At 37.1% G+C, this 57671-nt stretch carries 50 protein-coding genes and 2 riboswitches (1 of these 52 running past the window's edge); of the genes, 13 read left to right on the top strand and 37 right to left on the bottom strand.

The window, feature by feature from the left end; genetic code table 11:
• Positions 1 to 124: 124 nt before the first annotated feature.
• Complete coding sequence (locus V1L66_RS21390) at positions 125 to 262, top strand: hypothetical protein (protein WP_333006343.1); 138 nt, start codon at positions 125 to 127, stop codon at positions 260 to 262.
• Positions 263 to 360: 98 nt separating this feature from the next.
• Here the strand turns inward: V1L66_RS21390 and V1L66_RS21395 are convergent, their stop codons facing one another.
• The 6 genes from V1L66_RS21395 to V1L66_RS21420 form a co-directional block, all read right to left on the bottom strand.
• Complete coding sequence (locus V1L66_RS21395) at positions 361 to 1320, bottom strand: methyl-accepting chemotaxis protein (RefSeq protein WP_244905106.1); 960 nt, start codon at positions 1318 to 1320, stop codon at positions 361 to 363.
• Between the two features lie 131 nt (positions 1321 to 1451).
• Positions 1452 to 2636: an NAD(P)/FAD-dependent oxidoreductase gene (locus V1L66_RS21400; protein ID WP_036075433.1), complete on the bottom strand. Its 1185-nt coding sequence runs from the start codon at positions 2634 to 2636 to the stop codon at positions 1452 to 1454.
• 45 nt (positions 2637 to 2681) lie between these two features.
• On the bottom strand, positions 2682 to 3110 hold the full coding sequence (locus tag V1L66_RS21405; RefSeq protein WP_016993443.1) for a DUF1641 domain-containing protein: 429 nt from the start codon (positions 3108 to 3110) through the stop codon (positions 2682 to 2684).
• A gap of 83 nt (positions 3111 to 3193) precedes the next feature.
• Positions 3194 to 3325, bottom strand: coding sequence for a hypothetical protein (locus V1L66_RS21410; RefSeq protein WP_255349861.1), 132 nt, complete (start codon positions 3323 to 3325; stop codon positions 3194 to 3196).
• 311 nt (positions 3326 to 3636) lie between these two features.
• Complete coding sequence (locus V1L66_RS21415; RefSeq protein ID WP_016993442.1) at positions 3637 to 3933, bottom strand: AraC family ligand binding domain-containing protein; 297 nt, start codon at positions 3931 to 3933, stop codon at positions 3637 to 3639.
• 193 nt (positions 3934 to 4126) lie between these two features.
• Positions 4127 to 4747: a TetR/AcrR family transcriptional regulator gene (locus V1L66_RS21420; RefSeq protein WP_258859030.1), complete on the bottom strand. Its 621-nt coding sequence runs from the start codon at positions 4745 to 4747 to the stop codon at positions 4127 to 4129.
• A gap of 123 nt (positions 4748 to 4870) precedes the next feature.
• On the opposite strand from V1L66_RS21420, the gene V1L66_RS21425 reads away from it, so the two are divergent.
• The 3 genes from V1L66_RS21425 (at position 4871) to V1L66_RS21435 (ending at position 9248) form a co-directional block, all read left to right on the top strand.
• Complete coding sequence (locus V1L66_RS21425; RefSeq protein WP_333006344.1) at positions 4871 to 7057, top strand: MMPL family transporter; 2187 nt, start codon at positions 4871 to 4873, stop codon at positions 7055 to 7057.
• 140 nt (positions 7058 to 7197) lie between these two features.
• A complete protein-coding gene (locus V1L66_RS21430; RefSeq protein WP_333006345.1) occupies positions 7198 to 8058 on the top strand; it encodes a helix-turn-helix domain-containing protein in 861 nt (286 codons plus the stop codon).
• A 107-nt stretch (positions 8059 to 8165) separates the two neighbouring features.
• A complete protein-coding gene (locus V1L66_RS21435) occupies positions 8166 to 9248 on the top strand; it encodes a sn-glycerol-3-phosphate ABC transporter ATP-binding protein UgpC (protein ID WP_333006346.1) in 1083 nt (360 codons plus the stop codon).
• A gap of 135 nt (positions 9249 to 9383) precedes the next feature.
• Here V1L66_RS21435 and V1L66_RS21440 read toward each other — a convergent pair whose 3' ends face one another.
• From V1L66_RS21440 to V1L66_RS21495, 12 genes are all read right to left on the bottom strand, one after another.
• Positions 9384 to 14339, bottom strand: a complete 4956-nt coding sequence (locus V1L66_RS21440; protein ID WP_333006347.1) for an S-layer homology domain-containing protein — start codon at positions 14337 to 14339, stop codon at positions 9384 to 9386.
• Positions 14340 to 14384: 45 nt separating this feature from the next.
• A complete protein-coding gene (locus tag V1L66_RS21445) occupies positions 14385 to 14909 on the bottom strand; it encodes a tail fiber protein (RefSeq protein ID WP_333006348.1) in 525 nt (174 codons plus the stop codon).
• Positions 14910 to 14927: 18 nt separating this feature from the next.
• Complete coding sequence (locus V1L66_RS21450; RefSeq protein ID WP_333006349.1) at positions 14928 to 15428, bottom strand: tail fiber protein; 501 nt, start codon at positions 15426 to 15428, stop codon at positions 14928 to 14930.
• A 12-nt stretch (positions 15429 to 15440) separates the two neighbouring features.
• Positions 15441 to 15947 carry a phage tail protein gene (locus V1L66_RS21455; protein ID WP_016991770.1) on the bottom strand — a complete coding sequence of 169 codons (507 nt, stop codon included), beginning with the start codon at positions 15945 to 15947 and terminating at the stop codon, positions 15441 to 15443.
• Positions 15948 to 16429: 482 nt separating this feature from the next.
• Positions 16430 to 17317, bottom strand: coding sequence for a MurR/RpiR family transcriptional regulator (locus tag V1L66_RS21460; RefSeq protein ID WP_312125591.1), 888 nt, complete (start codon positions 17315 to 17317; stop codon positions 16430 to 16432).
• A gap of 51 nt (positions 17318 to 17368) precedes the next feature.
• Positions 17369 to 18274, bottom strand: coding sequence for an N-acetylmuramic acid 6-phosphate etherase (murQ, locus tag V1L66_RS21465; RefSeq protein ID WP_016991768.1), 906 nt, complete (start codon positions 18272 to 18274; stop codon positions 17369 to 17371).
• 21 nt (positions 18275 to 18295) lie between these two features.
• Positions 18296 to 19294: an N-acetylglucosamine kinase gene (locus tag V1L66_RS21470; protein WP_128568191.1), complete on the bottom strand. Its 999-nt coding sequence runs from the start codon at positions 19292 to 19294 to the stop codon at positions 18296 to 18298.
• Positions 19281 to 20108 (bottom strand): carbohydrate ABC transporter permease, encoded by an 828-nt coding sequence (locus V1L66_RS21475; RefSeq protein WP_052125300.1) that lies wholly within the window; start codon positions 20106 to 20108, stop codon positions 19281 to 19283. The genes V1L66_RS21470 and V1L66_RS21475 overlap by 14 nt, the downstream gene beginning before the upstream one ends.
• A 12-nt stretch (positions 20109 to 20120) precedes the next feature.
• Positions 20121 to 21068 (bottom strand): sugar ABC transporter permease, encoded by a 948-nt coding sequence (locus V1L66_RS21480; protein ID WP_333006350.1) that lies wholly within the window; start codon positions 21066 to 21068, stop codon positions 20121 to 20123.
• Between the two features lie 87 nt (positions 21069 to 21155).
• Entirely contained in the window at positions 21156 to 22448 is a 1293-nt protein-coding gene (locus V1L66_RS21485; RefSeq protein ID WP_333006351.1) for an extracellular solute-binding protein, read from the bottom strand.
• 17 nt (positions 22449 to 22465) lie between these two features.
• Positions 22466 to 23485 carry a serine hydrolase domain-containing protein gene (locus V1L66_RS21490; protein WP_333006352.1) on the bottom strand — a complete coding sequence of 340 codons (1020 nt, stop codon included), beginning with the start codon at positions 23483 to 23485 and terminating at the stop codon, positions 22466 to 22468.
• A 161-nt stretch (positions 23486 to 23646) separates the two neighbouring features.
• Entirely contained in the window at positions 23647 to 25161 is a 1515-nt protein-coding gene (locus V1L66_RS21495; RefSeq protein WP_333006353.1) for a DHA2 family efflux MFS transporter permease subunit, read from the bottom strand.
• A gap of 157 nt (positions 25162 to 25318) precedes the next feature.
• On the opposite strand from V1L66_RS21495, the gene V1L66_RS21500 reads away from it, so the two are divergent.
• A complete protein-coding gene (locus V1L66_RS21500) occupies positions 25319 to 26224 on the top strand; it encodes a TetR/AcrR family transcriptional regulator (RefSeq protein WP_036075411.1) in 906 nt (301 codons plus the stop codon).
• Between the two features lie 107 nt (positions 26225 to 26331).
• Here V1L66_RS21500 and V1L66_RS21505 read toward each other — a convergent pair whose 3' ends face one another.
• Positions 26332 to 27975, bottom strand: coding sequence for a sensor histidine kinase KdpD (locus V1L66_RS21505; protein WP_036075408.1), 1644 nt, complete (start codon positions 27973 to 27975; stop codon positions 26332 to 26334).
• Entirely contained in the window at positions 27972 to 28673 is a 702-nt protein-coding gene (locus V1L66_RS21510) for a response regulator transcription factor (RefSeq protein WP_333006354.1), read from the bottom strand. The genes V1L66_RS21505 and V1L66_RS21510 overlap by 4 nt, the downstream gene beginning before the upstream one ends.
• A 103-nt stretch (positions 28674 to 28776) precedes the next feature.
• Here V1L66_RS21510 and V1L66_RS21515 point away from each other — a divergent pair, with 103 nt between their 5' ends.
• From V1L66_RS21515 to V1L66_RS21525, 3 genes are all read left to right on the top strand, one after another.
• Positions 28777 to 29922, top strand: a complete 1146-nt coding sequence (locus tag V1L66_RS21515; protein WP_333006355.1) for a DUF418 domain-containing protein — start codon at positions 28777 to 28779, stop codon at positions 29920 to 29922.
• Between the two features lie 223 nt (positions 29923 to 30145).
• Positions 30146 to 30685 (top strand): SLOG family protein, encoded by a 540-nt coding sequence (locus tag V1L66_RS21520; RefSeq protein WP_409072247.1) that lies wholly within the window; start codon positions 30146 to 30148, stop codon positions 30683 to 30685.
• A 99-nt stretch (positions 30686 to 30784) separates the two neighbouring features.
• Complete coding sequence (locus tag V1L66_RS21525) at positions 30785 to 31099, top strand: hypothetical protein (RefSeq protein WP_036075397.1); 315 nt, start codon at positions 30785 to 30787, stop codon at positions 31097 to 31099.
• A 47-nt stretch (positions 31100 to 31146) separates the two neighbouring features.
• Here the strand turns inward: V1L66_RS21525 and V1L66_RS21530 are convergent, their stop codons facing one another.
• The 4 genes from V1L66_RS21530 to V1L66_RS21545 all read right to left on the bottom strand — a co-directional run bounded on the left by V1L66_RS21530 (position 31147) and on the right by V1L66_RS21545 (position 35179).
• Positions 31147 to 32541: an L-cystine transporter gene (locus tag V1L66_RS21530; protein WP_333006357.1), complete on the bottom strand. Its 1395-nt coding sequence runs from the start codon at positions 32539 to 32541 to the stop codon at positions 31147 to 31149.
• A gap of 302 nt (positions 32542 to 32843) precedes the next feature.
• The gene (locus V1L66_RS21535) at positions 32844 to 33281 is read right to left on the bottom strand and encodes a hypothetical protein (RefSeq protein WP_333006358.1); all 438 of its coding nucleotides are present in this window, start codon (positions 33279 to 33281) and stop codon (positions 32844 to 32846) included.
• A gap of 88 nt (positions 33282 to 33369) precedes the next feature.
• Positions 33370 to 34320, bottom strand: a complete 951-nt coding sequence (locus V1L66_RS21540; RefSeq protein ID WP_036075391.1) for a GGDEF domain-containing protein — start codon at positions 34318 to 34320, stop codon at positions 33370 to 33372.
• The gene (locus tag V1L66_RS21545; RefSeq protein WP_312125614.1) at positions 34298 to 35179 is read right to left on the bottom strand and encodes an EAL domain-containing protein; all 882 of its coding nucleotides are present in this window, start codon (positions 35177 to 35179) and stop codon (positions 34298 to 34300) included. The genes V1L66_RS21540 and V1L66_RS21545 overlap by 23 nt, the downstream gene beginning before the upstream one ends.
• Before the next feature lie 294 nt (positions 35180 to 35473).
• On the opposite strand from V1L66_RS21545, the gene V1L66_RS21550 reads away from it, so the two are divergent.
• From V1L66_RS21550 to V1L66_RS21565, 4 genes are all read left to right on the top strand, one after another.
• Entirely contained in the window at positions 35474 to 35659 is a 186-nt protein-coding gene (locus tag V1L66_RS21550; RefSeq protein ID WP_009373346.1) for a hypothetical protein, read from the top strand.
• Positions 35649 to 37067, top strand: coding sequence for an amidase (locus tag V1L66_RS21555; protein WP_016991753.1), 1419 nt, complete (start codon positions 35649 to 35651; stop codon positions 37065 to 37067). The genes V1L66_RS21550 and V1L66_RS21555 overlap by 11 nt, the downstream gene beginning before the upstream one ends.
• Before the next feature lie 147 nt (positions 37068 to 37214).
• Positions 37215 to 38375, top strand: a complete 1161-nt coding sequence (locus tag V1L66_RS21560) for a PucR family transcriptional regulator (protein WP_333006360.1) — start codon at positions 37215 to 37217, stop codon at positions 38373 to 38375.
• Between the two features lie 103 nt (positions 38376 to 38478).
• Positions 38479 to 39375: a DMT family transporter gene (locus V1L66_RS21565; RefSeq protein ID WP_016991752.1), complete on the top strand. Its 897-nt coding sequence runs from the start codon at positions 38479 to 38481 to the stop codon at positions 39373 to 39375.
• Positions 39376 to 39408: 33 nt separating this feature from the next.
• On the opposite strand, the gene V1L66_RS21570 is transcribed toward V1L66_RS21565, so the two are convergent.
• Positions 39409 to 39978, bottom strand: a complete 570-nt coding sequence (locus V1L66_RS21570; RefSeq protein WP_016991751.1) for a YitT family protein — start codon at positions 39976 to 39978, stop codon at positions 39409 to 39411.
• 181 nt (positions 39979 to 40159) lie between these two features.
• Here V1L66_RS21570 and V1L66_RS21575 point away from each other — a divergent pair, with 181 nt between their 5' ends.
• Positions 40160 to 41449 (top strand): DUF2252 family protein, encoded by a 1290-nt coding sequence (locus V1L66_RS21575; RefSeq protein WP_333006361.1) that lies wholly within the window; start codon positions 40160 to 40162, stop codon positions 41447 to 41449.
• Between the two features lie 51 nt (positions 41450 to 41500).
• Here V1L66_RS21575 and V1L66_RS21580 read toward each other — a convergent pair whose 3' ends face one another.
• The 12 genes from V1L66_RS21580 to V1L66_RS21635 all read right to left on the bottom strand — a co-directional run.
• On the bottom strand, positions 41501 to 42022 hold the full coding sequence (locus tag V1L66_RS21580) for a DUF2179 domain-containing protein (protein ID WP_004227692.1): 522 nt from the start codon (positions 42020 to 42022) through the stop codon (positions 41501 to 41503).
• Positions 42023 to 42328: 306 nt separating this feature from the next.
• Positions 42329 to 43627 carry a nucleobase:cation symporter-2 family protein gene (locus V1L66_RS21585; protein ID WP_004227687.1) on the bottom strand — a complete coding sequence of 433 codons (1299 nt, stop codon included), beginning with the start codon at positions 43625 to 43627 and terminating at the stop codon, positions 42329 to 42331.
• Positions 43627 to 44211 (bottom strand): xanthine phosphoribosyltransferase, encoded by a 585-nt coding sequence (locus V1L66_RS21590; RefSeq protein WP_026023439.1) that lies wholly within the window; start codon positions 44209 to 44211, stop codon positions 43627 to 43629. The genes V1L66_RS21585 and V1L66_RS21590 overlap by 1 nt, the downstream gene beginning before the upstream one ends.
• A gap of 135 nt (positions 44212 to 44346) precedes the next feature.
• Positions 44347 to 44448, bottom strand: a riboswitch (purine riboswitch).
• 164 nt (positions 44449 to 44612) lie between these two features.
• Positions 44613 to 46436: an APC family permease gene (locus tag V1L66_RS21595; protein ID WP_333006362.1), complete on the bottom strand. Its 1824-nt coding sequence runs from the start codon at positions 46434 to 46436 to the stop codon at positions 44613 to 44615.
• Between the two features lie 118 nt (positions 46437 to 46554).
• Positions 46555 to 46704, bottom strand: a riboswitch (cyclic di-AMP (ydaO/yuaA leader).
• 213 nt (positions 46705 to 46917) lie between these two features.
• On the bottom strand, positions 46918 to 47442 hold the full coding sequence (locus V1L66_RS21600; protein WP_333006363.1) for a PepSY domain-containing protein: 525 nt from the start codon (positions 47440 to 47442) through the stop codon (positions 46918 to 46920).
• A gap of 90 nt (positions 47443 to 47532) precedes the next feature.
• Positions 47533 to 48204, bottom strand: coding sequence for a PepSY domain-containing protein (locus V1L66_RS21605; protein WP_016993549.1), 672 nt, complete (start codon positions 48202 to 48204; stop codon positions 47533 to 47535).
• Positions 48201 to 49496 (bottom strand): HAMP domain-containing sensor histidine kinase, encoded by a 1296-nt coding sequence (locus tag V1L66_RS21610; RefSeq protein WP_333006364.1) that lies wholly within the window; start codon positions 49494 to 49496, stop codon positions 48201 to 48203. The genes V1L66_RS21605 and V1L66_RS21610 overlap by 4 nt, the downstream gene beginning before the upstream one ends.
• On the bottom strand, positions 49486 to 50181 hold the full coding sequence (locus V1L66_RS21615) for a response regulator transcription factor (RefSeq protein ID WP_333006365.1): 696 nt from the start codon (positions 50179 to 50181) through the stop codon (positions 49486 to 49488). Before V1L66_RS21615 ends, V1L66_RS21610 begins: the two co-directional genes overlap by 11 nt.
• Before the next feature lie 118 nt (positions 50182 to 50299).
• Positions 50300 to 50557 carry a hypothetical protein gene (locus V1L66_RS21620; protein WP_128568303.1) on the bottom strand — a complete coding sequence of 86 codons (258 nt, stop codon included), beginning with the start codon at positions 50555 to 50557 and terminating at the stop codon, positions 50300 to 50302.
• 124 nt (positions 50558 to 50681) lie between these two features.
• Positions 50682 to 54356, bottom strand: coding sequence for an InlB B-repeat-containing protein (locus tag V1L66_RS21625; RefSeq protein ID WP_409072234.1), 3675 nt, complete (start codon positions 54354 to 54356; stop codon positions 50682 to 50684).
• A 206-nt stretch (positions 54357 to 54562) separates the two neighbouring features.
• Positions 54563 to 57079: a LuxR C-terminal-related transcriptional regulator gene (locus V1L66_RS21630; RefSeq protein WP_333006832.1), complete on the bottom strand. Its 2517-nt coding sequence runs from the start codon at positions 57077 to 57079 to the stop codon at positions 54563 to 54565.
• 29 nt (positions 57080 to 57108) lie between these two features.
• Positions 57109 to 57671, bottom strand: the 3' portion of a protein-coding gene (locus V1L66_RS21635; protein ID WP_333006833.1) for a LuxR C-terminal-related transcriptional regulator. 1981 nt of this gene lie beyond the right edge of the window; only the last 563 of its 2544 coding nucleotides appear in the window; its start codon lies beyond the right edge, outside the window — the gene reads right to left on this strand; the stop codon is at positions 57109 to 57111.

Consider the following 57671-nt stretch of genomic DNA (forward strand, 5'->3'; position numbering starts at 1 on the left):
ATTGATTAAAAGTTTATTTTAAGTAAAAAGGAGCTTTATTCTATAACTGATTTTCTCATCCTCCTATTTGTTACCTATTAATCTGGGATGACAAATAGAAAATGTTGTTATGTGGAGTATATCTTTGTATAGGACTGATGCTGCCTATATCGAGTCAGCGTTAGCACAGTGGAGGACCGCTCAAGGTGTTCAAATCATGGAAAGATGCGGTATGAGAGATGGAAAATTGATGAATGAAATGACTGAAGTTGACTTTTTGTAATAATTAAATGAACCCTGTAGTAGTCACTAAGAAGTTGAAAAGTTGCTGCTATGCAGGGTTCTTTCTTTTTAAATTTCCATAGAATGAAGTTAGATTATCTATCTATCAGTTGGGAAATGCTTTACTTGATCAACTGCCTCTAATAATTTTTTCGTTACAATTTCTGATTCATCAATATGGCTTGTTAGAACGCGATTTGTTTCCTCAAATAAGGCTGTCGTCCTATTAAATTTATGCATAACATCTTCGTTTGATAGCTTCTGATCTTTAATTGAAGCTAATAGCTCATTTATTCCCGTTTGCACATTTGTCATAATGTGCAGCAATTGATCCATTTTCACAGATGTTTTAGCACTTTTATCAATGCCTTCCGTTACTAGCTGCATATTATTTTTATTATCCTCGTAAGCAAGTCCAATTTGTTCTTCTATTTTCTTTGTTAAATTTGCAATATCTTCTGTGCTTGTTTTCGTATTTTCAGCTAATTTGCGAACTTCCTCAGCAACAACCGAAAAGCCTTTACCATGCTCCCCTGCTCTTGCTGCCTCAATAGATGCATTCAAAGCTAGTAAATTTGTTTGATTTGAAATTTCCCCAATAACATTTACAATTTCCGCTATTTGCTTTGAGCGCTCACTTAAATTACTCATGCTTAAAGACGTTTTTTGAGACTGCTCTCCTAACGCATCAATCAAATGCTCGACTTCCTGAACAGCCTGCTTGCTTTCAACCGATAATGTCATCATTTGATCCGAGGAAGAGATTAATAAGTTCCCTTTATCTAGGGCATTTTCAGAAATTTTATTGGATTGAATTGTGCTATGCTCAACTTTATTAAACTCTCCTACAATATCTGCGACCATTTCTCCTAAAATAGTATGCTGGTCATTTACCTTGTTATGTTGTTCAATAGTTTCAATGATTTCCTTATGTAACTCGTTTAAAAAAATTTGAAATTCATGATCTTTCTTATCCAGCTTTGCATTCAGTTCATCAATTTTAGCCTTAAATTGCGCTATATCCACTTTTTTTGATTGAAACATTGTTAACACAGCCATCACCTCAGAAAATAGAATATTGAATATGTATTTATTTTACTGGATTTAAAGTAATTAATATACATCTTTAGAAAAAAACAAACACTCACTACTAACAACGACATAGCATGATAGTAGTGAGTGTTTTGTTTTTAATAGGCTAAACCAAATAAAGCTTTAATATGTGTCAAGTAACGAATATTAGAAGCTTCTTTCATTAATGTTGCAGGAAGGCCTTTAAGCTCTGTGTTGCTCGCACCAATTGTAGCAACAGCATCTTTACGACCTAAGCTTGCAAGTGTACCAGAGTTTACAGCTGAGAATGGTTTCATGTCTTGGTTTTTGTATTGTGCAAATACATTATAACCAGCACATTCACCCATTTGCCATGCAACTTGTGCTGTTGGAGCGTATAGTGGACGACCTCCATCAGCTGGTAGTGCAACAGATGCATCACCAATAACAAAGACATCTTCGTGAGATGTAGATTGTAAGAATTCATTAATCGTTGCTTTACCACGATCAGCAGCTAGACCTGACTCGCCTACGATTGGAAGTGGAGCTACCCCACCTGTCCAAACAAGTGTATTTGCAACAATTGGTTCACGGTCTTTTAAAGAAATAACGTTGCCGTCAACACCTGTTACTGGTGTACCTGTAATAAATTCTACACCACGTTTTGTTAAGCTTTCAGTAGCGCGCTGGATAAGTGTATCTGGAAGAACTGGCAAGATTTTCGGACCAGCTTCAACAAGTTTAATTTTAAGATCAGCAAAATTAACACCGTGTTTTGCAGCGATTTTCGGGAAGTTGTCCACAATTTCACCAACAAGCTCAACACCTGTTAAACCGCCACCACCAATAACGATTGTTGCATCTGCTTCATCTTTAGATTGTGCATATGCTTTAATGCGGTCTTCAATATGTTTGTTAATTTTATTAGCATCATTTACTGATTTAAGAACCATAGAGTTTTCTTCTAATCCTGGGATACCAAAGAATCCAGTTTGGCTTCCTAAAGATACTACAAGTGTATCGTAAGTTAATGTATAACCATTATCTAGATCAACTTTTTTAGTATCTACATTGAATTTTGATACTTTCGCAATGTGTAGGTCGATATCTAAACCTTTAAAGATTTTTTTTAGTGGTAATGCAACAGCACCTTCTGCAATTGTACCACCTGCTAAACGGTGAAGCTCAGTGATAATTTGGTGTGTTGGGAATTGGTTTACTACAGTAATTTTAGCTTCATCAGCTGATAGATACTTACGTGCTGTTAATGCAGTTAAAACGCCAGCGTAACCTGCACCTAAGATGACGATTTCTTTTGACATGATTAATTAATCCTCCGTCCTAACGAATTGAATTTACCTTGAGTCTTATTTAGCTTTGCGTTCTGCGTTAACTTGTAAGAAAGCATTAACAAAACGGAAAACATTTTGAACTTGAGGGTCTTTTAACATTTTCACAAGACCGAATAAACCAATTACTTCATGGCTTTCAGATGCACGGTCTTTCGCTTCAATTGCAGTTGCTGCAAGGTTTTTCGCAGAGCCAACTACAGGACCAGCGATTTCTGTTACTGCTCCAACAGTATCGTTTTTAAGCACTTCGTCTGTTGCAACAGCTTGAGCAAACTCATATGATTTCGTTAATAATGTCATCATTTCAGTTAACTTCGGTAATTGCTCAACTAAAGTTGTAAGTGATTCTTGAACTTCAGGCTTTAATAATTGATCTAGTACATCTAATTGCTCTTTACTCACAGTTACTTGTTCAGCCTGTGTTTGGTTATTCGTTTCTGACATTTTGAACTCTCCTTTGCCATCACTAGTACTATTTTTTATTGCTTACATGTAAAAAAGACCATTAAGGTAAAACTTAACAGTCGTTACAGCGTATATCTTACACAATCACCAGTCACAAGGGCTGGATAGCGATTCGTATGACTTGTTATTACAATGTTTACTTTAAATCGCAAAAAGCGCATCATAATACCATCCTTATCTTGTCTTGGTGACATTACAACCTTCATTATAAGACTGTTTGTACATTATTTCAATGAGCTATATCACAATTTCGACAATCTTTTCAAAATTCATTGATTTTATCAACTATTAACTGTCTTGCTATAATAAATTTTCCAGCGCATCATAATTTTTAATAGATAATTCTTTTTCCTATCATCTCTATTTACCCTTCTTTTTGGAATAGAGATAAACGACGACTTAAGGTTTCTCTTGTAGTATTCAATAAGAAAGCTAGATTTTTTTAGTGTCAATAGAAATGTGTACTATTGTCTAACGGGGCTTTCCCAAAGCTCAAGATTATTCTTTATTTTAATTTAATTACAATAACACGAGCGTCTGTAATTGCTTCTAAGCTATGCTTTTCAGATGGTTTTAAAGTTAAAATTGTATCTTGTGTTAAAATTTCCTCCACACCTTCTACAAGAAAGCGAACTTCACCAAATTGAACAATAATTAGCACTTCATTGTCCGCATGATGCTCAGGAATTCTTTCACCTGCACGCAATTGAATGTTCAAAATATCTGCACCAGCGATACTCCCTAATTTACCAATATGTTTTGTCTTTTCTTCTAACATTGCTTGAATTGGTATAATTGTCATTGTCATTCCTCCATTACACTGTTGTCCCTAGCTTTAGGCTACTATAGTTTCTTTTTGATTTACGATGTTCCTCTACTTTCTTGGCCACACCCCCACTATAATGAAGAATCGCTCTGATTGTCTGTGACTTACATCACTTAAAAAAAGAAGTATCCCAAATAATGAGATAACTCCTTTTACAACATATTTTGTATTAACGTTTTTCAACTGAAAGCCAAAAGAAATTTGTTACTTCCTTTGCCGTCACATCTACTGAGCCTAGTAAGGTTTTACCATCGCCATCTTTAAAATACCCTACAGTCATCAATGCCATAAAGTTATGAGCGAAAAACTTTGCATTTCCTTTTCGAATTGTGCCCTTTTCCATCTCTTTTTGCATAGCCTGCTCTATTGTTTGATACATACCATTTTCGGATGCTTGAACTTGTCTCAGCTGCGATTCCGATAAATTGATGGTAGCCTCTTTCATAAAATTCTTCATATCAATATCGATAGTGGCTGATAAATGAACTTCAACGAGCTGTTCGAGTCGTTCTTTAAATGGTTTAGGCTGCTCTAAAATTTGTAGAATAGATAGCTTGATACGATCCATCATAGCGATTAAAGCAGAAGTATATAAATCCCCTTTAGTTGGGTAGTAGTAATAGATAGTCGCCTTTGTTACGTTACAAGCTTTTGCTACATCATCCATTGAAATATTTTTGTAGCCCTCTTTAATAAAAAGTCTTGTGGCGGTTTCAAGGACAATATCTTTTGTAGGTTTCGCATTTTCATCATGGCGAGGTCTCCCGAGAACACGCGGTGATTGTTTCAAAAAGTTCGCCTCCTTAATTAAGCATTCTTTTTATACATATTATAACATATTAATATTTATGGATTGATTAATTAACCTTCTAGTATATATAATTAAATCACTTACACGAAATGGGGGTCTTTTATGAATAAACATCCACTTGAGCAATGGGGCTCAATGGTTGCAAGTAAAAAGGGACGATTATTAGCACTAGCTTTTTGGGTGTTATTAGTAGTTGTATTGTCATTTGCTTGGCCACAAATCAACAGTATAGAAAGTGAGTCAGGCAAAAACCTACCTGATACAGAAATGTCTGAGCAAGCTGCGTCCATTATTGCAGAGCAATTTCCTAATGATGCCGGAACACCTCTATTGTTGGTTTGGCATCGTGAAAATGGCTTATCACCTGATGATTTTTCGGCTATACAAGGTGTATACAGCGAGCTGCAAGCAAAGCCCTTAGCCCATCAAACAATGGTTCCATCATTTGATCAAATGCCACCTCAGGCTTTAATGGCTTCCGCTTCCGAAAATGGCACAACAATTGTAACGCCTGTGTTTTTTGAAAAAGGTGTCGCAACAGATATGCTACAGGATAGTTTAGATAAGCTGACAAAAATAATGGAAGGCTATCAAGTACAATTAGATGAAAAATTATCTAGCGATGCACTCCATGTGCGCTATTCTGGACCAGTGGGGATTGCCACTGATGCTGTCAGTTTATTTTCACAAGCAGATGTGAAGCTATTGATCGCAACTGTATTACTCGTCTTAGTATTACTTATTATTATTTATCGTTCTCCATTGCTAGCTATTATTCCGTTAATTGTTGTAGGGCTTGCCTATGGTGTGATTAGCCCGACACTTGGTTTTTTTGCTGAACAGGGATGGATAGAAAAAGATTCACAGGCAGTTTCCATTATGACGGTTTTACTTTTTGGTGCAGGTACAGACTATTGTTTATTTTTAATTTCAAAATATAGAGAAATACTTTTTGATGTTGAGGATAAGACGGTCGCTATGAAGCTAGCTGTTAAAGAATCGGGTGGTGCTATTTTAATGAGTGCCCTAACAGTGGTCATAGGGTTAGCTACCCTTAGTCTTGCCCATTATGGCGCATTTCAACGCTTTGCCGTGCCATTTAGCTTTGGCGTGCTTGTCATGGGAATCGCAGCACTTGTTGTCCTACCCGCAATTCTTGTCCTCATTGGGCGAGTAGCATTCTTCCCCTTCACTCCACGCACAGAGGAAATGGCAAACAAAAAGGGCAAGAAACAGCATAAGCCTTCACATAAGGTCAGTCATAAAATTGGTCATTTTGTTACCCATAAACCTTGGGTCGTTATTGCTGTCACTGTTATCTTACTTGGAGGATTAGCAGCATTTGTTCCACGTATTCAATATACCTTTGATTTGCTTTCATCCTTCCCAAAAGATATGCCGTCTAGAGAAGGATTTACATTAATAGAAGAGAATTTTTCGCCTGGAGAGCTAGCACCTGTTCAATTAGTCATTGATACAGAAGGTAGTGATATTAATTTACAGCAACAACTTGAAGCTATCTCTTATATTGATAGTGTGGCAGATGTACAAATTGGCGAAAAAAATAAGAATATACACTTGTATGAGCTCACTCTCCATGCCAACCCTTATGCACAGGAGTCATTAGCTCATATTCCTGAACTACAAACAGTGGTTATAAAAATGCTAGAGGCACAAGGTCTTAATCAAGCTGAGAAACATGTTTGGCTTGGCGGGGAAACAGCTAGTCAATACGATACACAGCAAATAACTAAGCGTGATGAAACAGTAATCATGCCAACCATGATTGCCTTAATCGCATTATTATTATTTGTCTATTTACGCTCTATTACAGCAACCGTTTATCTATTAGCGACTGTGATTATTTCTTACTTTGGGGCATTAGGCGCTGGATGGTTAATCTTACATCATATCATGGGGGCCGAGGCAATTTCTGGAGCTATTCCATTGTATGCCTTTGTGTTCTTGGTAGCTCTCGGAGAGGATTATAATATCTTTATGATCTCAGAAATTTGGAAAAAGCGTAAAACCACTGACCATTTAACAGCTGTAGAAGAAGGTGTTGTCCGAACAGGAAGCGTTATTACATCTGCTGGACTCATCCTAGCAGGTACATTTGCGGTGCTCGCAACATTACCGATTCAAGTGCTTGTTCAATTTGGTGTTGTGACAGCCATTGGTGTATTGCTCGATACATTTATTGTACGACCATTACTCGTACCAGCTATCACAACAGTACTAGGTAAATATGCTTTTTGGCCAGGTAAGTTATTTAAAAAGGATGCCTAAATAAATAGCACGGACATTAGCTAGGTATGATTATCATACATGCTCATGTCCGTGTTTTTTTATATTAATACTATAAGCATTTCATCATATAATTAGTAAATTGACCTTATTACATTCTATTTAAATAAGGAGTGGCATGCATGGATCTTCAAAAATTACAGCAACGTTTCCCATTATTAAGCCCCTTCTCAGGTAGAACTGATGGAAATTATGTATTTAATTTTGAAAATCAGCTTTACGAAATTCCAATACACACAATGACACAAAGTGAGTATGAGCTATTGCGGATATTCTCAGGACCCACTGTCTTATTTGATGACTACAATATCGTTTGGCTTGATTATCTAACAGGGAAAAAAGACATTGCCCCAGCTGTCCTTCCTATGCATCGTTTGTTATTTCTTCAATTTGACAAAGACTTTACAGCGCCTACCCTATTGCGTTCAGTCTTCGAGGCTTTACTTGGGAAGGATATTATACTGCTATCACTTCATCCACAATTATTTGTCATAATCGAATGTATCGATAGTGATGAATTATTAGATTTTACTCATTATCTTGATCCCATCATGGCGGACTTAGAGGTATACTTTAAGATTTTTGTTTCTGATGTTATAAACGACCATACCATGACCAAGGAACGATTTAACTGGTTTGTTCACCTCCTACCATCCATTTGGACTTATACATCAAAGCATGTACTCACACAGCAAGAGCTTTTAGTGCCATATCTAACGCAGCATCTAGCCTATCAAGAGAAAGAGATTTTTATCTCCTCTATTCTAAAAAGTGCCACCTCTCAGCCAGCGTTACTCCATACAATCAAGAAATTGATTGAATACGAGGGAAACATTACGTTAGCCTCTAAAAAAATGTATATGCACCGCAATACCTTACAAAATCGCATAGATAAATTTCAACAAATGACGCAAAAGGATATTCGGCAATTTTCCCATCGACTAGAAGTTTATCTCGCCATTATTTTCTTAGAATCACTTTAAGACCAACTGCACAATTTATGGTCACAACACTGTGCACGCTTTCCATATACACTCTACTCTAAAGTCATTTACAATGAAAATATGACTTATAAAGGGGTGTAGTATGTATGGCGGAATTACGGTTAGAGCATATCTATAAGATTTACGATAAAAATATCCAAGCCGTAACTGATTTTAATCTGCATATTCATGATAAGGAATTCATTGTGTTTGTAGGTCCTTCTGGCTGTGGTAAGACAACAACCTTACGTATGATTGCTGGCTTAGAGGATATATCAAAGGGAGAACTATACATTGACGATGTTTTCATGAATGATGTGGAATCAAAAGATCGTAGCATCGCAATGGTATTCCAAAGCTATGCTTTATATCCACATATGACAGTCTATGATAATATGGCATTTAGCTTAAAGCTACGAAGGGTCGATAGAAAGGAAATAGATCGTCGTGTAAAAGAAGCTGCTAAGATTTTAGGGTTAGAGGATTATTTAAAAAGAAAGCCAAAAGCTTTATCAGGTGGACAACGTCAGCGTGTAGCACTTGGCAGGGCTATTGTCAGAGATGCTAAGGTATTTTTAATGGATGAGCCTCTTTCGAATTTGGATGCCAAATTACGTGTGCAAATGCGAGCAGAAATTCAGAAGCTCCATCATCGAATTCAAACGACAACGATCTATGTCACACATGACCAAACAGAGGCTATGACGATGGCTACCCGTCTAGTAGTGATGAAGGATGGGCTTATCCAACAAATTGGGACACCTAAAGAAGTATATAATACACCACATAACATGTTTGTGGCAGGCTTTATTGGTTCACCATCCATGAACCTCTTCCATTGTCGTCTAACAGATACCGAAATCCTTTTAGGCGAGCAAAGCTTCCCTATTCCCTCCATGTACTTCCCGTTGTTAAAGGAAAAAAATTATTTAGGGAAAGAGATTATTATGGGTATACGACCTGAGGATTTACAAATGACTGATATTATTTCCCCTTACACTTTCACTGCAACGATTGATGTCGCAGAATTACTAGGAGCAGAAACTTATCTCTATTGTTCGTTGGCAAATCAAAGTTTCATAGCTCGAGTACAGGCTGATAACAATTTGCATCCATCTGACAAGGTTTTCCTAGTCATGAAGGAAGAAAAGCTCCATATCTTCGATCCTCAAACAGAGGAGCGTCTTTGAAGCATGCATTGTTTCGAATCCATAAGTTCGGGGAGAGAAAGCCAGCTATATATATCATTGATGGCAATCGAATTTATTCAAACTACTATATCGAATTAAAAGCACGCTAGGCATTATCCACCTAGCGTGCTTATTCTATTGATCTTTTTTTGCAGCGGCTTGAATCTCAAAGTAAGCCCAATGCTCTTTTGGTATATCCTTGAAGATTTGTTCTGTGTCCTCAGTTGGTATTGGACGATTAAAGATTCGATTCAGTACCTTTACTGCCTGTGCACGTGTTAGTTTTTCTTCAGGTCTAAATTCACCATTGCCTGAGCCAACCATTATACCTATCGCACTTAGGCGATTGATTTCTTTTGCTGCCCAATGTGTGAACGTCACATCACTATATGTTTCTCCACTTGTCGTTATTTCGCAATACGAGGTATCTGTAGACCCTTCTACACATTGCTTATCAATCCATCTCATAGCAATAACCGCCATTTGGGCTCTAGTAATCATATCATTCGGTCCGAATGATCGATCATGACGTCCTTGCATAATTCCTTCTGTACGAATATATTCAATATCATTTTTTGCCCATGAAGTAGCTGTATCCGCATAAAATAGATTAGAGGCTTCTGGTACATGATTGTCACTTAGGTTTCTTGCCAACATCGCTGCCATTTGGGCACGAGTGACATTTGCATTTGGACGGAAAGTGCCATCTGTATAGCCATGAATATAGGAAGCAAATGTGCTGTCTACCTCTATTGGTTCTTTCTCTGGTTGCCCTTCTTCCTGCTCTTGTTCTACATAAAGTAGAGAAAATGTAGAAAAGTGCTCTACATCAAAGGCTATACTTGTTTGTCCTCTCGTAAATTCTGCAAAACGCCCATGTATTATTTCAGCTGTTCCATTACTATGCTCTACATAGACCATCATATTTTCTCGTTGAGCTGATGTGAGATTCCCTGGTAATGGTAGTAGCAATGTTACTTGGCGATTTTGGAGATTTGTGTCGATAGATACTGGCTGACCAACGAGTTTTACATTAGCGCCATCACCCAGTTGTAAAACTATTTCAGCTTTTTTAGCCCGATCCTCGATAGCTTTTTGCTGCAATGCATCCTTAATCGGCACAATTCGGAAGAAAATATCTTCATTAAAATCATTCATTGAAGCAAAAGGAACATCTATTTCGACCATTCCCATAGCTATACTAAAATGTGATTTGCCCTCTATTAATCGTTTCGCAGCCCCTCTATCAAGTATCACCTTTGTTGCACTTGCTGGTGGTTCTATATTAGGGATCACAAGTCGAGATCTTTTATCTTCCTTATTTCCTAATATCCGAAGAAACTCGTTTGCATTTGCAACCGTAAAGTTTACTGTATCTTGAAAGCTACCGTTACTAAATACACGTGTTAACACGGTTTGGAGGACCACATCATCTGGCATATTTTGATCTACAACATTTATCTTTAGCTGATTACTTGGTGCAGCAGGATCAGGTGTTGGTGTAGGACTCGGCGTTGATGATCCTCCATCTCCTGGTACATTGTTTTTAGACCACAAAGCATACAAGATCAAATTCCCTTTGCCCATTTGAATCGTTTGCCCCATTTTATAAGTAACACCTTTTCCATCAGCCTTCGTATTCCATCCGACAAATGTATAGCCTGCTTTTATTAAATTACCTGTATTACCCAGTATTGTGATAGGGTCCTGATGTTTATACTGCTTTGAATCTATTGGTACTATCCCCCCATCAGCCCCGTTACTGTCATACGTAACCGTATATGTTTGCAGTGCACTAGTCGTAAAATTCCAGGATGTATTATTAGTAATACCTTTATACGCATTACCTGCTACATCAGTAAATGCACCTGCGTCAATTTGAATGCTGTAAGTGGTGTTATGGGCTAAATCCAACGTAGGATTTACTGTCACAGTTTCATTAGTGATAGAAACATTTGCTTGTGTAACAGCAATTGTTTCGACAATTTGGTTATCTGTAGCATTTCTTATGACAATATTTTTACTAGTTACAGGTAAGACCTTTTCATCAAATGTTAATATAAGATTATCTGCAGGCTGTACATTAGTTGCCTGATGCGCTGGGAAATAGGTTGTTATTTCAGGAGCCTTTTTATCAAACATCACAATTGTTCCTGATGAAATCTCTGTTACCTGTAAGCCGTTATTCCCTGCTAAATCTTGATAATCAATTGTAAAGCTAATTGGTCCCTCTGTGTCTCCGGGCTTCAGCGTATAGCTTGCTTGCCATGTTTTAGCATCCCCATCACCTTTATCATTTACATTTGCTGTTTGTCCTAGGATAGATACATTCGGTGATTGAATGTCCTCACTTGTCTCAAAGTCGATTGTGATTACATCGTCTACCTTAGCAACTGTTGGATTAGCATTGTTTGAAGCCATTGTCACCTTTTTTACAGTTGGCTTTACGCTATCGACAATGACATAGCTTCCATCAGTTACGTCCGTTACCTCTATTGCTGAATTACCTAGCAGATCTTTAAAGTTAATGGTAAAAGATGCTGTTCCATCTAAATCATCATTGGCTATAACATATGTTGCCTGCCAGTTCGTGGATGCTCCTGTTACAATAGCAGCTTTCCCCGAAATGGTAATTATAGGTGCTTGTATATTTTTATCTGTTTTCATTGTTAAGGTAATCGTATCTCCTACCTTAGCCTTTGTAGGATCCAGATTATTCGATTTGATCTTCACCTCTACAGCTTTTGGCAGAGCTTTATCAATCACAAATGTAATGGTTGCCGTATTACCTGCACTATCCGTTACTACCAATGTATAATTTCCGGAGGTACTCACAGTGGATCCACTTGTGAAAATAGCTTCATTCAAGGTTGCCGTTCCTTCATTAAAGCTAATGGTTACGTTGGTGTTGTAAACACCATTATTTGTAACCCCTGTTATGACTGGAGGTGTTGTATCTAGAACAATTGTATCTGAGAATGTATTTGATATATTGCCAGCAGTATCCCTTAGTTGCATATAAACTGTTTTACTACCTTCTCCATGGGACAAAGTCCAACTTTTCGTAGATACTTTTGACTCCCAACTGGACCAAGTAATACCATCATTTGAAAAGCGCATTTCTATCGCTTCTCCTTCTAAATCTGTTGCCGTCAAAGTTAAGGTAACGTTTATAGAACTTGTCGAGATTTGTCCACCGTTAACAAGGATAGAACCTGATGGTGCATGATTTTTAGTAATCTGGATTGTAAACTCCTTATCAAACGTATTACCAGCCTCATCAGCTACTCTTATCGTAATCTTATAACTATTTTTCGTATCGTATGCAAACAGTGCATTTGTCTTTAATACATTCCCATCAATCGTAAAGAGGCTTGTATCTCCAGACTGTAATGAATACTTGAATGTTTGTGAGCTTCCTGTATCCACTGCCGCCAATGTTCCAACAGTTGTACCAATGGGTTTCTTTTCTTGTACAGTAGTATTATTGAGCTCAATATCAGTAGGTGGTGTACTATCATAGAATATTTGTAATTCATTTGATGCTTTATTTAATGCACCTTCACTAGTTGCAACAACCTTTTCAGGAATTTTGATTTTCACAGCTCCATCTGCAACAGGTGATATTAGGGCTGTATATGTGTTACCAATTCCAGACAGTGCTGTCACGTTTCCATTTGTAACTTCTATATCTCCAATCGTAAAGCCTGTCACTGACCAACTGAAAACAATAGCTATAAAAATTGGGAAGTTATTTGTTGGACTAGGTTTATTTGTTGTAATGGTCACTGCTGGACGTGCATTGACGATTAGATTCATCGTATAGACACTACTAAAATCATTACCATCGCTTACCTTAAATGTAAAAGATGAAGAAGAGCCATTTTCCGTAATATATTTTAAATTACCTGCATCTAAATTAGCCTTACTAATTGTCATACCATTTGTAATCGCTTCCCCACCATCAAATTGCTGGTTATTGTTGTTATCAAGAAAGAGCTGACCGCTATTTGGGATAGTAGAGATTTGAATCTGTTGCAAAGTATCTCCTGCATCTTCATCAGAAAAAGAAAAGGAAGTACTATTAAATGTATATACTTGACCCTCGTTTACATTTATAGTTCCATTACTGGATGTCGGTGGTTTATTTAAGGCAAGGGTTGTTACCTCCTGCATCATATATGCACTCTTATTGCCATCGGTATCTTTGACAATGACATTAAAATAATAGGTTGTATTGGCAGCAAGGCCTGTAACATTAAAGGAGTTACTATCTTTGGTATAGCCATCTAATGGTGTCCCATTCAATTCAATGGTACTAACCGTATCAATATTGTTACTACTAGATTGATAGACTTGATATTCTAAATCCTCTTGAGCTGATATATCATCAGATGCTTTAGCCCAGTCCAACTGTACGCCTGAGGTAGTAATATTTGAGGTAGTAATAGTACCATTTGAAATTGTTGGCGGATTATTATTTGGGATATCAATCGTAAATTGGGTAAACGTTAAATCCCATAGTCCCGCCTGTACAGTAGGTATAAAATTTACGCTCGCAGTAATGACAAATGAGTTGATTCCTTCTATATTAATAGGAATATCATAAATAGGCTCATGATTTGCAACTGTCTTAAAAGTTACAGGATTTCCTTTTGGGTTTCCTGCTCCATCATACCCTTGAATTGATAAGGAAAATGCATCGTTTTCACGATGTTTATTAGTCGTATTAATTTTTATTGATTTTAAATCGAAGATCCCGCCTGCAAAGCTTTCTCCAGCTGAAATTCTAATTGATTTTGGTGGTGAATATTCATCTGCATCAAAATAATAACCAGCTGGAAATTGTGATCCATTGCTATACGTAAATAAATCAATACCATTATCACCAGGAAGACCGCTTACTACAAAGCCATTATTTGTGTCATCTTTCCATCCTACTTGTGTTAAATCCTGTATACACTTCGGAAAATTGGTCGAATCACAAGTAGCTGCCTCTACTTTTAAAGGTGAAACGAAACCTATTCCTGCCATTTGACTATAAGCGACTAACAGCAAACACAAGGTTATGGTTAATATCTTTTTTCCCATTCTATATTCTCCTTCTTGGTTTCACACCCTTCATTTAATGAATCGTTAACTCTTAGGAGGCCATTCCCCATATAAACAAATAATAAAGTTCAGTCCTAAATATGGCTGCATATTGTTATGTGGTTGACCTCCTCCAACAACATTAACAGTCATTAGATTCATTTGTTTATTTACTTGTGGCGTATAAACTGGGACAGTTCCTTTCCCTTGCTGATCTGTCCATATTGCACCCGTTGGATCATTATTAGTGGTTTGAAGATTGTTACAATTTGCTAGATGGTTATGACTAGGCATCTCATTTTCCAACAGCGATACAGAGGATGCACCGCCAGTACTGCCTATAATTCTAGGCGTTAATCCTACACCTGTTCCTTGATGAATAGCTGCTCTACCATTTAAATTGGGTAATGCAAACGTTGTTTTTCCATCTCCTCCATATCTGTTACCCAAAATAGCATATAATGCACTATTCGAGGCAATGTTTATTATCTTGCCATCGCACAAGGCCCAGTCTTTTGGTGCAAAATTACCGCCAAATATTCTAATTTCTCCAATATATGCTTCTGACACTTTCGTCTTCCTCCTTCCCTAGTCTCTTGATGGATAAATTCCTACTAGAGCTATGCAGTAATTAGCGACACTGTATGGCTGCATATTTTGATGTGACTGCGAATTTCCTGATGTTGACAATGCTTGCGTGTTCATATTAGTATTTGGTTGATTGACAGAATAAATATTATTAGCAGATGTACCCCACACGTTTCCAGAAGCCACTTTCAACGTAGCACTTTCTGAACTACCATTAACAATATGTGAATGAGTCGGCATCTCATTAATTGTTAATACATGTACCTCTTCTCCTGCTTTTTGTCCACGTGTGATACTACTACTTACATGAACTGGAACTCTTCCCCTTAAATCAGGTAATGCAAACGTTGAGGAGCCATTACCACCATAAGTTGCTCCTAAAATTGAATACAGCGCTTGGTTTGTATTAATTTGCAATATTTGCCCATCGCATCGTGCCCATCCCCTTGGAACTGTCCCAAAGCCAAATAATCGTATTTCACCTACAAATGGTTCACTCATCCTTCATACCTCCTATTCTGTTGGATAAATACCGTAAAGGGCAATAATGTAACTAATTGTTAAGAACGGCATTACATTGTTATGAGGAGCGTTTCCTCCCACACTTGAAACAATGGCGGCATTCATTGTGCTATTTGGTGGTTGTGTCGAATATTGTATATTTTTTGCCCAAACAGCATTTTCTGGACTTGGTGTTGTGCCATCAAGAGAAGATGCCCTTACCTGATGTGTATGTGCAGGAAGCTGTGATGAATTTAAAGTGACGGTTTCCACCCCTCCCATTTGACCATTGACAAAGGTAGTGCCAGTCATTGGATTTTGTCCTTGATGTACTACAACCCTGCCTTGAAAATTTGGTAATGCAAAGGTTGATTGACCATCTCCCCCATAGGTTGTGCCAATCAAAGAAAAAAGTATTTCATTTTCGGAAATAGATAATAGTTGACCATTACAAAGAGCCCAGCCATCTGGGGCATAATCACCAGCAAATAATCGAATTTCTCCGACATATTGATCCATTCTTAAAACCTCCTTACAAAATATTGCTTTACCTAGCACATTACAATAGCAAGGTTAAAATTGGGTTAAAAAATATATTTTTTCCAAAATGGACTAACTCACCTACCATTTAATCCAAAATATCAATACATTGTTGTTGCTTATAAGAAATTTTAAGAGAGAAATTTATAAAAATATTTAACTATATACCTTAAAACAGAATTCATTTTTATTTCGGGTATCACTCATGCAAAAAGATCTTAGAAATACGATTACCTGTAACGTTATTTTTACCTTACTAAGACACTAAATAAGAGTAGATGATTTCGGATAATTTCCCTTCATTGCAACAGAGAAAATGGAAATTTAAATTAATAATAAATTAGTCATGAACTAGGCGTTCCTATTTACTGATTTTTAATATGGGAGAAAAGGAAAAATGACAAAAGCTATCGAGAGAAAACGTCTCGTTTGCTTTTGTCTACAGGCTGAACATACTAATATTAATATGTTTTTATTTTATTTTTTCGTTTAGCCACTTTTTTATGCAACCCTTGAATAACAGAACGTGTTTCATCTAAATAATCCACTGTCTGCTCATAGGCACTCGTCACTACCCCCATAAATAAAATATCAATGACCAGTAACTGTGCTAGACGTGAGGAAGTAGCACCACTTCTAAAAGTTGCTTCAACATTTGGAGATACATATAAACAAATGTCTGCAAGGCTAGACACTAGTGAACTACCATAGCGCGTTAAACTTATTGTAGTAGCTGGTGTTTGGTTAGCTATTTCTAGAATTTTAGCCACTTCATGCGTTTCTCCAGAAAAGGAAATACCCACTACCACATCCCCCTTCTGCGCATTGACAACGGCGGTAGCTCCTAAATGTAAATCCACAAATGCTCTACTATTTTTATTGATTCTTAAAAATTTTTGATCGGCATCCATTGCTGCTATACCCGATGCTCCTACTCCAAAAAATATAATTTTATGGGCAAGTGATAAGGCCGCTACGGCACGCTCTAATTCAGCTATATCTATTAAATTAGCTGTTTGTGACAAAATTTCACTACTTTGCATTGTTACCTTTTCTACAATTGATGGTAACGCCTCATCTGCCTCAATATCTCGATCTACAGTAATTGTATGTTGTAAATCACCTGCAATACGCAATTTCAGCTCTTGAACACCACTAATATTTAACGATTTGCACAGTCGAATAACCGCGGCACTACTTGTTTGACTTGCTTCTCCTAGTTCAACCGCAGTCATTTTAATCGCCCGTGTTGGGTTTTCTAAAATATAGCTAGCTACCTTTTTTTCCGAGGGTGGTAACTTTTCACGCATTTCTGCGAGCATAATTAAACCAGCATTCATTTTTTCCATTTTTCTATCCCCATCCTTCGACAAAAGAAGGTCTTCCATCCATCCCTCTCATCAGTATTTTCTTAATTCCACCGCTCTCCGAACATGCCCTTCTGCTTGAGCAAGTAATTCTGTTGCTTCCTCAATCGTTGTATTCGTCAGTAGCACCACAATTGCGAGCTTTACTTGATAATTGTTTTGCTCAAGAACACTTTCAGCCTGACTATAAGAAGCACCCGTTACCTCACAGACGATATGTTTGGCTCGCTCTCGCAATTTAAAATTACTAGCATGAACGTCCACCATTAAATTTTTATAGACCTTTCCAAGCTTAATCATGGTTGTCGTTGTAATCATATTTAATATTTGTTTATGAGCTGTTGCAGCCTTTAGTCTTGTAGAACCTGTTAAAATTTCCGGTCCTGTAATCACCTCTATTGCAATATCTGCATGCTCACTAATAACAGAATGAGCGTTACTGACTAGGCTGATTGTTTTTGCCCCTAGTTGTTGTGCATAAATTAATGCCCCTTTCACAAAAGGTGTTCGACCACTTGCTGCAATCCCTATCACTACATCACGGTTTGTTAGCTGTTGTTTCTGTAGTTCAACCGCTCCTAATGAAAGATCATCTTCTGCACCTTCTATGGCAATCATTACTGCATTTGCTCCGCCAGCCAATATTGCCTGCACAAGCTTTGGTGACGTACTAAATGTAGGTGGACATTCTACTGCATCTAGCAAACCAATTCGCCCACTTGTTCCTGCGCCTACATAAAATAATCTACCGCCACTCTTTAATGCATGTACAACAGCTGTAATAGCTTGTTCGATTTCAGGTAAAACCTTTGCTATGGCTAATGGTATTTTTTTATCCTCTTCATTCATCAGCTTTATAATTTCAATAGTGGACATTAAATCTAGATTTGTCGTATCTGGATGATAGCCTTCAGTCGTCAGTTTTGTCATTCGTTCCATTGAAATCAAATCCCTCCTACGCTATTTTTCATGGATGCTCACCCAAGTTTCTTTTATCGTTCGTTGTAAAGCCTCCGTCATTGATATTCCTTCACTGAGAAGTCCATTAACGAAGGCTCCTATAACAGGAGGCACTTCTGGCTGTAATAGTCGATTAGGTATTTTAGCAAGCTGTAATTTCTCTCGAAAGCATTGAACAAAATATGAATTTCCGAATAAACCTCCACATAGGACAATAGGATAAACTTGTAGCTGCGGCTCTTTTTTGAACATTGTCTGGATGAATTGAACTAAATGATGAGTAGCCTGTTCAATAATTTTCATTGCCCTATCATTATTTTGTTCTGCTAAACGTAACACCGCTCGAGCTATGGAGGCTATGATTACTCGGGGCTGTGGATGCTCATAAACATACGTAATAATTTCAGTAGGATTTTTTAAGGCCAGATGCTCCAAAATAGTCTCAGTAAATAGATTCTCATTTACACCAAATGCATCATAATGTCGTGCAATATAACGCAATGCCTCTTGCCCAATATAGTATCCACTGCCCTCATCTCCTAATAAATAACCCCATCCTCCCACACGACTAATTTGATGATTTTTTCCAACACCATATACGATAGAACCCGTTCCAGCTATCACAACGAGCCCTTGCTGTGTAAATGTACCGCTAGTAAGTGCCGCTATTGCATCATTGGTGATGGTTATCTTACAGAAGCTATCAGGGAAAAGGAAGCTCATCCATTGCTCCCAGCGTTCTTTATCTACCTGGCGATCGCCTCCTGCCACGCAGAAGAACACTGTAGAAATATCATTCTTTGTCGCATCTATCTTTTGTAGTAACTTGGCAAGGAGCTGGATAATGTGAAGCCTTACCTTTTCTGGTGGCATTGATTTTATATTCGTTCCAGCTCCTTCAACAAAAGCCAGCACCTCACCTTTTCTGGTCCCAATCACTGCACGGGTTCTCGTCCCGCCACCATCGACCCCAATAATGTATTGTCTATTTAATGGCACCAGCCGTCAGCCCCTCCATAAATTGCTTTGACGCAATCAAGAATAATAGGATCATTGGTAATGAAGCTAATGTTAAACCTGCAAAAAGAGAGCCCCAATCTGCCGAATGCTCCCCAAAAAGCGACATCATTCCAACAGGTATCGTCCGTTTCATTTTTTCTGTAATAAAAATAAGTGGGAAGAAGAAATCATTCCATGCAGCAATAAAGTTTATAATTACCACTGTGCCAAGTGCAGGTCTCATTAACGGTAACATCACATGCCAAAGAACCCTTAAGTTCCCCGCCCCATCTATCCGGGCCGCTTCCTCTAGCTCATAAGGCATTGTTTTAAAAAAGCCTGTTAAGATCAGCATGGATAATGGAATCCCTGTCGCGGTATTCATCAAAATTAAAGACCATAAGGAATTGATCAGCCCTAAATCACGCATTAAAATAAAGAGCGGAACAATTCCCAGTTTTATAGGAATCATCATGCCTAATAAAAAAATAAAGAACAATGCATGATTCCAGGAGAATTTAAAGCGGGCAATATAAAATGAAGCAAGTGAACAAACAACCACTATTAGTACAACAGATACAATACTGACAAATAGACTGTTTAGAAAGTACGTTGTAAATGGAATTTTTGATAATAATGTACGGTAAGTATCTAAGCTAAAGCTAGTCGGTAAACCCAATGGATTTTTATAGATGTCCACGCTCTTTTTAAATGAAGATAAAATCATTAACAAAACCGGATATAAACTAATGGTCGCCACCGTAAACACCACAAGATAATAAAATGGTCGAACCCAAATAGCGCCTTGCTTCACTATACTCACCTCTTACATTTGAACATTCTTTTTATTGGCAAAACGTAAAAATAGTGTGGTACAAACTAATATAAATAAGAATAGTACCGTAGCCAATGCCGAACCCAATCCAATAGCTGTTGTGCCAGAAGCGGTAGAGCTACCAAATGCTAAGCGATAGAAAAATACGGCTAACGTATCTGTAGAATAGTACGGCTCTCCCATAGAACCCTGCATTGCATATACTAATTCAAATGCCTCAAACGACTGGATAAATGTTAAAATGCCCATGATCATAATTGATGGCACCATTAAAGGCAAGTAAATCGTACGCAATAAAGTAAAGCCCTTAGCGCCATCTAACTTTGCAGCTTCGACTAAGTCACTTGGAATCCCTTGAAAGCCAGCAAGAAAAATTAAGACACCAAAACCTAATCCAAACCAACAATTGACTAAAATAATGGCAATTAACGCCGTTTTGGGATCACCAAGCCAAGCCTTTTGTAAAGTTTCAAGACCTAATTTCTCCAAAATAACATTTAAAGTACCAAAATTGGGATTTAGAATGAGTTTCCATAAGAATCCTACAACAATAACTGATAATAATCGCGGTAAAAAGAAGGCAGCTTTAAAAAACTCCGCTCCTTTAACTTTTTGATAAATAATAAAGGCAAGAAAGAAGGCTAATCCATTCATAACAATCATTTGCACAACAAAATAGAGGACATTATGTTTAAAGGCATTCCAAAACATGGAGCCATAGGGTTCTGTCGTAAAAAGCGTCACAAAATTTTGGAAACCGATAAAATCGCCACGAGCCATCCCTTTCCATTCAAAAAAACTATAGGATAATGCCGCTATTATCGGATAAAGCACAAACAACCCATATACTACCAGTGCAGGTATAGGGAAAAGATGGATAGTCCACCCTGCTCTCGATTTCCGTTTTCTTACTGATGAAGCTGTATATTCTCTCATCATGAGCAGCCTCCTTTTACTAATACTGAGACAACAAGACCCCTAAACTCCTGTATAGCACTTCAGGGGTCTACTGATTAGATGCTTTCATTATTTTTGAAATGGCGTAAACCAAGTCTTAGCGTTTTCCTGTATTTTTGCGGCCACCTCTTCAGGCGTTACTTGACCTAAATACATGCCTTGTAGCTCACTTTCAAGTAAGCTCTTTGTTGTTGGGTCCCCACCAGTAAAATTAGTTACCCACATATATGGCGTTGCTTCATTTGCAGTCGAATGACTGATATCATTTAACAATACATCGTCAGAAGTTATACCAGGAATGGCGCTAATCATGGAAAACTCCTTCACAAACAACTCACCAAACTCCTTTGTTGTTAAAAACTCTAAAAACACTTTAGCCGCTTCTTTATTTTTCGAATTAGCATTGATCGCAAATGAGCCATCAACCCAGGTCGTTACTGTTTTATTCCCCTCTTTAGATGGAATAGGAAAATAACCTAAATCTAAATCTGGATTCATTTCTAATACAACAGGAATTTCCCAGCTACCTAACGGAAACATTGCCGCGTCTTCTAGTGCAAACAAAGTACGGATATCATCCATTCCTAAGCCTTCTGAATTGACAGGAAAATACTTTTTCAAGTCATTCATCACTTGTATTGATTCAATAAACTTCGGATCTGTAAAATCCTTTTCTCCTGCGAGCACTGCTTGGTAAAAGTCATTGCCCTCATAAACAGCAGGACCGACAATACCGTGTAGCAACGATAATAGCCAGCCTTCTTTTGTACCCATTGCAATTGGCGTAATACCCTTTTCTAATAATTGGTCATTTAATGCTATGAATTCATCCCATGTAGTAGGAATTTCAAGATTATTATTTTTAAAAATCTTCTTATTATAGAAAAATTGTGTAGAGCTTAAGTTAATTGGTACACCGTACTGATTCCCTTGGTCATCACGAGAAGCCTTTAAAGCTTCTTCAGGAAATACATTCAATCCATTTAAGCCGTTTATTTTCTCAACATAACCTGCCTCTGCAAGCTTCAATCCAGCTGCATAAGGACGCAAATGGAAAATATCTGGACCCTCTCCAGCCTGTAATGCCGTATTGAGGACTGTATTATATTCAGTATTTTTAGTTGGGTTAAATGAAACATGTATTTCAGGATGTTGTTCATTAAATAAAGCAATCACTTTTTCATACTTGGCAACATCTTCTGTGCGCCAACTCCCTATTGTTAGCGAAACCTCTTCAGTTTTCGATTTCTCTTCATTATCAGGTGTTGTTGAGGTCGTTATTTTCTCGTTCGTGTTACAGCCTACTAAACCCACAACGAGTAATAAAAGAAGCAACAATAACCATTTACTCTTTTGTCTCATACCAGCAGATCCACCCTTCATATCAGTAATTTTTCATAAATCATCGTATGAAGCTTCTCTCTAATCCTTCCCATGTTTGTATTTCTCCCATAATGCACAGCATTCGTTAGTAAAATGACAAATGCCTTTTTTACAGGGTCCATCCAAATACTCGTGCCTGTAAATCCTGTATGACCAAATGAGCCCTTGCTCCACCTCCTACCAAAACAAAATGATGCTTCATCTCCTCCCCATACTTCAAACCCAAGTCCCCTCGTTTTAAATGTTTTCGTATAGGCAAGCTCTAACTCTTCGTATGGAATTACCGTTTGTTGCTTGATTCCCAACCAAATTTCCGCATACTTTGCTAAATCCTCTGCACATGAAAATAAACCTGCACTCCCAGCAATACCATCTAGTAATAAAGCCTTCTCATCATGGACTATTCCCTGTACAAATTGACCTGCCACCATTTCTGTAGATGCTGCAAGCCTTCTTGTTTGCTCAGGCAGTTGAAAACATGTATGATGCATGCCCCATGGCTTAAAAACCTCTTGCTCTACAAAACTTTTTAATGAAACGCCTGTAACTTTCTCAATCACCTTTCCTAGCATAATCATACCTAAATCACTATATTGCACTTGTTCATTTGGCTGACATACTACATTACTTGCCAATACCTCCTGCAGGATGTCACGCTTATGATGTCTCTTAACTGCAGGTATTAAATCTGCTGGCAGTCCTGAGCAATGCTGCAATAAATGCTGAATTGTAATGAGAGGATATTTAAAATGAGGCAAAAATGTTCGAACTGAATCTGTTATATTAACTTGATTTCGACTTATCAGGAGTAAAATAGCTGGGAGTGTTGCGACAACTTTTGTTAAGGAGGCTAAATCAAACAGCGTATGGCTTAAAATAGCTTGCTCGCTGCCGTCCTCAGCTGTATAGGCTCCATAGCTGCCTGAAAACAGCCTTCTTTCTTGCTGCTGAACAATTAATACAGCCCCTGGAATTTCTCGTTCTTTCACTAAGTCACTTATATATGCACCTACCAAATAAGCACCTCTCAACTTAAATATCTAATTTTTCTGTAAATTAGTATTATCATATAAAATAAAATGATGAAAAATAACAGTAATCCTAAATTTTTTTTTCATATGTGCACAATAAAAAAATCCCTAGCTAGTAAATATTTACTGGCTAGGGACTCTCTTATTTATTTAGTTGGTTTTTTTAAATCCATTGATGCTGCTGCGCTTTCAACTTTTACGCGTTTCAAGAAGAATGCAAGTACCACTGCAATGACTGTTATACCCGTTGCAATTAAGAAGGAGTGTGTAATACCATCTAATAAGGCATTTTGCATAATTTGATCCTGCATTTGTTGCATTTGCTCTGCTGTAGGCGCTGCTCCTGATTGTGCAGCATTCGCTTTTGCTTCCGCAATTAACTCTTCCGCTTTAACCTTTGTACGATTATTCATAAATGTTACAAGGATCGCACTACCGATTGCTCCTGATACCTGCTGTAATGTATTGTTAATCGCTGTACCATGTGGATTCATCATTTGTGGCAGTTGATTTAAACCGTTTGTCATAATAGGCATCATGACCATCGACATACCGAACATACGAATCGTATACATAGATACGATATATGTGTAGCTTGAATCAATTTCTAACTTTGTTAAACCGAAAGTTGCAATAGTTGTAATCGTTAATCCAATAATGGCCAACACGCGGGGACCAAACTTATCGAAAAGCTTACCAGTGATTGGTGACATAATCCCCATGACAAGTGCTCCTGGAAGCATCATCAAGCCTGCTTCAAATGGTTCGATACCACGGATAGACTGTACATATGCCGGTGTCAAAATCATCCCTGAGAACATTGCCATAGAGACAATAACAGAGATAACTGACCCTAAAGCAAACATTGGATACTTATAAATACGTAATTCCAGTAATGGCTCATCCATTTTCAGTTGTTTAACAACGAATATAATTAAAGCAATGAAGCCAATCGTAATTGTGCCATATACCCATGGACTTGACCAACCCTTATCCCCCGCTGTACTAAAGCCGTATAAAATACCACCAAATGCAACAGTTGATAAAAGTACTGAAAGGAAGTCTAAGTGAACTTCACGTGTCTCCATCACGTTTCTTAGTTTCCAAACACCAAATAATAAGCTAATTAAAGCAAATGGAATAATCATTTGGAAAAGCATACGCCAATCATGATGTTCCACGATATACCCTGATAATGTAGGACCAATTGCTGGCGCCATAATCATAACTAAACCAAAGATCCCCATTGCTGTCCCACGCTTCTCTTTCGGGAAGCTTGTTAGCATAACGTTCATTAAAAGTGGCGACATACTAGATGCTCCGGCTGCTTGCACCATACGGCCTGCTAACAGCATGCCAAAGTTAGGAGCGAAGCCTGCCATAATTGTACCTATTGTAAAGATGGACATCGCTGTAATAAATAAATGTCTATTTTTAAAGCGTGTCACAAAGAATGCTGAAGCTGGCACTAAAATACCGCTCACTAGCATATACCCTGTTGCTAACCATTGTACTTTTGAATAGGTGATCCCAAAATCTTTCATGATTGTTGGTAATGCCACATTCAACAATGTGTTGTTTAGAAAAGCAACAAAAGCACCCACAAATAGAATAGCTATCATGCCATAAGGGGGCTTTTTCATTGTTTGCTCACTATTCATTTATATCCCTCAATTCTTTCTTGTGTTTTACGATAAAACTTATTTTATACTCGTAGTCTACTTTTTTCAACAAATAAGTTTATATTTTTTATAATCGTTGATATAAAGGCGTTTTGAGTGTAGAATAAGAGTATAATATTATAAAAAAGGTGAGGTTATGAACAAAAGAAAAAGACAAATTATAACAGCAGCACGTGAACTTTTTATTGAAAAAGGCTTTCTAGATACATCGATTAATGACATCATCAATGCGGCTAAAATCTCTAAAGGTACGTTTTATAATCACTTTACTTCGAAAAATGAATGCTTAATCGCCATTTTAGATGAAGGGCGCGAGGAAGCTAGTAATCGTCGCCATGAGCTTATCTATGGTAAAGACCCTACAGATTTAGAAGTATTGACACAGCAAGTCGCTGTTCTCATGTATGTCAATCGTGAACATAATTTAGTACAGATATTCGAATCCATCTTCCAATCAAGAGATAAAGAACTAAAAAAAATTATTATTAATTACCATTTACAAGAATTAGAATGGCTCGCCAATCGTCTAGTACAAGTCTTTGGCGAAGAGATTAGCCCTATTAGCTATGAATGTGCTGTTCAAACACTCGGAATGATTAACCTCACTCTACGTGCTGTCTTTATTGCCGATTATAAATATATCAATCGAGAAGCTATTGTACGTGTAGCATTGCGCAATATTAGCGTAATTATACCCACTATGCTTGAGTCGAAAGAAATTATCGTAAGTGTTGAAATGATCAATACCATTCAAAATGTCGTGAACTATAAAACTGTTACTAAAGAAATGGTTATTGAACAACTTCAAGGCTTTACAAAGGGATTATCAAATAACGAAACAATGGAAGGTTTGGAGTATGCACAATTCTTATTAGAAGAATTGCAGAAAGAAAAACCAAAGCTTTTTATCATCGAATCACTTCTTACACCTTTCCGTAAGGCCTTCGTCGGCACAGAACATATCGCAGAAGCCCGTGACATCGCCAATAACTTATGGCGTTACGTAAAAATTGAACAGCCCGCTGAACGCTGTAAGAAATAAAAAAAAGAGGTATCAAATGAACACCTTGATACCTCTTTACGATGTTGAATGAAACTAAGTTCTATGACAGACCTTTGTACAATTTTAAGAAAGCACAGAGATTCACCCTAATGACATTGAAATTTTAGCACAAAGATTGTCCCATCCTGACCTGAACGGACACTAATTGTGCCATTGTGTAAATCAATGAGCTGCTTCGTAATGGCTAGTCCTAGCCCTGTTCCTGTTATATCGTCTGTTGTATTCGTACCTCGATAATAGCGTTCGAATAGATTATCGAGCACCTCCTGAGGAATGCCAGGTCCTTGATCAGCAATGGTAAGCATCACTTCCTTACCAGTATGTTGTGCTTCCACAATTACCTTCGTGCCTTCAGGAGTATATTTTTTCGCATTGGTAATTAAATTATCCATTATTCGCTTGAGTAAAAGCTCATCCGCTTGTAACAACACATCACCATACACCTTCACACACACCTGTTCGTCTGCAAATTGTGGCAGCCATGTTGCTAGCGGCAGTACCACTTTATCGAGCTGTATGGCTTTATTTTTTAATTGATACGTATACGTCAAATCCTGAATAAGTGCATCCATATAGGTTGCCTTTTCCTGCATGGTCTGTGCAAAAATACGCATCTCATCCTTTGTCCACTCATAATCCTCCGATGCCAGCATTGTTGAATAACCGTAAATTGAGCTTAACGGGGTCTTTAAATCATGCGATAGACCTGTTATCCACTCCTCACGTAGTTGCTCTGCATGCTTGATTTGCCTTTCATTTGAATTAAGTCGCTCCGATAAGTGGTTGAGTGACTCCTCTACAGGTTGGAACAGTTTAAATTTCCTTTTCAGCTTTCCTGTCTTTTTATGATGGATTTTTTTGTCGCTAATCTCACTGTAATCAAATTGGGTAAGTCGCTCAATACGCGAAATAACATAGACGAGCGGACGCACGAATTGACGTGAAATACTAATAGACAAGAAAAGAACGCCCAACAGCAAAATAATATGCCCCCCAAAAAAGATAGAAACAAACAATACCATCGCCTTATTAAAAGGCTCTTCAAATGGCTTATACGATGGGTTAGGCATTCTTACAACAAATGTCTTATCGTTGGATAACGCTGCACTTTGATTCAGCTCCGCATGCTCGAAAATATCGTATTTTTCCTCTAGTAATTGTGGCTTATTTAGCTTCTCATAGCGTTCGCCTATGACCTCAATCCGATTCCATTGCTCATCATAAATTTCAACACTAGCTTTATTTTCTTTTAGACGTTGCTTTGTTACAGCAGAAATGTCCCCTGTTGCTGTCCAGTTTTCAAGTGCCTCCTCAAAGAGTGGTTGCACAGGAGTATTCGGAAGAAATAATAAGTAGTAATTCGGCAGTTCCCATGTATGCATGCCTGGTTGCCGCAATGCCAATATTTCATTATCTGACTTTCCACATAGACCACATGTATCTCCAGTATAGTCAACAATCGTCATGGATGGATCAAATAAATAGAGCTGTCCTACATTTTCCTCAGCTCTCTCCACTAAATAATCAGCAATTTTAGCCGTCTTCCCTTTCTCTACAACTGCATCATCTTCAATTTCAAAGGAGCTCATCACATGAATATTATCACCAACACGATCGTTGATAAAGATAGCAAAAAACACCAAGCTTATAATAAAACCTGAAATAATTAAGAGGTAGAATATGATGAAATACGAAACAAAACGAAGAGTTAATTTTCCAGCAGGCTTCATGCAGAAATATCCCCAACAAGCTTATAGCCAATGCCTCTTACAGTGATAATGCATGTCGGCTTTCCAGGATTTTTTTCTATTTTTTCTCGCAGCTTTCTTATATGTACCATCACTGTATTATCATCAAATAAGCAATCACCCCATACGCGCTCATATATTTGCTCTTTTGATAACACTTGCCCTACATTGTCACATAAATATTTTAATAAATGAAACAAGCGACCACTGATTATTTCCTTTACACCGTCTACCTCGATTTCTGCTGCATCAATGTCAAATGTAAAACGGCTACAACTAAATATGTGATTTTCTGGTACACTTTTTTTCTTCATATAACGGACTAGCTGCACCTTTACTCGTGCTACAAGCTCTAAGGGATTAAATGGTTTTGTAATATAATCATCTGCACCATTCATAAAACCACGAAGCTTATCTGCATCACTACTTTTTGCGGTTAAATAAAAAATAGGGGCGTCACTTTTTTCTCGAATACTATTCGCAATATCCAGCCCACTTCCATCTGGTAGCATGATATCTAATAGATAAAAGTCAAATGCTTTAGTATTCATTTCATCTTTTGCTTCGTCAATTGTATTACATAAGGTAATATTGGTAATTCCTTCTTTTCTTAAAATGATTTCAATCATTTCAGCAATGGCACGTTCATCCTCTAACACTAAAATTGATGCTTCCTGCATTTCCTCACCTACTTTTAAGATTACTTTAAGGTAGTCATTATTTCACCATAAGCTTCCTTATTTATTATATGTATAAGATAACCAATTAAGGAGATAAAACGCAATGACAACTAATCGTGTTACTTTCATTGATACAATGCGTGGATTTAGTTTATTTGGCATCTTAATGGCAAATTTGCTAATCTTCCAATTCGGGATGTATGGCAAAGATGAATTAAATAATCTTTCTACCTTAGATAACGGGGCTTTATATTTTGTAAAAGTTGTGATTGAAGGCTCGTTCATGCCCATCTTCACTATTTTATTCGGCTTCTCACTTATTAAATTAATTGAATCCATCCGCAGAAAAAAGACTAAAAGCCGCTGGTCGATTTTACGTCGTGCAACAGGATTAATTGCCCTTGGCTTATTACATTCAATTTTATTGTGGGAAGGCGATATTCTATTTTCCTATGGCAGTATGATGTTATTTTTAATCCCATTTATTAATCGTAAACCAAAAACTTTATTTATTTGGGCTGGAATTCTATTTGTATTAACAACAGCTTTAACATACGGCTCTATGGAAACGTCTAAAAAAGAACAAAAAGAGATAGACACATACATCCAGCAAGCGGATGATGTTTACGCTAACGGCAGCTACTTAGAAATTTTTGATTTTAGAGCTAATGCCGAAGTACCAGGAATGGAGGATTCTTCATTTATTTTCATTATATTAATTTTTGCACCTATGTTCTACGCACCACTATTCCTTTTTGGGATGGCGCTTGCTAAGAAGCAAGCCTTCGTGGAGATGAACAAGGAAATGAAATGGTATAAGCTAGGTGCTCTCCTTGTACCCATTGGACTCGTATGTAAAAGTGTAAGTTTTATAGAAAGTGAAAGTGCATTTTCTTCTATCTTATTAATGGGTGGCTCCCAGTTATTAGCGATTGGCTATGTTTGCCTCGCAGCATACATTTATAACACACGTCCAGTTCAACAACTGGCTCCTGCTTTTGAGAGCGTTGGCAAACTATCACTAACCAATTATTTACTACAAACTATCATTTGTACAACTGTTTTTTATGGCTATGGCCTTGGCCTATACGGCAAATTAGGAGTCTTTGGCGGAATCCTTTTCGGAATCGTTGTTTATAGCTTGCAATGTGTTTTCAGCCTTGCCTATTTAAAGAAATTTAAACGTGGTCCATTTGAAACAATCTTACGAATATGGACAAATTGGTCTTGGACTGGGCAGGTAAAGTAAAACCCCTCAAACAAGCAAATTAGAAAGGAATTATTTTTTATGAATAGTGACACAAAAGAAGACTTTACAGACTCATGGTGGTTTTTAGGCATTTGTGCAGCTGTAGCAGTAATTTTAACACTATTTGCCTTTTCATAGACAATATCGATATCATTCGCCCCCTTGCTGTATACTAGTATTACAACTATACAGCTTAGGGGGTATTTTGTTGTTACAGCGTATTATGATTACTGGCTATAAACCACATGAGCTTGGTATCTTTAATGATAAACATCCCGGTATTGTTATCATAAAGAAAGCACTGGAAGCTCACCTGCGTACACTGCTTGATGAAGGACTCGAATGGGTTATTATTAGCGGTCAGCAGGGCGTAGAAACTTGGAGTGCTGAAGTTGTTTTAATGTTAAAAAAAGAATTTCCACTTTTAAAATACGCCGTGATCACACCTTTTTTAGAGCAAGAGAAAAATTGGCAAGATCATAAAAAAGAAAAGTATCAAGCATTAATTGCCCAAGCTGATTTTGTCACAAGCGTGACCAAAAAACCGTATGAAGCTCCTTGGCAATTTATTGAGAAGGACAAATTTATTATCCAAAATACAGATGGACTTTTATTAATTTATGATGAAGAAAATGAGGGTTCACCGAAATATATCAAACGGCTTGCAGAAAAATATATGGAGTCCCATGATTATAAGCTTTTAACAGTAACTGCCTATGACTTACAACTAATAGCAGAAGAAATTCAACAGCAAAACTGGTAGAAAAATATTGATATAATTTTCTGACAATTATATACTAGAATTAATAAAGCTGATTGTTCTTATGGTTTTTACCTATAATTTGAAAGGAGCTGTCATCATTTGAATAAACATATTGAAATGATTCTTGAAGCTTCTCCCGTAAATGTATCACATGATACGTATCGTAGAGAATGTCGGTATACACGGGGAATTCATATTGAAGAACAAGAATTTCTTGCTATTTTAAATACAATGAGTCATGATTCACGCTTATATTTTGATTTCCATAATCCACGTAAAGAGATTAAAAAGGGAACCTATTTGAATGGACACTCCGGTTTAGCCTACAATATTTATGATTACTATAAACAAAATTATCAAATTGAGCTATCCGAATTAATCAACGGTAAGGATTTTTATGTAAAAATCGTATAAAGCAGAAGCCCCTTTAAAGTTTTACCTTTAAAGGGGCTTTTTTGATCTTATAGGTCTGCTACCTGAGCACCTAATTCTTTATTATTATACATTTCTGTATCTAATTCTTTTGTAATACGTGCTGTTGTAACACCTGCTGTCATTGATCCACTTACATTTAACGCTGTACGACCCATATCAATTAAAGGCTCAACAGAGATTAATACACCTGCTAGAGCAATTGGTAAATCAAGTGCTGATAATACAAGGATAGCTGCAAATGTTGCACCACCACCAACACCTGCCACACCAAACGAGCTTACAGCTACTACTGCAATAACTGTAATAATAAACACAGGGTCAAGTGGATTAATGCCGACTGTTGGTGCAATCATAATGGCTAACATTGCTGGATATACACCTGCACAACCATTTTGACCGATTGATAAACCAAATGAGCCTGAGAAGTTTGCAATCCCCTCAGATACACCAAGACGACCTGTTTGCGTTTTAATATTCATCGGTAAAGTACCCGCACTAGAACGTGATGTAAAGGCGAATAATAATGTTTCTGCTGATTTTTTTAAATACGTAAATGGATTTAAACCACTTAATGTAAGAATTATTAAATGTACGATTAAAACAATAAATAATGCTACATAAGAAGCAATCACAAATTTACCTAAATTGTAGATCGCTCCAAAATCAGATGTTGCGACAGTACGAGCCATAATCGCTAGAATTCCGTATGGCGTTAAGCGTAATACAATTGTTACAACGCCCATTACAAGAGCATAGATAGCATCTAAGCCTTTTTTAATTGTTGCTGCTGTTCCCTCATCCTTACGTGCCACACGTAAATAAGCAAAACCAAGGAATGCAGAGAAAATTACAACCGCAATTGTTGACGTAGAACGAGCACCCGTTAAATCAAGGAATGGATTTGCTGGGAATAACTCAATAATTTGTGTTGGTAGATCAGGAGCTGCTAAGCCCGTTGTTTTTTCTTCAAGGTATTGACCACGTGCAGCTTCTGCATCACCTTGTAAAATTTGTGTTGCATCTAAATCAAAGACTGTTGCAGAAAGAATCCCTACAGCTGCCGAAACGGCTGTTGTACCGATTAAAATGGCTAAAATAAGTGCTGCCATTTTTCCGAAATTTTTTCCAATCTTCATTTTAGTAAATGCAATTAAAATGGATATAAATACCAAAGGCATTGCTACCATTTGGAGCAGTTTCACATACCCAGTACCGATAATATTGTACCAAGATGTTGTTTTGGCTAATACTTCAGAATCGAGACCATAAATAAAATGAAGTCCAAGACCAAGTACAATCCCTAAGCCTAAACCGGCGAAAACACGATTAGAAAACTTAACGTGCTTTTTATTCATAACATATAAAATTCCAACGAACACAAGCAACACTGCTACGTTAAGAATGATTTGTAAATTCGACAATGGAATGCCTCCTAAGATGTTTTATAATAATGTAATCGAATTATATACCCATAATCCCTATAATTCAAGTATGTTTTATTAAGATTAATAAATTCCTATAACAGAATGCTTTCTTGCTAAGGATTATACCCCGAAAAATGGCGTAACAATCATCCTCTGACAAAGGATTAATCATGGAAAAGCTCATAAAAAATGTTTGTAAATGTATAGCTAGTTTAATCAATGCCACTACATTTGGTGACAAATGAGTAACTGCCCCTATACTGTTAGTTTTTAACAGTGCAGGGGCAGCCTTTTAAGTATTATTTTCTAATTACAAATCTTGGTTCGTAGTCACTAATGATGTCAAACACACCGTCATTATAGCAGTAGATATGATGTTCTACGGTAGGAATTTCTTTGCTTCCAATCCACGGGAGTTGATCAAACCATTCTATATAATCTGAATTGCTCATTTTATAAAACCATTCTGCTGAAGAATTTTTAGATTGTTCTTGGGTCATGGTTTCAGTGACCATGTCTACTAAATCAGATCGTGGGATTTCTCCAGTATAGCGAAAAGACCAAACATAATCGTGAATAGGAGACATCTTATCATAGATAATATCAACTTCTGTATTGTTTCGATCTATTAATGTTAAGCAGAGCCCTCGATCTGTATAATTCAATGTGGCATTAACGATTTGGGCTCTTTCTAAGCAAGTGACGGGTTGCCAAATGTGCAGTCTTCTTGAATCCATCTAAACCTCCTGTAACCAAAATATATATCAATTTTATTTAAATTTTCATATATTTTACATATTAGTTCCGTAATTCTAGCATAGTTTGCTAATGAACAAAATAATTTTGTTGTTTATTAATGAGGTAACAACTACCCGCTATTTTTTTACACTGCTTTTTTACATGTGTTACCGCATTGGATAATTGTTCGACGGAGTCAAAATACTGATATTCATTCGTAATTATGGCAATGGATAAGGATGTACATGTTAAAGGCTCCAGTTCGCCAGATCTATTAGCTACCTGAACATATGCTAAATCCTCCAACTCATAAAAACTAAGTATGTTGGCATCAAAGTCATCAATAATTTTTTGACACATCTTTTCTACCTCGTAATAAGGTAGAATAGCTACAAAATCATCTCCACCAATATGTCCTAAAAAATCCTCTACGCCGCAGATATGTCTTTTTAGTATTTCTGTTAAATACCGTAAAATTTTATCGCCTTTATTAAAGCCATATGTGTCATTGTAGGATTTAAAGTGATCTAAATCAAAATAGATTAAACTATATTGCGATAGCTGTAATGCTTCCTCTAATTTTTCATCGATTAATTTATTGCCAGGAAGACTACTTAATGGATTCAGGAAGCTTGCAATGGCTACTTGTGTATCAACAAGCTTTAACAATAACTCTCGAATACTAACCATGCCATAATAAAGCTTGTTTTTCGTGACGATGACATCATCATATAAATCCTCAGGAGGTCTAGCCATAGCTAATGTACTGACCTCTGTGATTGGTGTATTACGATCAACGATTAAAGGATTTTTCTTTATCATCAGCTGATTTTGACGTTCCATTAATAAATGATAGCCATACCGAGTACCGATTTTTTGATAGAAATGTGTGCGTGTAATATGTCCAATTGGTTTTTCATCACGCACAACAACAACGCTACGCAACGATGGATTACTTGTAAAAAGTACATCTACTTCTTTATTTTTCACAAATTCATCAATACACGGAACTTTCTCAATGACTTCCCCTATCTTCATGGTCACCCACCCTTATTTTCCCCATATATATTTCCTTTGCAGGCTTTCCTATAGCATAACCCTGTGCATAATGAATGCCGATACGATGCAGATAATCAAGCTCCTCTTGTCGTTCAATCCCTTCAGCGATGATTTTTGTATTGGCTTGTTCGGCATATTTCATTAACAATGTAACAAGCTGCTGTTGTTCACTATTTTTGTCAATGAATTGAATTAATGATCGGTCTAGTTTAATAAATTCTGGCTTTAAATAGATCAGCGTTTTCAAACTATTATAGCCTGATCCTACATCATCTACGGCAATGCGATAACCCTGTGATCGATAATGCGATAATACTCGTTCAAACTCCACAAAATCTATTACAGCACTCCGTTCAGTTAGTTCAAAAACGACTTGCTGAGGTTTAATTCCAAGCTCCTTCAGTAATTGTAGTGTTTCTCCACTATGATATTTTTTATCTAATAAAACATTCGGATGTATATTAAGAAACACTAAAAAATTTTTATTCGCCAAGTCTTTGTGTAAACGTTCCTTAAAACGTTGCAAGGAAAGATTTCTACAAAAACATTCAAATAAAAAAACGCAATCTGTTTGCCCTACAAACTCATAAAACTGATCCACACTATTAAATAATGTTGAAGGTATAGGTCGATTTAATGCTTCAAACCCTATTGTTTGCTTTGACTGTAAATCTACAATAGGTTGAAAGTATGTATGTAAATCGTTATGCTGAATAATTTGTTTCAATGCTTTTAAACGCTTCATATATAACGAACTGCTTTGATGTTGACTATATAAATATTTTAAAAAAGAAAATAAATTATTTGTTTTTATCCTTTGTCCCACTGCAGACTCCATTCTTGCACCTCTTCATTTGGTTATTATGGTTCATTGTACGCTTTGATTGTAAATAGACTGTGAATCGAATGTAAAAAGAGCGAGTTCCTACATACGATTTAACAAAACATTTGGCTAGTAAATATTTCATAATATTAAAACTATTGCAAATAATTTATTTGATATAAACTAATAATAGTGTATGATTGTAATAATAGGTTTATATTACCTATTATATTTTTTTGTGTTTTTACTGTATCGATCTTAATAGGGAAACCTATTTAGATAAAAATTATTCAAGGGAGGATCCTGTTAATGAGCTTGTCTATTCAACAATTACTGGAGAACAAAGGAATTACACCGAAACCTGAACACCTTGAACTATTAAAAACACGCTGGGAAGGTATGCAGTCCCTTCGTAGCAATTTAGAAGGTATTGCGATTGATGATGCAGACATCGCAGTACGTAGTATTCCTGGAGGTGATCACATTGACAACTGATTTACATTTAAAATCTGTTGAAGAGTTGGCACCTTTACTTGCATCAAAGACGCTATCTCCCGTGGAATTAACGAAAGCTATTTTAGATTTTGCTGAGGAAAGTCAGCCTAAAATTAATTCCTATATGGCTTTTTATCGGGAAGAAGCCTTAGCAAGGGCAAAAGAAGTTGAACAGGAGATTCTCCAAGGTCATTACAAGGGTATGTATCATGGGATACCTATGGCCTTAAAGGACAACTTGTATTTTAAAGATAAAATAACAACGATGTCCTCAAAAATTCATAAGGACTTCGTTTCTGATTATGATGCGACAGTAGTTGAAAAGCTTCGTGACGCTGGTGTTATTTTCACTGGCAAGTTAAGCATGCATGAATATGCTTGGGGAATTACCAATAACAACCCTCATTACGGTCCTGTTTGTAACCCATGGGATTTAGATAAAATTCCTGGTGGTTCAAGTGGCGGCTCTGGTGCGGCTGTTGCAGCTGGAGCAAGTGTTGCTTCACTAGGTACAGATACAGCAGGCTCTATTCGAATCCCATCCTCTGCTTGCGGCATTGTTGGTTTAAAACCTACACACGGTCGTGTAAGTAAATATGGCTGCTACCCGCTTGCATGGAGCTTAGACCATATTGGCCCGATGACAAAGACCGTTAAGGATGCAGCGGGCTTGCTCGAAATCATTGCTGGTTTTGATCATCGAGACCCTACTTGCATTGATATTCCAATAGACAACTATAAGAAGCAGATTACTGGCAATATCAAGGATCTAGTAATTGGTATCAATGAAGAATATTTCTTTAAAAATGTTGATGCTGATGTAGAGAAGGCTGTTAGAGCGAGTATTCAAAGCTTAGTGGATCAAGGCGCTAAAGTAGAAGTAGTGCGTATTCCATCCCTACAATATGCAGAATGGGCAGAGCTTGTGACATCCCTTTCAGAGGCAGCAGCTATACACCATTCAGATTTACAAAAGAGACCACAAGATTTTGGTGACGATATTCGTCTGCTATTTGAGCTTGGTGAATTGCCTTCTGCAGTCGATTACTTACAGGCTCAGCAGGTACGTCGTCAAATCAAGCAGGAGTTTACAGAGATTTTTAATGAGGTAGATGTGCTCATTACCCCAACCCTACCTGTTGTAGCTAGTACAATTGGGGATGATTTCGCAGAGTTAAACGGTCAAAAAGTAGATTTAATCGATAATATTATCCGCTTTACAGGCCCTAGTAACCTAACAGGCTTACCTGCCCTTTCAGTTCCTTGTGGCTTTAAAGGAAACTTACCAATAGGTCTACAAATTATTGGTCCAGCCTATAAAGAAGGACGCATTTTAAATGTTGGCCATGCAGTTGAGCAAGCAAATCCGCAGAGAACTAGAAAGCCAAATATTTTTGCTAATATCTAAACGATAAGTGTTGGAAATCTGCTCACTTCGCGGTATACCGCTGAATGAGCAGATTTTTTTGGTGGATTCATACTAATGGTTTTTTATGAACAAGTAATTTTATAATAGAAGCTAGAAGCTTACTACAGGAAAGGCAATGATCCATTCATGAATGTAGAAAAATTTTTACAACTACCTATTACAAAAGACTTCACTGTTATTGCTGGTCACAACGGCTTAAATAAAGCTGTTCAAAATGTAGAAATATTAGACTTTGAATTTTCACCTGATATCCACCATGTCAGGGATACTATCTTTACCCCCAACAGTGTTGTGTTAAGTAGTTTATTATTTGCAAAGCAAAAGCCTGAGTATTTATTCAATGCTGTTAAAAATCTAATTGAGCTTGGGGCGAGTGCTTTAGCCTATAAGCCTGTTATTTTTAAGGAATTACCTGAAGAAGTTTTGTCGTATGCAGAGCAGCATAATTTCCCTATATTGCGCTTTGGTGGAGATGAGTTTTTTGAAAAAATCATTTTAGAAACGATGGCTTATGCTAAGACACAGGATTATTCCTACTTTTTAGAGACGATTTTACGAAGGTTAATGGAGGAAGATGTAACACAGGAGCAAATAAAATCCATTTTACAACAGCTCAATAAACCCTTTGAAAAATATGTATTTATAGCAAATTTACGAGCAAGTGATCCAATCCACCAGAGCCGGATGCAGTCCTTTCACTCGTTGGAGCCACTATTAAAATCGGGTTTGATTTGTTCTTATAAAAAAAGTCTATTTATTATCATGACACATTCATCTCAGCAGTTCCAATTTGAAAGGGTGTTATGTGAATGGCTAGCATTATATGCCATACCCACTGATACAATCACTTTCGGCTATAGCAGTTGCTATGATACCCAGACAGGATTTCCCATTGCATTACGCGAAGCTTTTTTTGCTAATATTTTCGCTGAAATCGATATGCTCCCTAGCTGTCATTATAAGAATCTCGCGTCCGATTGTTTATTAATCGAGTTGTACCGTAAAGATTCAGTATTCGCAATGGACTATGTTACCTCTTTTTTAGCCCCTTTACTTGATAAAAAGGCTGATCCAGACTTAATGGAGACCGCCATAACCTATATCATTAAAAAAGGAAATATTAAGGAAGTTGCTGTAGCACAATTCTGTCATCCAAATACAATCCGCTATCGCATGGCTAAAATACGTCAGCTAGTAGCACCCGTAGATAATGATTATGTTTTTTATGAACGCCTAGCTGCAGCCGTTAAATTGTACTTATTACATAGCAAAATGAACAGTGACTAATCGCTTTGGAATAAGTACAAAAAAACGCCTGAATATTTAGAAATAAAATTAAATTCTTTTCTTCTCTCTTATGCTATTCTATTGAAGTTAGGAGGAAGAAAACATGAAAACTTACATAGCTGATGGGATGCTATTAGTTACTGCAATCGTGTGGGGTAGTGGATTTGTTGTAACGGCCATTGCTCTAGAATATTTAACAGCTTATCAAGTAATGGCTGGCAGATTTTTATTAGCTTCAATCATATTAACTGTTTTATTTGGCTCCCGATTAAAAAAGGCCTCGAAATCAGTAATATGGAAGGGAGCTTTATTAGGTACGATTTTGTATATAGCGTTTGCCCTTCAAACTGTCGGACTGCAATATACAACACCATCTAAAAACGCCTTTTTAACCGCAGTAAATGTCATCATTGTCCCTTTAATAGCGTATGCCGTTTATAAACGTCGTATCGATGGCTACGAAATCATTGGTTCGATCATGGCGATTGTGGGCATTGGCTTTCTATCATTACAAGGCTCATTGACAATGAATATAGGTGATGCCCTATCATTAGCTTGTGCCGTTGCTTTTGCCTTTGATATCTTTTGTACAAACCTTTTTGTTCAAAAGGAAGATGCCATTGCGCTAACCATTATTCAGTTTCTTACAGCATCCTTTATAGGTGTTCTAGTTATCATTAGTCAAGGTGAAATTCCTACGTCGCTTGAAAAAGAGGCAATTTACTCTCTTGTTTATTTAGGGATTTTTTCTACGACAATAGCTTATCTTTTCCAGAATGTGGCCAATCAATATACAACTGCCACAAAGGCTGCGATTATACTATCAACTGAATCTTTTTTCGGCATGGTTTTATCCGTTATCTTCTTGCATGAAATGCTAACAAGCCGTATGGTCGTTGGTGCCGTACTTATTTTACTAGCTATACTAATTGCCGAAGTGAAACCTGCACATCCAAAAAAGAAGCTAATGAAAGCACTTGATAATCAGACCCCCAAATAGTTTCAGTTTATACTGGAACTTTTTTTATGTTTATCAAACTCGACTAGTAATAATGCTTGTCGTAATCCCCACAACTAGCACTGTAATTATAGATAATAGCAAGGTTGAGGTGGATAGGAGGAAGCCGCCTATAACAATCACGATGGAATCAATAAAAAATATTAATATCCCAACATTGATACCCGTTTTATCACAGATAAATTGTGCTATTAAGTCAGTCCCCCCTGTGCTTGTCTGAAATCGCAGCATTAGACCAATACCAAAGCCTACAAGTATTCCTCCAAGAATGGCACTATAAAGCGCATCAATTTGCACAAGATTGCGGACAGGCTTTAAAAAATCGATAATGAAGGAAGATGTTATTAATCCATGTATACTATTGTAAAAATAGGTTTTATATTTAAACCACGCAATAATAAAAATTGGAATACTAATGATAATAATCATTAAACCAATTTGGAGCTTATATAAATAATGTAATATTAGCGCTAACCCCACTACTCCCCCATCTAAAATTTCATAAGGCGTTAAAAATAAGTTTATTCCTAACGACAATGAAATACTTCCTATTAGAATGACAAGACTTTTTGTAAAGAAATACATACAACCCCCCTCCGTGTCTATGCATGTCTTATAGTATGAAAATAGGCTATTGAACATGTTATGAAATAACCTTAGATGATTAGCCATTTTTATCGAGTACATTTGCTAAATTTCTTAGAAACTTATTCAATTTATTTCCGTATATACAGATAAATTTTAAATTAACAAAGGGGATTATGATATGGAGCATGCTTTATTGGAGCAAGTTAAACATACTAGAACTTTTTTAAGACAAGAACAATTAAAAACAATCTTTGATGAGTTCGATGTTCAACGAATGCGTTTAACAGAGGGACAGCGCTTGGAGAAATACCGTAAAATGCTTGAAAGCCCATTTCGCTTTTTCCGTGGAAGTGCCTATCTCTTTTATTTTGATATGACAAAATCCGCCTCAATCTTCCATACTCCTGATAGAAAACCAACTTGGATTCAAGGTGACATGCATATGGATAACTTCGGTGCTTTTCAAAATGAAGCTGGCTCCATTGTTTTTGATGTCAATGATTTCGATGAGGGCTATGTAGGCTCTTATTTATACGTTATTGTTCGAATGAGTGTTAGTATTGCACTTTATTTAGAGGAGCAGGGCTTACATAAAACAACTCAAGAAACAGCTATTCAACATTTCCTTAACAGTTATATCGTTCAGCTAAAACGATTTGAGCGTAAACAGGATGATCCTCTAACACTCATATTCACAAAAGATAATACAAAGGGACCTGCAAAGAGGTTATTAAAAAAGCTTGAGAAACGCCCAAGATCTTTCTTTTTACAGGATATTACGTATCTGAATGAAGATGGAGAACGATCTTTCTTATGGAATGAAGAAATTCAACCCGTCACTGCTGAAGAATACAATTCCATTTCAAACGCACTTTCCACTTATAAAATTAGGGACATAGCTTATAAGTATGGCTCTGGAACAGCTTCAATCGGTTTAAAACGTTACTATATTTTAGTGGAAGATGAAAAGGGTGCATCAGGGGTTGAAAATTTAGTGTTAGAAATGAAAGAAGTACGCACAGCCATTCCTGCCTACTTTCTTCCCTATCAGGATCTATTTTGGGCTCATTATGAGCACCAGGGAGCACGAGTAGTTGGAACTCAAAAGGCCATGCACCATTTAGAGGACCCACATTTAGCCTTTATTACAATGAATGGTCAGGAATTTTATATTCGAGAACGTTCTCCTTATAAAAAGAAGATTAAGCCTAAAAACTATAAGGATGTAGAGGATTACTTTACAACAACATCACTTATGGGGAAAATTGCCGCTAAAATACATGCACGAGCTGACATCGATTATTCTCATGTTTTTACCTATCACAGCGAGGAGGAGATTTTAAAAGCAATCGGTAAAGAACAGAATGTATTTATAGAACATACAATTTTACAAGCAATGAGCTACAAAGAAACCGTCTATACAGATTATGCCTTATTCAAAAACTGGGTTGAAACAAAATTTATGTAATATGTAAAAAAGGGACCTTCGCTTTTAGCGAGGGTCCTCTCATATTGAATATTATTTCTGCTTAGCCTTCATACGAGCAAGTAAAAAGCCGCCCTTGAATGATTTAGGCTCATACGAGATAATAAACGCATTCGGCTCAAATTGCTCTACTATTTGAAAGAGCTCTCCTTCACGATTCCTCTTCGTTAAGATCTCATATTTATAGCGGTTACTATCTCGCCCTTCTCCGATATAAATCGTGACCGCAAACCCTTCGTTACGAAGAAATTTCACAAGCTCCTCATTCTTATTTTGCGTATTAATGGTTGTATAAACATAGCCTATCGCTAGCTTTCGTTCTATTTTTGCTCCTAAAAATATACCCAAGCCAAACCCAACAGCATAGACAACCATAGATAACATACTTTGCTTCCCGCTGAAAACAAGTGAAAGGCCAAATACATATACTAACATCTCCAGCATCCCAAATATCGCAGCAAGGAACGTGATATTCTTTACTAAAAATATTGTTCGTAATGTTAAAAAAGGTACATATACTAATTGTAGGATTAAAATTAAAACGATACTTTGCATTTGTGCTAGACCTTTCTGAGAGTAGTTTTATATAAGTATATGTTGAAAGAGAGAGTTACATGCGATTTCAACAACTCTATTTTAAATTCCCTTTTAATCTAATGTTAAACATTCCATATGACTGCCTAGAGTTATTTTAAGGAACAAATTTTAACTAAAACCTCTATCAATAGTTAAAAACATACAATCCATAACGACAAAAAAGTGGCACCTCCTGAAATCTAAATCAATAGATAAAAGTAGGTGACACTATTCTTTTCATCAAAATATGTAGGATATTTAGATGAATGTTATTTAATTATCTTTTTACACTTCTCCATGCATCGGGTCTTTTTTATGCTTCGGCCCAATCATGTTGAACAAAATATTAAGAATAATCGCTGTGACTGAACCACAGACGATTCCGTTAGATGTTAAAATTGACACTTTTTCTGGTAGTGCATCAAAAATGCCAGGAACGACTGATACACCGACGCCTAAACTCACTGCAATGGCAGCAATCATCGCATTTTCTGCTGACTCGTTCATAACTGGTACAAGCATACCCATACCTTGTGTAATCACCATACCGAACATCGCTAGCATTGCCGCACCTAGTACAGACGTTGGAATAATCGTTGTTAATGCTGCGATTTTTGGTAGGAAGCCAAGTGCTACTAGTAAACCACCTGTGATGTAAATGACTTTACGATCTTTGACGCCTGACATACGTGTAAGTCCCACGTTTTGTGAGAAGGTTGTGTATGGGAAGGCATTGAAAATACCACCGATTACTGAAGCTAGACCTTCTGAACGGTAGCCACGAGCTAAATCTTTTGAATCTAATTTTTTATTACAAATATCACTTAGCGCAAAATAGACACCAGATGATTCTACTAAAGATACCATTGCTACAAGTGTCATAGTAATAATTGCCGTTACATCAAATGTTGGCATGCCAAAGTAGAATGGTTGTACCATGTGAAATACATTAGCATCTGCTACTGGCGTGAAATCCACTTTGTCCATGAAGGCACCTAAAACGGTACCTACTACTAATCCAATCAGAATAGAAATAGCACGAACAAAGCCTGTAGAAAAGCGATAAACGACTAAAATGATAACCAATGTAATAAAGGCTAAAGCTACATTAGAAGCAGAGGCAAAATCCTCAGCACCTTGTCCACCCGCCATATTGTTTAACGCTACTGGTAATAAGGAAATACCGATAATTGAAACAACTGACCCTGTTACGACTGGTGGGAAGAATTTTACAAGCTTTCCGAAGAAGCCCGCAATTATCATTACAATTACACCAGAGGCAATAATAGAACCATAAATGTCCGTAATACCCTGCTCTGGGTTTGTACCAATTGCAATAATTGGACTTACCGCTGTGAATGTACAGCCAAGTACTACAGGCAAGCCGATACCAATGAATTTACCTGAATAAACTTGTAAAAGTGTAGCGATCCCGCACATCATAATATCAATCGCTACTAAATACGTCATTTGTGTTGAATCGAAGCCAATTGCTCCACCAATAATCAGTGGCACTAAGATGGCTCCAGCATACATTGCAAGTAAATGTTGAATCGCTAGCGCAGTCGATTTAAAGGTATTCATTACGCGCGAGCCTCCGTAGCAAATGTTACTTTGCCATCTTCAAGAGAATCTACAATCGCTAATGACTCAACGCGAACACCTTGCTCACGTAATAATTTTCCGCCATCTTGGAAGCCCTTTTCAATAACAATTCCAACTCCCACAACATTCGCACCCGCTTGTGCAGCTATATCAAGTAAGCCTTTGACAGCTTCACCATTTGCTAAGAAATCATCTACAATTAAAATATTGTCGTCTTCACTTAAAAAATTACGTGATACAGAAATATCATTTGTTTCATTTTTTGTAAATGAATGTACTTTCGATGTGTAAAGGTTATCTGAAAGTGTTAATGATTTACGTTTACGAGCGAACACTACCGGTGCACCGATTTCTAGTCCTAACATGACAGAAGGAGCGATACCTGAAGATTCTATTGTTAAAATCTTTGTAATCACTTGATCAGAGAAGCGATTTGCGAATTCATGACCAATTTCCTTCATAAGCATCGGATCAATTTGATGGTTTAAAAATGAATCAACTTTTAATACGGATGAAGATAATACTTTACCCTCTTGCATGATTTTGTCTTGTAATAACTTCATTTCTTTCATATCCTTCTTTCGTAAAAAATTATAAAAAAACGCTGAATACTTTGATTCCATTCTGCTACGAGTGGAGCAAAGCATTCAGCGCAAAAACGTCGAAATGAATAGAAAACATCATTAAAATTGAAGTTCTCTAAAAGCATTGCTACCCATAGTCGATTCATTTACGGTAAATCGGTAGAAACTTGCGAGCCCTATTCTCGCTATTATATGAGTGGAATTGTATGAAACTATCAGAATAACCAATTTATCACTTTATTCGGTAAGGGCTACTATCTCTCACCAAAAAAAGTTTGATTTTTCGGAATTTAATGGTATTCTGGAACTTTTTAATTGTAAACGTTCGTGTTTTCAATCAACGTACTGATTATAGCAGACTATTTTCTAGCTTGCTAGCATTATTTTGATAAATGGAACGGTACTGTCATAATGACGACATTTCTGTGAAATAACAGGGATGTACGAATGAGAAGACTCGATTGGTTGTGTAGCATATGATGCCACCCTTTTTTCGGTAAGAATTGAGGGATAACAACCGTTACTTTATGACCTGTCTTTGTACATTGATGTTCTACTTTATCAATAAATTTAATTAATGGCTGTGTAATGCTTCGATATGGTGAATAGTAAGTAACTAATCGTACATCAGGTTGCCATGAATTCCATTTCTCTTCAAAAGCTTTCGCTTCTGCTTGATCGAAAGCTACATAAAAGGCGATCACTTTATCAACCTTAAGCGATTTAGCATAATGTAGGGAGTTTTCGACCACCTTTGTTATACCAGCTACTGGCACAATGAAAACATTCCCCTCAATAGTATCCAGTTCCTCATGATTTAATCTTAACTGTTCTCCAACAGCTTGATAATGGTGCTTAATGCGATGGAATACAAAAATAATGATTGGTAAAAAGATAAATACTGGCCAAACTTGAGGCATTTTTGTCACAAAAAACATCATTGCTACGATGAAAGAGATAGCTGCCCCAATTGTATTGATCGTAAATCTCGCTACCCAACCTTTAGGTTTTTCGCGCCACCATTTTCGCATCATTCCTGTTTGCGCTAATGTAAAGGGAATAAATACACCTACTGCATAGAGCGGAATTAAATGCTCTGTGGCCCCGTCAAATAAGATAATTAAAACAATGGCTGCAACACCTAGCATTAAAATGCCATTTGAATAGCCAAGTCGGTCCCCTCGAATTTGGAAGATTCTCGGAATAAAACCATCCTTCGATAAATTCACAGCAAGCAATGGAAATGCTGAGTATCCTGTGTTTGCGGCAAGTACTAAAATCATTGCCGTAGTCCCCTGTACAATATAATAAAGGAAATTCCGACCAACACTAGCTTCTGCAAGTTGGGAAACAACTGTTGCTTCTGCTGTTGGTGCAACCCCATAAAAATAAGCTAGACTAACAATCCCGATGAATAAAACGGCTAAAATGCCGCCCATTGCTAAAAGCGTTTTAGCAGCATTATTAGGAGCAGGATTTCTAAAATTAGGTATGGCGTTAGAAATAGCCTCTACCCCTGTTAACGCTGAGCTTCCTGATGCAAATGCCTTTAATAAAATAAATAGGCTAATCCCTGCCACTGGTGTACCAATCTTTGGATGCAATTCTGCAGGCACCTGTCCAGTTGCTACATTATAGAGCCCAACCCCGATTAGCAATAGCATAACGCCTACAAATAGATAAACTGGATACGCCAAGATAGATGCCGACTCTGTTACACCTCGCAGGTTTAAAATCGTTAAGAAAATCACAAATATAATAGCAATGGGTACATTGTAAGGGTGAAGACTTGGAAATGCAGATGTAATGGCATCTGTCCCAGCTGACACACTTACTGCTACCGTTAAAATATAATCAACAAGCAAAGAACCCCCAGCCACGAGACCTGCATTCACGCCTAAATTTTCTCGAGATACGACATAGGCGCCTCCCCCATGTGGATAGGCGAAGATAACTTGACGATAGGATAAAATCAGTGCCACGAGTAGAATAACCACTCCAGCGGCAATAGGTAAAGAATACCAAAACGCCATTGTACCTACCGTCATCAGGACAATTAAAATTTGTTCTGGTCCATAGGCTACTGACGACAACGCATCGGACGATAATATGGCCAATGCCTTTGTTTTACTTAGCTTTTGTTCCCCTAACGCATCGGATCTTAATGGTTTGCCGATTACATAACGTTTGAATGAGGATTTCATTGATAAACACCTTCTGGTTTCATAGAATGTGTTTCGCCTTTCTAAATAACATCAAAAAACGTCTACAAGTCATCACTAAATAAGACTTGTAGACGCTCATCCGTCTGCCAAGCTCCACTTTTCTGCTCTTAACGCTTACGAGGTTAGCTGTCGGATTCGGGCCTGAGTTGCCCTACTCCTCCAAAAGGAAGAGATTCACCCCAAGAATGGCTATGCCATCCGTCAAAATTGGTTCCCCCGCGTCTAGTTGCTTCAGCGATTTAGAAATTTGAAACTTTTATAATGATGTCATATTACGCCTGCTAATTGAAAAAGTAAAGAAGAAAATTTTTCTTTTTTTTGAGTATAAGCATAGGCTTTTTTGAACATTTAAATAACTGCCTCTTAAATAAAATTTCCTGAATACCTAGTATATACCCACAATACAAACAATAAAAACTGCCTTAAAGGGATGTTTCTACCTTTAAGACAGCTCATTAAATTAGTCATCGTAGCCTTGTTCAAAGTCTATTATGCTCCCAGAGACTGCATCCACGTCTACTTCGTATTCATTTTGACCGTCTTTCAATTCAATTTCATATACACCATCATCGAGCTTAATTTTTGTCACTTTACCGTTTGCTTTTGTTTGGGCTGTCTTGATAGCCTGCTCTTTTGTAATTATTTTTGTTGTAGCAGGAATATGATCATCCCAATCATCTCCATCAAGAGGTTCCTTTTTCTGCTTGAGTAATTTTCCACTATAAGCATCAAATTTCAAATCATATTCTTCTGTAACTGTATGCACCTCTACTTCATAAATAGAGCTAAACTGATTTTGATCAAATTCGATCTTTGCAACTGTTCCATCCACTACCGCGAGCGCTTTCTTCTCAATTTCCTGCATGGATAAGACCTTTTTTTCTTGGGCATTTCCTGATAATAAAGTCGTCGAGCCAATCGCTGCTCCCACTCCAAGAGTAATTACTAGTGCTGGAATCATTATCATTTTTTTCATGTTTTTCATGTTCATCTCTCCTTTGTTTTATCTAAACTTAGCTTACCAAGTGAAGATGATAGAACTATAAGAGGAACATTAGAATTTCATGAGAATGATTTAATGATCGTCATCCCATGTCACAGACAGTACTTTTCCTGAAACAGCATGAATTTGAAATGTAGCTTCGTCCTCCTGCGTTTCAATCTCGACTAAATAGTAACCACCCTCTGAGGTTTCTTCAAAATCAACTGAATCCACTTCACCCTTTAATTGCTTGAGAGCTATTTGAATGGCCTGTTGCTCAGTAATAATAGGCTCTTCGATAGGTTGTTCTTGCGGTTCAACCTTTTTCTCTGCCAGTAGTTCGCCAGTATAACCATCAAGTGTTAAATCCTTCTGAATCTTCTCATTTTCAACACGGACAGTGTAAATGGAGTCTATAAGCATAACGCTTTCTACATCTCCATATTCCTTTTTAACCATTTGTCTAATCTGCTTTTCAGTTAACAGTAATTTACTTTGTCCTTCTTTCATGATTAGATCAGTCACCTGTTGTGTCGTAACATCCAGTATAGCTGCATACTTAACATCCTCTCGCGTAAAAAGCATTTCAAAGGCATCTCCTTGTTTTTCCACATGTGTAACATGACCATTATAGATAGTCTCAATATAGCGAATAGCCTCCTCTTCACTAAGAGGTTGAACGTAAAAATAACGATTTTGAACAAACCAAATTACTCCACTACAAAGAAGGATAATAACAACAATTATCAACATCCACTTTTTCATTGCTGCCCCTCCTTTGGAATACATAAAGTAAAACTTGAGCCTTCCCCTAGCTTACTTTTCACATCTATCGTTATACCTAATTGTTGTGCCAGCTCATGTGCTATTGCTAGCCCAAGGCCTGAACCACCTGTTTTACGATTACGATCCTCTGTTACACGATAAAAACGCTCAAACAAATGAGGAATATGCTCTGCAGGAATACCCATACCAAAATCTTGGATGGTAATACGTACTTGATTAGTTGTTTCTGTGGCTAGAATATGGACTTCATCCTCACTATACTTCCTAGCATTATCAAGCAAAATAAAGAGGAGCTGCTTCAATATTTTTTCATCACTATAAATAAATTTTGGAATCTGCGCATCAATTCTAAATGTTCGATGATAAGCCTGTTCCATTTGTGAAGCTACTTTGTTTAAGAATGGGACAAGCTCTAGTTGTTCGAAATGAACGTCCAATTGCTCTTTGTTTTTAGCTAGTTCTAGCAATTGCAACACCATTTCATGCATACGAGATGATTCATTGGCAATGGCTTGTAAGGATTCCTGAGCAACCTCCCGATTATCAAAACCTCTTCTTAGGAGTAGTTTTGCATAACTTTCAATAACAGTTATAGGCGTTTTTAACTCATGGGAGGCATTTGATACAAATTCTTGTTGCTTTTGATAATGCTGTTCAAGCTTCTCCATCATCATATTAAAAGTGCGGTTAATGTTTGTTAACTCGTCCCCACCTTTTTCTGTGGTATCTATTTTTTCATATTTCCCAGTAGATGCACTTTTGCGCATGGTCTCATTTAAACGTTCTAGCGGTAATAAAATAAGTCGCCCAAGTACCAAGCTCGCTAGGAAAATTGGAATCGTTGCCACGAAAGATACAACAACTAAGATGACCTTTAACAAGTCTAAAGTCCGCTCTACTTCTTCCATAGATTGCTGTAATGTAATGTCCACTACCGTTCCGTCTATCCAAATAGCAGGCATTGTGTAGGTAATGGAAGGCGCCTTGTGCATTTCAAGTGTAGCCTGAACCTTCGTTTTCAAACGTTCACCATCATAAATATAAACAGCACCATCTGTTGGCATATATGCTCTTAAAACTTGCTGTAGGTTGGTTTGTGTATTTAACTGACTCAGTGTGGAGCTTAACTCATTTGCCCGTGACTGGAGCTGATTATATTCCGTATCATTGGCAAATTTCTCATACAACAAATAAATTCCACTATTTGTTGCCACTACTATAACTAGCATAAGCAATGTTGTTAGTAGATGAATTTTTGTTTTAAGTCTCATAACTATGTTCCTTTAGCACATACCCCACACCTCGAACTGTTTGGATAAGAGGTGTTGGATTAGCAGCTTCAAGCTTTTGTCGTACATAACGTATATAAACATCCACAACATTTGTATCCCCATAATAATCATAGCCCCACACAGCCTCTAATATTTGCTCCCTTGTCAGTACTTGTTTAGGATGCTTCAGTAAATAGAACAACAAATCGTATTCACGAGGTGTCAGCTGAAGTTCCTTATCGAAATATACAACTTCCCTTGTTTGCTCGTTTATCGATAAATGGCCAAATGTAAGAGCAACTTGCTTTGGGCTGACCTTCTGCGAAAATCGTAAAGCGTTGCGTATACGTGCCAGCAGCTCCTCAATTTCAAAAGGCTTTGTCACATAATCATTGGCTCCTAAATCCAAGCCCTTTACCTTATCCTCTACCTCACTTTTGGCAGTTAGCATGATAACAGGCGTTTGGGATTCTGTTGCACGAATACGCTTTAGCACATCAATACCGCTCATCTCAGGTAGCATGATATCAAGTAAAATTAAATCCCATTGCTGCTCACGGTATTGTAGTAAGCCTTCTGCTCCTGTATGAGCCATTGTTGCCTCATATCCTTCAAATTGAAGCTCCAGTTGTAGTACTCTCGCAATATTTTCTTCATCTTCTATAATTAAAATTCGATGTGTCATGTCGAATCCGTCCTTCGCCTTTTCTTTTCATCGTATACGATACAAGTGGTGAAAGTCTAATTAGAAAATGATGAGAAAGACACTACATTTCTTTTTTTGACACTGATTATTTCTTTAACTAATAAACTTTCGGTAAAAAGCTGTAAATATCTCTTTTCTCAAAAATTCCTGAGCTTACCTTAGCAACTTTTTTGCCATTTAAACGGCTTGGAAAGGGAAACTCCAGATGTGGACCATTGTAATGAATAATTGTCACTGTACCATCAGAGTTATTACGCCAATCATAATTCCTTTCATCTGTTTTAATTGAAAGTTTAATCGATACAAAAGCTAAACTTAAGAATAGTATGAAGAAGGTAAGACGAACGATTTTCAATAGAAACACTTCCTTTTCTATTAGCATAATAATTTACATCCTTACGCACTATTGAGTAATGTTAATAATTTGAACAAAAAAAACTCACCAAAAGCTTTATGGATAGCCATTGGTGAGTTTTTTATTATTGATGCAATGCTCTATACAAAAATGCTACAAACTCCGCACGTGTTACAGGATCATTTGGTCTAAAGTTGCCATTATCTCCAATTGTGATCCCATTTCCTGCGAGTATAGCGATAAAGTTGTGTGCCCAGTGAGTTTTTGGCACATCCTTGAAAGTATCTTTATTCGATGAAGTTAAATTAAAGGCAAGAACTAATACTTTTGCCATTTGAGCGCGTGTCATATTCGTAGTTGGCTGGAAGTTCCCATCTATGCCTTCAAACAGACCTGCTTGTTGCACCTGATCGATTACCTCAAAATAGAGATGGCTTTTAGGTATATCGTTAAATTCTCGCGCATCTTTTTTCGGTTCTAGCTCTAATGCTCTTGTCAATATCAGGGCAGCATGCTGGCGCTGAATTGGTGCATTTGGCTTGAAGGTGCCATCTTGATAGCCTGTAATAATGCCCTGCTTTGCCATCTCCTGAATCATCGCCCAGCCCCAATGTCCTTGAGAAATATCTGAAAAGATGATATCTGGCTCTTGTTGGGGTGTTGGCTCTGTTGGTTGCGGATCAATTGGTTCTTCAGGTTTAGGCTCTTGTTTTTCAGGTATGTTTGGCTCTGGTATTGGTGATGGATTCGGAGATATACTTCCTCCACCACCCGATGAACCGTCTGTTACCCAATGGGCATATAAGGTGATATTGGACTTCACTACATCCTTAGAAAAATCCCATGGTATTGTCAGTGCAATATCCTTATACCAGCCTGTAAATATATAACCTGCCTTTGTTGGATCTACTGGCCTTGTTGCCAAGGTATCATTAGTTACCTTCTGTGATGTTACTGTGCTACCTCCATTCGTTTCAAAATTCACCGTATACTGTGCGACTACCTTTTCCCATTTGGCATACAAGATTGTATTTTTAGTTACCTTATCCGTTGTAAAATTCCATGGTTTACTGAATGCGGGATCCATATACCAATCTGCAAATTCATAGCCTACCTTTGTTGGGTTTGCTGGCTTTATTGCTAAGGTATCTTTAGTTACCTTCTGTGATACTACTGCGCTACCTCCATTTGTTTCGAAATCCAGCGTATATTGTACGGCTACCTTTTCCCATTTGGCATACAAGATTGTATTTTCGGTTACCTTATCCGTTGTAAAATTCCATGGTGTACTGAATACAGCATCTGTATACCAACCTGCAAACTCATATCCAGCTTTTGTTGGGTCTGCTGGCTTTATTGCGAAGGTGTCTTCAGTTACCTTCTGTGAGGCTACTGCACTTCCCCCATTTGTTTCAAAATCCAGCGTATATTGTACGGCTACCTTTTCCCATTTGGCATATAAGGTTGTATCCTCCGTCACCCTATCTGTCTCAAAATTCCATAAACTATTGAGTTCTGCATCTTTATACCAATCTACAAATAGATGCCCTGTTTTTGTAGGATTAATTGGTTTAGTAGCCTTCATAGGAGAAGTAAAAGTTTGACTTGGAACTGAACTTCCACCATTTGACTCAAATTTAAGCTCATATTGCTGTACTAAATCCCATTTCGCATATAAGGTTATATTTTCTGTCACTTTATCTATCTCAAATTCCCATAGGGTTGTGAATTTTTTATCCTTATACCAGCCTGCAAATGTATATCCTTCTTTTATTGGGTTTTCTGGTTTAGTAGCCGTCATATAAGAATTAATAGTTTGGCTTGGGACCATACTTCCACCATTTGACTCAAATTGAACCACATACTGTTGTTGCACTATATCCCATTTTGCATATAAAGTTGTGTGCTCTGTGACCACATCCGTTGCAAAGTTCCATAGTTTAGTTAAAGCAGGGTTTTTATACCAGCCAGCAAATATTTGTCCTGCTAAGATAGGCGGTTCTGGCTCTTCCAACTTATCACCATATTCTGCGACAATTATTATAGGGGGAGTACTATTTCCTGCTTCAAATCTGACACCGTATACATTTTTCAACCACACAGCATATAAATCTATATCAAATGTTACCCTAGATCTTTCAAAATCCCATTCTGCCGTGCGCTCTTTGTTAAACCAACCAAAAAATTTATGTCCTTCTTTTATTGGAATACTCGGTTTGTTGAGTAGCGCTCCATCCGGTACTTCGACAGTTGTAATGTAGGTATCAAAATGAAATGTGACAGTATGCAAATTCTTTAACCATTTTGCATACAAGATTTTATTTTCTGTTATCACATCTGTATTAAAATTCCAGGGTTTATTCAATTCCTCATCCTTATACCAACCACCAAATGTAAAACCTGCTTTCACTGGAACATCGGGTTCTACCACCTTTTCCCCAGACAATACTTTCTGTTCTTCTATGGTAGTACTATCACTATTTGTTTCAAATGTAACTGTGTACTGTTGGACATTTCCCTTGGCATAAATTCTCAAGGGTTGTGTTACATTTCCATCCCATTTTGTTACCCATGATAAATCTTGGTACCAACCGTCAAAAGTACTACCTTGGCTGTTAAATGCATTTACTCCCAACATTAATGGGCTATTAAATTGAACCCATTGTAACCGATTATATTCAAATGCCCTATCCCCAATGCTCGTTAAACTGTTTGGGAACGATACAGTCGATAATTGATTATCATAAAATGCCAGATTTCCTATCCTAAGAAGACTATTAGGAAGTTGTATAGATGTTAGTTGATTTTGACCAAATCCCCAATCACCTATACTTATAACATTATTAGGAACGACTATACTTTTTAACTTATTACCAAAAAACGCTAGATTCCCTATACTAAGAAGACTAGTTGGAAGTTCTACATTCGTTAAGTAATTAGCTTGGAATGCCCCTTTCCCTATACTGGTAACACTATTTGGAATATTTACAGTTGTTAACCTATTACTATCAAATACATAATTTCCTATACTTGTTATACTGTTTGGAAGTTCGACATTAATTAACTGATTATAGCCAAAAGCCTCATCTCCTATGCTTGTTACACTATTTGGAATCTTAAGATTCGTTATCCGATTGTTTGTAAATGCTTGGGTTCCTATTTTTGTTACACTATCAGGAATATTTACAGTTGTTAATCGATTTCCAAAGAAAGCCTGATAACCTATATCCGTAACACCATCAGGGATGTCCACATGTACTAATTGATTACCATAAAATGCTTGATCTCCTATGGTAGTTAGGTTTTTTGAAATGGTTACGCTTGTTAATTTACTATTTTGGAATGTCCAACGTCCTATATCCGCCACACTATCGGGAATCACAATCGTGCTTAGTTGAGTTTTGGCAAAAGCCCAATCACCTATCGTTATTACACTTTCAGGAATCACTATTTCTGTTAGGTTAGATTCATAAAACGCAAGATTTCCTATTATTGTTACGGGTTTTCCTTCAATAGTTTCAGGAATAACAACAGATCCCCCCGCACCTAAATATTTAGCAATCGTTACACCAGTGCTATTTGGTTGTATCTCAAATTCGCTTGTATTGAAATTGGTTAAATTACGATCATTATCTATTTGCTCATGATCATCAACCTCAATCTTATTATCTACTTCATTTCCACCTGCTTCTTTAGCCTTTTCTTCTATGTCATTTTGTTCATTCGCATAGGTCAGGGATTGTCCCCATTGGAAAAAGAGCAGTAATACAATAAGCATAATGGTAATGTTTTTCTTCATTCATCCTCTCTCCTTTTGTAAATTTTCAGCTTCAAATAGCCCCCTTCCTTTATGAATCCTCGATAAAGAAGTTCCATACATTTATCCTTATAAAGAAAAACACTCTTCTTTATCTTAAAAAAATCAATTTACTTCTACTATTGAGGAATGTTAATTTTTCACTAACTATAAATAAACCGCTATCAAAAAATTGATAGCGGTTTGTTTTATTTAGATTGTTTTAATAATAATGCTTGGGCTCGATTTTTTACTCCTAGTTTATTGTAAATTCCCGAAAGATACACGCGTATGGTCCCTTCAGACAAAAATAGTTGCTCTGCTATTTCCTTATTAGAAGCGCCTTCTGAAAGTAGTGAAAATATTTCTTGTTCACGAGCAGAAAGAGCTTCTAATACTGGTGTTAGTTCTTGAACATAATCTAGCAATCGATAAGCATAGCCAAGGGTTACCTCATCCCAGTCATCTTTAGCACACTTCCGGCGAAAATCAATATAGTCCCTTATAAGGGGAATAATTTTATTCTCATCTAAAAAGGTTCTTATATAGTTATAAGGTTCAGCTAATTTCAATGCTTGATGTAACGTCCTCAACGCCTCTTCTGCTTGTTCTTGCTCCGCCAAACATATGGCTAATAAAATTGTAGCTTCTATACGAGTAGATAGCTGTTCTTGTTGTTGTGCCTGTAATTGCACCTGTATAATCAATTGCTGTGCTTCTAGTAGATGCCCTTTCATGAGTAAATAGCGTGCTTTTACTAGTAAATAAAATGGAGAATCCCTATACACATTTTCTTCGATCTTGGCTAACTCCTGTTTTGCTTGGACAATATTGTCTTCACGTAAAAATAAAAGTGCCTTCATTACTCTTATACTATCAATCCAATAACGTTCGTTGACCGTTTCAATTGCATGATCTAAAACACCTTGAGCAACAATATACTGCTCTTCTAACACAGCTATTTTGCTTTTCAGAATGTACATCGGTACTAACAATCCTGCATCTTGAAATTGATGTCCAGAACGTAAAGCTTCCTCTAATTCTATTGGTAGCTCATCAAATTGGTTCCACTCATATAATTTTTCTGCACGCATGCCATAACTATAGCCCGTCATACTTAAGTTTTTGAATTCCCCTGTTCTAAACTTAGCGAAAAAAGACATAGCCTGTTCATCTGAAAGTAATTTTCCTCGAGAGCCAATATTTGTTCTAAACAACATAGGCTCTGTTTGATTATATTGTATAAAAATTGCGTCCCATTTGGACCCGACAGGATTTCTCTCCAGCCTTTGTCGAATATATTCCCCAGCTTGTGAAAGATCTCCATTTTTCATGACAAAGACATAGGCTTTCACACCTAGAAAATCATCGACAGCGGATGCATATTCACTTTTATTCATCCATTGATTGGACCCATGCTTTTGTTCTAGGTCTAGTATCGTCTGATAAGCATCTTCTAAATTGTGGAATGCTGCGAGTGTATAGGCATACATTACCATCAATTCTGGGTGTACCTCATAGCCATTCGTCAAAAAAGTATCAATCCAATTTACATAGGATGTGGAATGACCACAGGAAAGGAATGTTACAAGATGCTCCTGAATCCATTGTTCAGCATAAATAAACACGTTGCCGCTTAAAGCAAGCTCTATTGCAGATAAAAAACTCCCATTATTATATAAAGCAACAGCTGCTTTTTCATATAAATTTAAAATATCATGCTGGGTAAAACGATTGCTCAATTCTTGACGCAATGCTTCTCTAAATAAATTATGATATCGAAAAACCTGCTCTTTTGCTTCTACTCTGCTAATAAATAGTCCTTGTTGATCAAGCTCTAATAATACTAGTTGAGCATCAGTACGGTTTGTTAGGACATTACATGTATCTGCGGTTAATTGTTCCAAAAGCGAAGTATAAAGTAGAAAGGTTTGGAGAGGTGGTGCTAGTTTTGAAAATACCTCATTCATTAAATAGTGAATCACATTTGAATTACTTTCTCCAAACTCTTTGTCATCTACATTGTGGAAACCTGCTAAATTGGTTAATTGTAACCCTGTAGCCCAACCCTCTGTTATCTCAAAAACCTTTTGAAGCTCCTTTGCCTTTAGCTGTTTATTTAAATTTTTATAAAATTCTTTTGCCTCTTCATACGTAAAAAGTAGATGCTCCATGCCAATTTCAAGCAAGCAATGGTTTAATCTCCACTTTGCAATAGGTAATGAAATAGTTGATCTACTAGTCAAATAAATAAAGCAGTGTTCAGGTAAGAAATCAATGAGGCGGGTCATCGTTTGATGGATGGTAACATTAAAAATATGATGATAATCATCAATCATAATATGAACCTTTTCAGTAGATAGCGATAATTCGTTTAATAGAGCGTCCACTAAATATTCTAAAGGCAACTGTGGTTGAGCATGGAGTATAGAATCAATACGTGAGGAAGCTTCTTGCTGCAAGGAGTGACCAATAGCATGAATTAAATACTTCCAATAACGAATTGGATCATTATCTGTTTGGTCCACTGTATACCATGCAACTGTCGTTTCAAGTTGCTGAAACCAACTACTTAACAAAGTGGTTTTACCATACCCTGCTGGCGCTTGCACTACTATAAGTTTCGCTGTTGACTGATGTAGAATGGCATTTAATCGTTCTCTTTCAATAATTTGCTTGCCCGTTTGGGGTACGGTTGTTTTTGAGGCTAATAAAATATTTGGCATCATTTAAACCTCCTTTCTCTTTAACAACTTTAAAAGCCTAGCCATTCTTTCGCCCATAAAATGGCCTTGGTACGGGATCTCACACCTATTTTACTGTAAATTTCCGTCAAATAGACGCGAATAGTTCCCTCTGTCAGCTGTAATTGATGAGCAATCTCATTATTAGAAGCACCTTCTGCGAGTAATTGTAGAACATCTTTTTCTCTTGCAGTAAAGTTAGCGAAAAACTCATCTTCTGAGCTATCATTCTGTAATAGTTTATTTACATATGCTAATGGCACTGACTTAAATGTATCTCCCTTACTATGCTGACGTATACGCCAGTATTTATTTAGTAATGGCCAGATAGAATCCTCTTCTATAAATGTACGATAATAACCATATAAAACTCCATGTTCAAGGGCAGCGTGTAATCCTGTTAAAGCGAAATCCTCTTTCCCAAGCGAAAAATGACAAATGGCTTCTAGCAGACCCGCTTCAATAAGCGTAACAATTTGCTTCTCCTGAATTGCCCCTTCTTTTAAACGAATAGCAATTTGCAATGCTTCCTCTAGTTGATTGTTGGCATATAGGATTTTACCTTGAACTAATA

Source organism: Lysinibacillus sp. IITD104, assembly GCF_036698265.2.
GTDB classification, from domain to species: Bacteria; Bacillota; Bacilli; order Bacillales_A; family Planococcaceae; genus Lysinibacillus; species Lysinibacillus boronitolerans.

Excerpts from the sequence above, each read along its gene's own strand:
- V1L66_RS21395 (WP_244905106.1), bottom strand. The coding sequence starts at position 1,320 with ATGGCTGTGTTAACAATGTTTCAATCAAAAAAAGTGGATATAGCGCAA.
- V1L66_RS21400 (WP_036075433.1), bottom strand. The coding sequence starts at position 2,636 with ATGTCAAAAGAAATCGTCATCTTAGGTGCAGGTTACGCTGGCGTTTTA.
- V1L66_RS21405 (WP_016993443.1), bottom strand. The coding sequence starts at position 3,110 with ATGTCAGAAACGAATAACCAAACACAGGCTGAACAAGTAACTGTGAGT.
- V1L66_RS21410 (WP_255349861.1), bottom strand. The coding sequence starts at position 3,325 with ATGTCACCAAGACAAGATAAGGATGGTATTATGATGCGCTTTTTGCGA.
- V1L66_RS21415 (WP_016993442.1), bottom strand. The coding sequence starts at position 3,933 with ATGACAATTATACCAATTCAAGCAATGTTAGAAGAAAAGACAAAACAT.
- V1L66_RS21425 (WP_333006344.1), top strand. The coding sequence starts at position 4,871 with ATGAATAAACATCCACTTGAGCAATGGGGCTCAATGGTTGCAAGTAAA.
- V1L66_RS21430 (WP_333006345.1), top strand. The coding sequence starts at position 7,198 with ATGGATCTTCAAAAATTACAGCAACGTTTCCCATTATTAAGCCCCTTC.
- V1L66_RS21435 (WP_333006346.1), top strand. The coding sequence starts at position 8,166 with ATGGCGGAATTACGGTTAGAGCATATCTATAAGATTTACGATAAAAAT.
- V1L66_RS21440 (WP_333006347.1), bottom strand. The coding sequence starts at position 14,339 with ATGGGAAAAAAGATATTAACCATAACCTTGTGTTTGCTGTTAGTCGCT.
- V1L66_RS21450 (WP_333006349.1), bottom strand. The coding sequence starts at position 15,428 with ATGAGTGAACCATTTGTAGGTGAAATACGATTATTTGGCTTTGGGACA.
- V1L66_RS21455 (WP_016991770.1), bottom strand. The coding sequence starts at position 15,947 with ATGGATCAATATGTCGGAGAAATTCGATTATTTGCTGGTGATTATGCC.
- V1L66_RS21460 (WP_312125591.1), bottom strand. The coding sequence starts at position 17,317 with ATGGAAAAAATGAATGCTGGTTTAATTATGCTCGCAGAAATGCGTGAA.
- murQ (WP_016991768.1), bottom strand. The coding sequence starts at position 18,274 with ATGGAACGAATGACAAAACTGACGACTGAAGGCTATCATCCAGATACG.
- V1L66_RS21480 (WP_333006350.1), bottom strand. The coding sequence starts at position 21,068 with ATGATGAGAGAATATACAGCTTCATCAGTAAGAAAACGGAAATCGAGA.
- V1L66_RS21485 (WP_333006351.1), bottom strand. The coding sequence starts at position 22,448 with ATGAGACAAAAGAGTAAATGGTTATTGTTGCTTCTTTTATTACTCGTT.
- V1L66_RS21495 (WP_333006353.1), bottom strand. The coding sequence starts at position 25,161 with ATGAATAGTGAGCAAACAATGAAAAAGCCCCCTTATGGCATGATAGCT.
- V1L66_RS21500 (WP_036075411.1), top strand. The coding sequence starts at position 25,319 with ATGAACAAAAGAAAAAGACAAATTATAACAGCAGCACGTGAACTTTTT.
- V1L66_RS21505 (WP_036075408.1), bottom strand. The coding sequence starts at position 27,975 with ATGAAGCCTGCTGGAAAATTAACTCTTCGTTTTGTTTCGTATTTCATC.
- V1L66_RS21510 (WP_333006354.1), bottom strand. The coding sequence starts at position 28,673 with ATGCAGGAAGCATCAATTTTAGTGTTAGAGGATGAACGTGCCATTGCT.
- V1L66_RS21515 (WP_333006355.1), top strand. The coding sequence starts at position 28,777 with ATGACAACTAATCGTGTTACTTTCATTGATACAATGCGTGGATTTAGT.
- V1L66_RS21520 (WP_409072247.1), top strand. The coding sequence starts at position 30,146 with ATGATTACTGGCTATAAACCACATGAGCTTGGTATCTTTAATGATAAA.
- V1L66_RS21535 (WP_333006358.1), bottom strand. The coding sequence starts at position 33,281 with ATGGATTCAAGAAGACTGCACATTTGGCAACCCGTCACTTGCTTAGAA.
- V1L66_RS21540 (WP_036075391.1), bottom strand. The coding sequence starts at position 34,320 with ATGAAGATAGGGGAAGTCATTGAGAAAGTTCCGTGTATTGATGAATTT.
- V1L66_RS21545 (WP_312125614.1), bottom strand. The coding sequence starts at position 35,179 with ATGGAGTCTGCAGTGGGACAAAGGATAAAAACAAATAATTTATTTTCT.
- V1L66_RS21550 (WP_009373346.1), top strand. The coding sequence starts at position 35,474 with ATGAGCTTGTCTATTCAACAATTACTGGAGAACAAAGGAATTACACCG.
- V1L66_RS21560 (WP_333006360.1), top strand. The coding sequence starts at position 37,215 with ATGAATGTAGAAAAATTTTTACAACTACCTATTACAAAAGACTTCACT.
- V1L66_RS21565 (WP_016991752.1), top strand. The coding sequence starts at position 38,479 with ATGAAAACTTACATAGCTGATGGGATGCTATTAGTTACTGCAATCGTG.
- V1L66_RS21570 (WP_016991751.1), bottom strand. The coding sequence starts at position 39,978 with ATGTATTTCTTTACAAAAAGTCTTGTCATTCTAATAGGAAGTATTTCA.
- V1L66_RS21575 (WP_333006361.1), top strand. The coding sequence starts at position 40,160 with ATGGAGCATGCTTTATTGGAGCAAGTTAAACATACTAGAACTTTTTTA.
- V1L66_RS21580 (WP_004227692.1), bottom strand. The coding sequence starts at position 42,022 with ATGCAAAGTATCGTTTTAATTTTAATCCTACAATTAGTATATGTACCT.
- V1L66_RS21585 (WP_004227687.1), bottom strand. The coding sequence starts at position 43,627 with ATGAATACCTTTAAATCGACTGCGCTAGCGATTCAACATTTACTTGCA.
- V1L66_RS21590 (WP_026023439.1), bottom strand. The coding sequence starts at position 44,211 with ATGAAGTTATTACAAGACAAAATCATGCAAGAGGGTAAAGTATTATCT.
- V1L66_RS21595 (WP_333006362.1), bottom strand. The coding sequence starts at position 46,436 with ATGAAATCCTCATTCAAACGTTATGTAATCGGCAAACCATTAAGATCC.
- V1L66_RS21600 (WP_333006363.1), bottom strand. The coding sequence starts at position 47,442 with ATGAAAAACATGAAAAAAATGATAATGATTCCAGCACTAGTAATTACT.
- V1L66_RS21605 (WP_016993549.1), bottom strand. The coding sequence starts at position 48,204 with ATGAAAAAGTGGATGTTGATAATTGTTGTTATTATCCTTCTTTGTAGT.
- V1L66_RS21610 (WP_333006364.1), bottom strand. The coding sequence starts at position 49,496 with ATGAGACTTAAAACAAAAATTCATCTACTAACAACATTGCTTATGCTA.
- V1L66_RS21615 (WP_333006365.1), bottom strand. The coding sequence starts at position 50,181 with ATGACACATCGAATTTTAATTATAGAAGATGAAGAAAATATTGCGAGA.
- V1L66_RS21625 (WP_409072234.1), bottom strand. The coding sequence starts at position 54,356 with ATGAAGAAAAACATTACCATTATGCTTATTGTATTACTGCTCTTTTTC.
- V1L66_RS21630 (WP_333006832.1), bottom strand. The coding sequence starts at position 57,079 with ATGCCAAATATTTTATTAGCCTCAAAAACAACCGTACCCCAAACGGGC.